Annotated in this window: 58 protein-coding genes, 1 pseudogene, 1 riboswitch and 1 other annotated feature (2 of these 61 cut by a window edge); of the genes and pseudogenes, 29 read left to right on the top strand and 30 right to left on the bottom strand. The window is 47.5% G+C overall.

The features are described 5' to 3' along the window. Nucleotides 1-889, top strand: the 3' portion of a protein-coding gene (gene trhO / locus AC0VYQ_RS14565) for an oxygen-dependent tRNA uridine(34) hydroxylase TrhO (RefSeq protein ID WP_475403878.1). The gene continues 29 nt to the left of window position 1, outside the view; the window shows 889 of its 918 coding nt (coding positions 30-918); its start codon lies beyond the left edge, outside the window; its stop codon occupies nt 887-889. Between the two features lie 109 nt (nt 890-998). On the opposite strand, the gene AC0VYQ_RS14560 is transcribed toward trhO, so the two are convergent. Together AC0VYQ_RS14560 and AC0VYQ_RS14555 are read right to left on the bottom strand one after the other, a co-directional pair. Next, nucleotides 999-1,775: an alpha/beta hydrolase gene (locus AC0VYQ_RS14560; protein ID WP_475403877.1), complete on the bottom strand. Its 777-nt coding sequence runs from the start codon at nt 1,773-1,775 to the stop codon at nt 999-1,001. Nucleotides 1,776-1,790: 15 nt separating this feature from the next. Then, nucleotides 1,791-3,467 carry a GGDEF domain-containing protein gene (locus AC0VYQ_RS14555; RefSeq protein ID WP_475403876.1) on the bottom strand — a complete coding sequence of 559 codons (1,677 nt, stop codon included), beginning with the start codon at nt 3,465-3,467 and terminating at the stop codon, nt 1,791-1,793. A 129-nt stretch (nt 3,468-3,596) separates the two neighbouring features. Next, nucleotides 3,597-3,817 (top strand) — a binding site (T-box leader). A 56-nt stretch (nt 3,818-3,873) separates the two neighbouring features. On the opposite strand from AC0VYQ_RS14555, the gene argS reads away from it, so the two are divergent. Both argS and AC0VYQ_RS14545 read left to right on the top strand, forming a co-directional pair. Continuing rightward, nucleotides 3,874-5,556 carry an arginine--tRNA ligase gene (argS, locus tag AC0VYQ_RS14550; protein ID WP_475403875.1) on the top strand — a complete coding sequence of 561 codons (1,683 nt, stop codon included), beginning with the start codon at nt 3,874-3,876 and terminating at the stop codon, nt 5,554-5,556. Nucleotides 5,557-5,585: 29 nt separating this feature from the next. Further along, nucleotides 5,586-6,191 carry a hypothetical protein gene (locus tag AC0VYQ_RS14545; RefSeq protein ID WP_475403874.1) on the top strand — a complete coding sequence of 202 codons (606 nt, stop codon included), beginning with the start codon at nt 5,586-5,588 and terminating at the stop codon, nt 6,189-6,191. A gap of 64 nt (nt 6,192-6,255) precedes the next feature. On the opposite strand, the gene AC0VYQ_RS14540 is transcribed toward AC0VYQ_RS14545, so the two are convergent. The 3 genes from AC0VYQ_RS14540 to AC0VYQ_RS14530 form a co-directional block, all read right to left on the bottom strand. Further along, nucleotides 6,256-6,849, bottom strand: a complete 594-nt coding sequence (locus AC0VYQ_RS14540) for a metallophosphoesterase family protein (protein WP_475403873.1) — start codon at nt 6,847-6,849, stop codon at nt 6,256-6,258. Between the two features lie 63 nt (nt 6,850-6,912). Then, the gene (locus tag AC0VYQ_RS14535) at nt 6,913-7,323 is read right to left on the bottom strand and encodes a carboxymuconolactone decarboxylase family protein (protein ID WP_088838130.1); all 411 of its coding nucleotides are present in this window, start codon (nt 7,321-7,323) and stop codon (nt 6,913-6,915) included. A gap of 86 nt (nt 7,324-7,409) precedes the next feature. Then, entirely contained in the window at nt 7,410-8,294 is an 885-nt protein-coding gene (locus AC0VYQ_RS14530) for a LysR family transcriptional regulator (protein WP_475403872.1), read from the bottom strand. Nucleotides 8,295-8,409: 115 nt separating this feature from the next. Between AC0VYQ_RS14530 and AC0VYQ_RS14525 the strand changes: the two genes are divergently transcribed. Further along, nucleotides 8,410-9,192, top strand: a complete 783-nt coding sequence (locus AC0VYQ_RS14525) for a 3-hydroxybutyrate dehydrogenase (protein ID WP_475403871.1) — start codon at nt 8,410-8,412, stop codon at nt 9,190-9,192. Nucleotides 9,193-9,240: 48 nt separating this feature from the next. Here the strand turns inward: AC0VYQ_RS14525 and AC0VYQ_RS14520 are convergent, their stop codons facing one another. Continuing rightward, nucleotides 9,241-9,735 carry a YajQ family cyclic di-GMP-binding protein gene (locus tag AC0VYQ_RS14520; RefSeq protein ID WP_029331969.1) on the bottom strand — a complete coding sequence of 165 codons (495 nt, stop codon included), beginning with the start codon at nt 9,733-9,735 and terminating at the stop codon, nt 9,241-9,243. Nucleotides 9,736-9,841: 106 nt separating this feature from the next. On the opposite strand from AC0VYQ_RS14520, the gene pulA reads away from it, so the two are divergent. Further along, entirely contained in the window at nt 9,842-11,851 is a 2,010-nt protein-coding gene (gene pulA / locus AC0VYQ_RS14515; protein WP_475403870.1) for a type I pullulanase, read from the top strand. Between the two features lie 137 nt (nt 11,852-11,988). Then, nucleotides 11,989-12,471 (top strand): hypothetical protein, encoded by a 483-nt coding sequence (locus tag AC0VYQ_RS14510; protein ID WP_029331967.1) that lies wholly within the window; start codon nt 11,989-11,991, stop codon nt 12,469-12,471. A 62-nt stretch (nt 12,472-12,533) separates the two neighbouring features. Here AC0VYQ_RS14510 and AC0VYQ_RS14505 read toward each other — a convergent pair whose 3' ends face one another. Then, a complete protein-coding gene (locus AC0VYQ_RS14505; RefSeq protein WP_088838124.1) occupies nt 12,534-12,707 on the bottom strand; it encodes a YycC family protein in 174 nt (57 codons plus the stop codon). Between the two features lie 108 nt (nt 12,708-12,815). Between AC0VYQ_RS14505 and AC0VYQ_RS14500 the strand changes: the two genes are divergently transcribed. The 3 genes from AC0VYQ_RS14500 to AC0VYQ_RS14490 all read left to right on the top strand — a co-directional run bounded on the left by AC0VYQ_RS14500 (nt 12,816) and on the right by AC0VYQ_RS14490 (nt 17,010). Further along, on the top strand, nt 12,816-13,616 hold the full coding sequence (locus AC0VYQ_RS14500; protein WP_475403869.1) for a hypothetical protein: 801 nt from the start codon (nt 12,816-12,818) through the stop codon (nt 13,614-13,616). Between the two features lie 68 nt (nt 13,617-13,684). After that, entirely contained in the window at nt 13,685-15,793 is a 2,109-nt protein-coding gene (locus AC0VYQ_RS14495; RefSeq protein WP_475403868.1) for an MMPL family transporter, read from the top strand. Between the two features lie 101 nt (nt 15,794-15,894). Continuing rightward, nucleotides 15,895-17,010, top strand: a complete 1,116-nt coding sequence (locus AC0VYQ_RS14490; RefSeq protein WP_475403867.1) for an NADH-dependent flavin oxidoreductase — start codon at nt 15,895-15,897, stop codon at nt 17,008-17,010. Between the two features lie 159 nt (nt 17,011-17,169). On the opposite strand, the gene AC0VYQ_RS14485 is transcribed toward AC0VYQ_RS14490, so the two are convergent. The 6 genes from AC0VYQ_RS14485 to AC0VYQ_RS14460 all read right to left on the bottom strand — a co-directional run bounded on the left by AC0VYQ_RS14485 (nt 17,170) and on the right by AC0VYQ_RS14460 (nt 23,767). Beyond that, complete coding sequence (locus tag AC0VYQ_RS14485; protein ID WP_214766410.1) at nt 17,170-17,745, bottom strand: 3'-5' exonuclease; 576 nt, start codon at nt 17,743-17,745, stop codon at nt 17,170-17,172. A 128-nt stretch (nt 17,746-17,873) separates the two neighbouring features. Next, a complete protein-coding gene (locus AC0VYQ_RS14480; protein ID WP_214771692.1) occupies nt 17,874-19,262 on the bottom strand; it encodes an MATE family efflux transporter in 1,389 nt (462 codons plus the stop codon). Nucleotides 19,263-19,442: 180 nt separating this feature from the next. Further along, entirely contained in the window at nt 19,443-20,528 is a 1,086-nt protein-coding gene (locus tag AC0VYQ_RS14475; protein WP_475403866.1) for a site-2 protease family protein, read from the bottom strand. Nucleotides 20,529-20,627: 99 nt separating this feature from the next. Continuing rightward, entirely contained in the window at nt 20,628-21,179 is a 552-nt protein-coding gene (locus AC0VYQ_RS14470) for a maltose acetyltransferase domain-containing protein (protein WP_088838113.1), read from the bottom strand. 123 nt (nt 21,180-21,302) lie between these two features. Then, nucleotides 21,303-22,187: an SDR family oxidoreductase gene (locus AC0VYQ_RS14465; RefSeq protein ID WP_214893368.1), complete on the bottom strand. Its 885-nt coding sequence runs from the start codon at nt 22,185-22,187 to the stop codon at nt 21,303-21,305. A gap of 227 nt (nt 22,188-22,414) precedes the next feature. Next, on the bottom strand, nt 22,415-23,767 hold the full coding sequence (locus AC0VYQ_RS14460) for an FAD-dependent oxidoreductase (protein ID WP_214766414.1): 1,353 nt from the start codon (nt 23,765-23,767) through the stop codon (nt 22,415-22,417). Nucleotides 23,768-24,188: 421 nt separating this feature from the next. Between AC0VYQ_RS14460 and AC0VYQ_RS14455 the strand changes: the two genes are divergently transcribed. Both AC0VYQ_RS14455 and AC0VYQ_RS14450 read left to right on the top strand, forming a co-directional pair. Next, complete coding sequence (locus tag AC0VYQ_RS14455) at nt 24,189-24,806, top strand: YitT family protein (protein ID WP_088838108.1); 618 nt, start codon at nt 24,189-24,191, stop codon at nt 24,804-24,806. Between the two features lie 72 nt (nt 24,807-24,878). After that, nucleotides 24,879-25,445 carry an N-acetyltransferase family protein gene (locus AC0VYQ_RS14450; protein WP_475403865.1) on the top strand — a complete coding sequence of 189 codons (567 nt, stop codon included), beginning with the start codon at nt 24,879-24,881 and terminating at the stop codon, nt 25,443-25,445. Here the strand turns inward: AC0VYQ_RS14450 and AC0VYQ_RS14445 are convergent. The 10 genes and pseudogenes from AC0VYQ_RS14445 to AC0VYQ_RS14400 all read right to left on the bottom strand — a co-directional run bounded on the left by AC0VYQ_RS14445 (nt 25,393) and on the right by AC0VYQ_RS14400 (nt 34,736). Further along, a pseudogene (locus tag AC0VYQ_RS14445) lies at nt 25,393-25,585 on the bottom strand (hypothetical protein). The gene AC0VYQ_RS14450 and the pseudogene AC0VYQ_RS14445 overlap by 53 nt on opposite strands. Before the next feature lie 276 nt (nt 25,586-25,861). Beyond that, the gene (locus tag AC0VYQ_RS14440; RefSeq protein ID WP_475403864.1) at nt 25,862-27,253 is read right to left on the bottom strand and encodes a hypothetical protein; all 1,392 of its coding nucleotides are present in this window, start codon (nt 27,251-27,253) and stop codon (nt 25,862-25,864) included. After that, nucleotides 27,250-28,167: an FTR1 family iron permease gene (locus AC0VYQ_RS14435; protein ID WP_088838100.1), complete on the bottom strand. Its 918-nt coding sequence runs from the start codon at nt 28,165-28,167 to the stop codon at nt 27,250-27,252. Before AC0VYQ_RS14435 ends, AC0VYQ_RS14440 begins: the two co-directional genes overlap by 4 nt. 16 nt (nt 28,168-28,183) lie before the next feature. Next, the gene (locus AC0VYQ_RS14430; protein WP_475403863.1) at nt 28,184-28,924 is read right to left on the bottom strand and encodes a hypothetical protein; all 741 of its coding nucleotides are present in this window, start codon (nt 28,922-28,924) and stop codon (nt 28,184-28,186) included. Beyond that, the gene (locus tag AC0VYQ_RS14425) at nt 28,921-29,652 is read right to left on the bottom strand and encodes a glycosyltransferase family 2 protein (protein ID WP_475403862.1); all 732 of its coding nucleotides are present in this window, start codon (nt 29,650-29,652) and stop codon (nt 28,921-28,923) included. Before AC0VYQ_RS14425 ends, AC0VYQ_RS14430 begins: the two co-directional genes overlap by 4 nt. Continuing rightward, entirely contained in the window at nt 29,649-31,082 is a 1,434-nt protein-coding gene (locus AC0VYQ_RS14420) for an alkaline phosphatase family protein (protein ID WP_475403861.1), read from the bottom strand. Before AC0VYQ_RS14420 ends, AC0VYQ_RS14425 begins: the two co-directional genes overlap by 4 nt. Then, the gene (locus AC0VYQ_RS14415) at nt 31,079-31,942 is read right to left on the bottom strand and encodes a lysylphosphatidylglycerol synthase domain-containing protein (protein ID WP_475403860.1); all 864 of its coding nucleotides are present in this window, start codon (nt 31,940-31,942) and stop codon (nt 31,079-31,081) included. The genes AC0VYQ_RS14420 and AC0VYQ_RS14415 overlap by 4 nt, the downstream gene beginning before the upstream one ends. Then, nucleotides 31,921-32,841 carry an NAD-dependent epimerase/dehydratase family protein gene (locus AC0VYQ_RS14410; protein ID WP_088838092.1) on the bottom strand — a complete coding sequence of 307 codons (921 nt, stop codon included), beginning with the start codon at nt 32,839-32,841 and terminating at the stop codon, nt 31,921-31,923. Before AC0VYQ_RS14410 ends, AC0VYQ_RS14415 begins: the two co-directional genes overlap by 22 nt. A gap of 24 nt (nt 32,842-32,865) precedes the next feature. Continuing rightward, complete coding sequence (locus AC0VYQ_RS14405; protein WP_475403859.1) at nt 32,866-34,050, bottom strand: hypothetical protein; 1,185 nt, start codon at nt 34,048-34,050, stop codon at nt 32,866-32,868. A 152-nt stretch (nt 34,051-34,202) separates the two neighbouring features. Continuing rightward, nucleotides 34,203-34,736, bottom strand: coding sequence for a type III secretion system chaperone family protein (locus tag AC0VYQ_RS14400; RefSeq protein WP_029331941.1), 534 nt, complete (start codon nt 34,734-34,736; stop codon nt 34,203-34,205). Nucleotides 34,737-34,941: 205 nt separating this feature from the next. Between AC0VYQ_RS14400 and AC0VYQ_RS14395 the strand changes: the two genes are divergently transcribed. From AC0VYQ_RS14395 to AC0VYQ_RS14385, 3 genes are all read left to right on the top strand, one after another. Further along, nucleotides 34,942-37,398, top strand: a complete 2,457-nt coding sequence (locus tag AC0VYQ_RS14395; RefSeq protein ID WP_214893384.1) for a CoA-disulfide reductase — start codon at nt 34,942-34,944, stop codon at nt 37,396-37,398. A 479-nt stretch (nt 37,399-37,877) separates the two neighbouring features. Beyond that, nucleotides 37,878-39,323: an alanine/glycine:cation symporter family protein gene (locus tag AC0VYQ_RS14390; RefSeq protein WP_214808349.1), complete on the top strand. Its 1,446-nt coding sequence runs from the start codon at nt 37,878-37,880 to the stop codon at nt 39,321-39,323. 167 nt (nt 39,324-39,490) lie between these two features. After that, nucleotides 39,491-39,952: a hypothetical protein gene (locus AC0VYQ_RS14385; protein ID WP_088838083.1), complete on the top strand. Its 462-nt coding sequence runs from the start codon at nt 39,491-39,493 to the stop codon at nt 39,950-39,952. Nucleotides 39,953-40,008: 56 nt separating this feature from the next. Here the strand turns inward: AC0VYQ_RS14385 and AC0VYQ_RS14380 are convergent, their stop codons facing one another. Next, nucleotides 40,009-40,821: an aldo/keto reductase gene (locus AC0VYQ_RS14380; protein ID WP_088838082.1), complete on the bottom strand. Its 813-nt coding sequence runs from the start codon at nt 40,819-40,821 to the stop codon at nt 40,009-40,011. Between the two features lie 158 nt (nt 40,822-40,979). Here AC0VYQ_RS14380 and AC0VYQ_RS14375 point away from each other — a divergent pair, with 158 nt between their 5' ends. Continuing rightward, the gene (locus AC0VYQ_RS14375; protein ID WP_088838080.1) at nt 40,980-41,180 is read left to right on the top strand and encodes a hypothetical protein; all 201 of its coding nucleotides are present in this window, start codon (nt 40,980-40,982) and stop codon (nt 41,178-41,180) included. A gap of 42 nt (nt 41,181-41,222) precedes the next feature. Here AC0VYQ_RS14375 and AC0VYQ_RS14370 read toward each other — a convergent pair whose 3' ends face one another. Together AC0VYQ_RS14370 and AC0VYQ_RS14365 are read right to left on the bottom strand one after the other, a co-directional pair. After that, nucleotides 41,223-42,530 carry a Na+/H+ antiporter NhaC family protein gene (locus AC0VYQ_RS14370; protein ID WP_475403858.1) on the bottom strand — a complete coding sequence of 436 codons (1,308 nt, stop codon included), beginning with the start codon at nt 42,528-42,530 and terminating at the stop codon, nt 41,223-41,225. A gap of 80 nt (nt 42,531-42,610) precedes the next feature. Beyond that, nucleotides 42,611-42,714: riboswitch (SAM riboswitch) on the bottom strand. 79 nt (nt 42,715-42,793) lie between these two features. Beyond that, complete coding sequence (locus tag AC0VYQ_RS14365) at nt 42,794-43,762, bottom strand: metal ABC transporter solute-binding protein, Zn/Mn family (protein WP_214802195.1); 969 nt, start codon at nt 43,760-43,762, stop codon at nt 42,794-42,796. 169 nt (nt 43,763-43,931) lie between these two features. Here AC0VYQ_RS14365 and AC0VYQ_RS14360 point away from each other — a divergent pair, with 169 nt between their 5' ends. After that, nucleotides 43,932-44,891: an alpha/beta hydrolase fold domain-containing protein gene (locus tag AC0VYQ_RS14360; RefSeq protein ID WP_475403857.1), complete on the top strand. Its 960-nt coding sequence runs from the start codon at nt 43,932-43,934 to the stop codon at nt 44,889-44,891. Between the two features lie 46 nt (nt 44,892-44,937). Next, nucleotides 44,938-45,513, top strand: a complete 576-nt coding sequence (locus AC0VYQ_RS14355; protein WP_214805260.1) for a histidine phosphatase family protein — start codon at nt 44,938-44,940, stop codon at nt 45,511-45,513. 3 nt (nt 45,514-45,516) lie between these two features. On the opposite strand, the gene AC0VYQ_RS14350 is transcribed toward AC0VYQ_RS14355, so the two are convergent. Continuing rightward, nucleotides 45,517-46,008, bottom strand: a complete 492-nt coding sequence (locus AC0VYQ_RS14350; RefSeq protein WP_475403856.1) for a YwpF family protein — start codon at nt 46,006-46,008, stop codon at nt 45,517-45,519. 143 nt (nt 46,009-46,151) lie between these two features. On the opposite strand from AC0VYQ_RS14350, the gene AC0VYQ_RS14345 reads away from it, so the two are divergent. Further along, nucleotides 46,152-46,481 (top strand): hypothetical protein, encoded by a 330-nt coding sequence (locus tag AC0VYQ_RS14345; RefSeq protein WP_088838070.1) that lies wholly within the window; start codon nt 46,152-46,154, stop codon nt 46,479-46,481. Between the two features lie 100 nt (nt 46,482-46,581). Here AC0VYQ_RS14345 and AC0VYQ_RS14340 read toward each other — a convergent pair whose 3' ends face one another. Together AC0VYQ_RS14340 and AC0VYQ_RS14335 are read right to left on the bottom strand one after the other, a co-directional pair. Next, on the bottom strand, nt 46,582-48,033 hold the full coding sequence (locus AC0VYQ_RS14340; RefSeq protein ID WP_088838068.1) for a nicotinate phosphoribosyltransferase: 1,452 nt from the start codon (nt 48,031-48,033) through the stop codon (nt 46,582-46,584). Between the two features lie 16 nt (nt 48,034-48,049). After that, nucleotides 48,050-48,583: a cysteine hydrolase family protein gene (locus tag AC0VYQ_RS14335; RefSeq protein WP_029331926.1), complete on the bottom strand. Its 534-nt coding sequence runs from the start codon at nt 48,581-48,583 to the stop codon at nt 48,050-48,052. Nucleotides 48,584-48,747: 164 nt separating this feature from the next. On the opposite strand from AC0VYQ_RS14335, the gene AC0VYQ_RS14330 reads away from it, so the two are divergent. Genes AC0VYQ_RS14330 through AC0VYQ_RS14320 form a run of 3 tightly spaced genes read left to right on the top strand, consistent with a single transcriptional unit; the run spans nt 48,748 to nt 49,797 of the window. After that, nucleotides 48,748-49,023: a 4a-hydroxytetrahydrobiopterin dehydratase gene (locus tag AC0VYQ_RS14330; protein WP_029331924.1), complete on the top strand. Its 276-nt coding sequence runs from the start codon at nt 48,748-48,750 to the stop codon at nt 49,021-49,023. Continuing rightward, complete coding sequence (locus tag AC0VYQ_RS14325; protein WP_214766433.1) at nt 49,013-49,510, top strand: hypothetical protein; 498 nt, start codon at nt 49,013-49,015, stop codon at nt 49,508-49,510. Before AC0VYQ_RS14330 ends, AC0VYQ_RS14325 begins: the two co-directional genes overlap by 11 nt. 23 nt (nt 49,511-49,533) lie before the next feature. Then, entirely contained in the window at nt 49,534-49,797 is a 264-nt protein-coding gene (locus tag AC0VYQ_RS14320) for a hypothetical protein (RefSeq protein ID WP_029331920.1), read from the top strand. A 68-nt stretch (nt 49,798-49,865) separates the two neighbouring features. Here AC0VYQ_RS14320 and AC0VYQ_RS14315 read toward each other — a convergent pair whose 3' ends face one another. Next, the gene (locus AC0VYQ_RS14315) at nt 49,866-50,612 is read right to left on the bottom strand and encodes a rhomboid family intramembrane serine protease (RefSeq protein ID WP_159172340.1); all 747 of its coding nucleotides are present in this window, start codon (nt 50,610-50,612) and stop codon (nt 49,866-49,868) included. A gap of 68 nt (nt 50,613-50,680) precedes the next feature. Between AC0VYQ_RS14315 and acpS the strand changes: the two genes are divergently transcribed. From acpS to AC0VYQ_RS14275, 8 genes are all read left to right on the top strand, one after another. Beyond that, nucleotides 50,681-51,061, top strand: coding sequence for a holo-ACP synthase (gene acpS, locus AC0VYQ_RS14310; RefSeq protein WP_029331917.1), 381 nt, complete (start codon nt 50,681-50,683; stop codon nt 51,059-51,061). After that, a complete protein-coding gene (gene alr / locus AC0VYQ_RS14305; RefSeq protein WP_029331915.1) occupies nt 51,039-52,115 on the top strand; it encodes an alanine racemase in 1,077 nt (358 codons plus the stop codon). Before acpS ends, alr begins: the two co-directional genes overlap by 23 nt. Before the next feature lie 139 nt (nt 52,116-52,254). Then, complete coding sequence (locus AC0VYQ_RS14300; protein WP_012371670.1) at nt 52,255-52,479, top strand: hypothetical protein; 225 nt, start codon at nt 52,255-52,257, stop codon at nt 52,477-52,479. 3 nt (nt 52,480-52,482) lie between these two features. Next, a complete protein-coding gene (locus AC0VYQ_RS14295) occupies nt 52,483-52,833 on the top strand; it encodes a type II toxin-antitoxin system PemK/MazF family toxin (protein ID WP_029331914.1) in 351 nt (116 codons plus the stop codon). A 199-nt stretch (nt 52,834-53,032) separates the two neighbouring features. Further along, on the top strand, nt 53,033-53,359 hold the full coding sequence (locus AC0VYQ_RS14290) for an STAS domain-containing protein (RefSeq protein WP_088838058.1): 327 nt from the start codon (nt 53,033-53,035) through the stop codon (nt 53,357-53,359). Continuing rightward, nucleotides 53,356-53,838, top strand: a complete 483-nt coding sequence (gene rsbW / locus AC0VYQ_RS14285) for an anti-sigma B factor RsbW (protein ID WP_029331912.1) — start codon at nt 53,356-53,358, stop codon at nt 53,836-53,838. Before AC0VYQ_RS14290 ends, rsbW begins: the two co-directional genes overlap by 4 nt. Next, nucleotides 53,804-54,601 (top strand): RNA polymerase sigma factor SigB, encoded by a 798-nt coding sequence (sigB, locus tag AC0VYQ_RS14280; RefSeq protein ID WP_012371666.1) that lies wholly within the window; start codon nt 53,804-53,806, stop codon nt 54,599-54,601. Before rsbW ends, sigB begins: the two co-directional genes overlap by 35 nt. Nucleotides 54,602-54,664: 63 nt before the next feature. Next, a protein-coding gene (locus AC0VYQ_RS14275; protein WP_214893394.1) for a Tex family protein crosses the window boundary here: on the top strand, nt 54,665-56,739 show its 5' portion. Its footprint extends 46 nt past the window's final position; only the first 2,075 of its 2,121 coding nucleotides appear in the window; its start codon is at nt 54,665-54,667; its stop codon lies off the right edge, out of view.

Genomic DNA, 56,739 nt, shown 5'->3' with positions numbered 1-56,739 from the left:
TAAGTATGTTCCGATTGAAAATGCGGAACAGGTAACAAAAGAGCACCTTGCCTACTGTAAGGAACTCGGAATCAAAGGAAGAATCTTGATTGCACCAGAAGGCATCAACGGAACACTTTCTGGAACGATCGAACAAACAGAACAGTATATGCAAGATTTATTAGCGGATCCGCGCTTTAGCGACATCGAATTTAAAATCGATGAAGTCGAAGAGCATACATTCAAAAAAATCTTCGTCCGTTACAAGAAAGAGCTCGTCACATGGCGTTTTGAAGATGAGTTTAATGTCCCGAAAGAAAATGCAGCCTACCTTGAGCCTGCTGAGTGGAAAGAGATGATGCAAAATGAAGACGTCGTCATCTTAGACGTCCGAAACAACTACGAATACGATCTCGGTCATTTCAAGAATGCCGTCAAGGTCGACGTTGCGGCGTCACGTGAATTTCCACAGTGGCTCGATGAAAATGAGCATTTGTTCGAAGGGAAAAAAGTCTTGACGTATTGTACGGGTGGCGTACGTTGTGAGAAGTTCACGGCTTATTTCCGTAAACGTCAAAACAGCGACGACATCTTCCATCTGAAAGGTGGCGTCGTCATGTACGGAAAAGATGAAGTCACGCGTGGAGAAGACTGGGAAGGGGAGCTGTACGTGTTCGATGAACGCGTTCAAGTACCTGTCAATGAAGTCAATCCGACTGTCGTATCCGAGTGTTACTACTGTGGTAAGGCAGAAACACGTTATGTTAATTGTGCGAACCCGGAATGTAATCGTCAGCATTTCTGCTGTGAAGAATGTGAACCAAAAGTGATGCGTTCATGTTCCGACGAATGCCGGGAACACCCGCGGAATCGTTATGAAAAAGAACTGACTGAAGAGCTCGTGAAATAAGATGAAAAAGGATGATGTGTGCTCGTTAGAGCGTACATCATCCTTTTTAGGTTGTACCACTGAAAAAGACGTGTCACGCAGATGATTCAAATGCGTTAACACTTAATTCTTATGAAAAGAGAAATCGGAGCACGTCCGGCATACGTTTCGCCCATGCTGTCTCATGGTGAATACCGTCTTCGATGACGCTGTATTGCATCTGCTCGACTTTTTGACGTACTGCCGCCGAGATGACATCATTCGTGTGCAAATAATCTTCTTCCGTCATCGGACCGCTGACTTCTTTTGTCCCGATATCCATGTAGCAACGGTGCGCGTCAGACAGTGGGAGACTTCGCTCGATGAACTCAAGTAAAGAAGAGAAGTTCGCCCATCCGGCTGTCGATAAGGCGGCGGCACGCGTGATCACTTCCGGATAAGCAAATAGGCCATATAAGGAAATCACGCCGCCCATCGAGCTGCCAATCATCGTTGTATCAGTCGGAATCGTCGCATAGTGCGAATCGATGTACGGTTTCAAGTCATAGATAATCCATTCCATATAAGCTTTCCCGTTTCCGCCGATCGTCGTCCGGTGTGACGGATATGCGGTTCGCATCAATAACGCGTCATCCGTCCAAGGCGCATATTCATCGTACCGGTCCATCGGGTCATCCGGGCTATCGATGGCGACGATCATTGCCTGTAGACCGACTTCGTGGAGGGCGAGATGAACATCCCACCCTTTACCGAAGGAAGCACTCGCACCACTGAAGACATTTTGTCCGTCATGCATATAGATGACGGGTAATGCAACATCCGTCGCGACCTCAGGGGGACGATAAATCCGTAATGTCCGCCGTTGTTGACTCATCGGAAGCGATAACTCGATTTCAGTAATAGACACGTTAAACACAACCTTTCAAAGATTAGCGTAGTGGGCTGTACAATTTCGACCATTGTGTTTTCCGCCGACATACAGTGCGTGATCTGCCTGACGTAATGATTCTTCAAATGTGCGTTGGTAAGGATGTTCTACTGTATCGACGCCAAGACTGACGGTAATAGAGAGATGGTGATCGTCGACAATGAAGGGGCGATCGAGAACGGCGTGACGAATTTCTTCAGCAATGGAGATTGCTTGGTCTTGTAAGCAATCCGCAATCAAAACAACGAATTCCTCCCCCCCATAACGTGCCGCGAAGACGGGATCGTTTCGGTGGATGACGTATTTAATCCGTCTTCCGAGCTCACGTAAGACGAGATCCCCGACTTTATGTCCGTACGTATCATTGACGTATTTAAAGTGGTCGATATCAAACAGGATGATCGACAGCGGAAAGTGTTCGGAAGCAAACTGGCGTGCCCCCTCTTCATAAAAAGCACGACTGTTCGGGAGATCGGTCAAGGCATCCGTCCGGCTTTCGGCATACAATTGAAAGTTTTCTTGGGAACGCTCGAGTACGCGGCAAAATGTTCGAAGCAGGCGAGAAATTTCATCCGCTTTTGCTTCATCATAAGCATCAGCTATTTGATGAAATAAAACGATTGAGACATCGACTTCTCCACTTGTGATGGAAGGAATCGCGAGCATCGAATGCCGATCGACGGGAAGCGAGAGTTGGACATCATTTCCCCAGTCGAACCGAAGGCCATAGAGAATCGGAGTCCGCAGATCATTCGCCGATAGCGTATGAAATAAAGGTAAGACATCAACTGTCTTTTTTGTCCGAATGTCATAGATGATTTGTTTTCGTTGCTGCTGAATAGAAAGCCAGCCGTCGGAGAAATCAATCAGATGAGGTAAATCAATCAGTAAGGATTCAATCGCTTCCCGTTCAAAGCGTGAAACGAGCAACCGTTCCTTCGCATCGTCGAACCGTTTAGCGTTGTGTGTAGCTTGTAAGGATGCGCCACGCTGTTGTAGGAGTTGCTTGAATAAGAATAAAATTAAAGTCGAGACAGTCGCAGCAACTAACGGGTTTTCATCATAAAACCAAATCCCGAGAAGCGCGCTTAAAATACTGATTCCGTAAACGAGTGTCTGAAGTCGGATGAGGCGGGTCCAGTCATACCTTAAGTTTAAGAAACGATTGACGAATCGGCATTGAAGATAGGAAATAAGAAAGACACCCACCAGATAACCGACAAACGGGATAAGTGATTCGGTATAAGTAAAGCCCGGGCCGGTCGGACCTCCAAGTAGCAAGTAAGCGGAGGCGGGAACTGAGATATAGACGATGTCGAATAAGACGTTGACGGGGTACAGGTAGATGAATCGTTTTATACGAATTTCTTTTTTATGCGAAAATAATTGGAAAATCAGGACACCGAGTTGACTCAAAATGACGGCAATCAATAAACCGTAATTAAGAAAAATGAATAAAATAATACCTTCTTGAAATGTATAATAAATCCCACCACGGCGGATGTTATCGAATTGGAAGAGGAGGACTAAAATGAGAAGATAACTTGCATTTCCAAGCGATATCGCTGGGTTCATATGGACGGGAAAGGCAAGCGATGCAAGAAACAGCAAAACAACAATAAGTGCTAAAGTGATCCAGCTCATACGTGCTACTTTTCGATAGTAAACCATAGCGGAATAGACCCCTCTCTGTGGCGATCCTTCTGTATCTATACCCGATTTGTGGAAATTATGATAAGTGATTTACAAAAAAATAAGGTTGAGAGAAATCGAGTCATTGCGTATAATGTGAAAGATATCAAATCGTCGATGACGAAGAAAGTAACGGTTTTATCTTGTCAGCCAGCGAATCAGGAAACGGTGGAAGCCTGAATGGACAAAGAAATCGTGAAACGCACTTCAGAGACGCTATCCGAATCGTAACGATCAGGCGTAGCCGGGGGAACCCCGTTATCCCCAATTAAGGTGGGTGTCGAAAACGACACCAAGAAGAGTGGTACCGCGGTCATTCCGTCTCTTTGCGAGTTGCGCAAAGGGCGTTTTTTATTGGAAAAAATAAACTGTTGGAGGTAATACAATGAGCTACAAACAACAATATGCTGAAGTTTTACAAGGAGTCATCGGAGACGCATTGACACTTGAACAAATTGAGCAACTGATTGAACAACCGAAACATGAAGACCACGGAGATCTCGCATTCCCTTGCTTCTTGTTGGCGAAAGCATTCCGCAAAGCACCCAACATGATTGCAGTAGATGTCGCTGAAAAAATCGATAATCCACTCTTTGCGAACGTTCAACCAGTCGGACCATACGTCAACGTCTTCTTGAACCGTGAGGTCGTCTCACAAGAAATCGTCAATCGTGTCTTAAACGAAAAAGCGGACTACGGATCAAGTGAGTCGAATGGGAAGACGATTGTCACCGACTTCTCTTCACCAAACATCGCAAAACCGTTCTCGATGGGACATTTGCGTTCGACGGTCATCGGAAATGCGTTGAACCAAATTTCACGTAAAAAAGGATATGACGTCGTTGGGATCAACCACTTAGGTGATTGGGGCACGCAGTTTGGTAAATTGATGGTGGCTTACAACATGTGGGGTAAAGAAGAAGATGTCCGGGCTGAGCCAATCAAAGAACTATTGAAACTCTATGTCCGGTTCCATGAAGAAGCAGAAAGTAAGCCGGAACTTGAAGATGAAGGTCGGGCCTGGTTCAAAAAACTCGAGCAAGGTGACGAACAGGCAACCGTTCTTTGGAAATGGTTCCGTGAAGTCTCACTCGTCGAATTCAGCCGTGTTTATGACATGCTTGGTGTAAAGTTCGACAGCCTGAACGGAGAAGCCTTCTATAATGACAAAATGCAGCATGTCATTGACTTATTAGAAGAAAAAGAACTGCTCGTCGAGTCTGAAGGCGCGATGGTCGTTGATCTTGAAGCAGAAGGTATGCCACCCGCGCTGATCAAGAAAAAAGATGGCGCGACGCTTTACGCGACACGCGACTTGGCAGCGGCTGTCTATCGCCTCGAAACGTATCGTTTCGAACAAGCATTTTATGTCGTCGGCGGAGAACAAGCGCTCCATTTCAAACAGTTGTTTGCAGTTTTGAAAAAGCTTGGTTTTGATAATGTTGACGGCATGCACCATGTACCATTCGGGCTTATCATGAAAGATGGCAAAAAGATGTCGACGCGTAAAGGGCGGATCGTCTTGCTTGAGGAAGTCCTTCAAGATGCAATCAACGTCGCAAAACAAAATATCGCCGAGAAAAATCCGAACCTTGCGAATGCCGACCAAACAGCACAACAAGTCGGCGTCGGCGCAGTCATCTTCCATGACCTTAAAAATGAACGCATGAACAATATCGAGTTCGATCTCGAGCAGATGTTGAAATTCGAAGGGGAGACGGGTCCATACGTTCAGTACACAAATGCCCGTGCCAACTCGTTACTCCGTAAAGGCGGCTACGATGGTGCAGCCTTCGACGGAAGTGCTGACGATTATGCCTGGGGGGTCGTCTCGATGCTTAACCAATTCTCGGCAGTCATTGACCGGGCGTTCGTGCGTCGTGAACCATCAATCATCAGCCGTTATGTCCTCGATCTCGCGCAAAGCTTTAATAAATATTATGGTCAAGTACGTGTCCTTGAAGAGGATGCGGCAAAACAATCTCGCCTTGCACTCGTGAAATCGGTTACGATTGTATTGACGGAAGGTCTACGCCTCCTCGGTGTCGGCGCTCCAGAAGAAATGTAATAAAATCAAATTAAAGATGGGGTTAGCATATGAATAAAGAAACAAACGAACGGTTGCAGCAGGCAGCAGAACGAATCAAGAACGAAGACATGAAAGAAGCGATTGCGTTCATCGCTGATTTTCACGGGAGAGTGGCAACGTGGTTGCCTGGAGAGTCTGTCGACTTCATCTTTGATGTCGTGACAGCACCAGGTGCCGATTTAATCGCACCTGTTAGTGGAGATGCACTCGAAACGAAAGTGAACTTCGAATTTTTCATGGGTAAAAAACAAACGCGTAAAAAATTAGGTGAACTTTTAGCGCTTTGGAAAGCACCACGTTCGAAGGAAACACTCAGTGAAATCGATGCGATTGGTCTTAAAAAATGGTTGGCCCGGAATGAATTCCGGTCGGAAGACAAGCCATGGGACTATCTCAACCGTCTCCACGTCTTATTGTTCCTCGATTCGATGACAACCGTCATCGATGATCATCAATTGACGACGTTATACGAACAACTTGTCGGCAAAACACCGGTTCCGACAAGCTTCGTCCGTCGTCAAGGAGAAGTACGTCGTGTCGTCGAGAAATTCGTCGAGAAACATGAATTAACGCAGGTCGATTTAGTGAAAGCTTCACTCGTCCGTTACCTGTAATCAGAAAAGACCCTCGGATGAAAGCATGGAGATGACTCCAGCTTTTAACCCGAGGGTCTTTTTATCATGCTTGGCGGTAGACGATGGATTCTTCCTGTGTGTCGTAGAGCAACCATTCTCGCTCGACGAGAACAGGACCGACATTGACAGCATACCGCTCTTTTTTGATGGAAATCGGAACGTCCAGTTGCGTCGACAACCGGCGTCCGTCGCGAAACAAACCACGTTGATGACTATGACCGAAAAACAATAGTCGTTGTTCGAATTGGGAGGTGTTCGGTACTAACGTATAACTCCACTCGAACTGATCACCGTGTAAAAACAGGACATCGTCACCCACTTGCTTTGTCCGGGGAACCGACCGGAGTCGATCAAGCAGTCCGGACACGCCGGTTGGGACGATTGAGAAAATCCGTTCTTCTTGGTTCCCGAGTAATGTTTCGAAATCAAGTAGCGCAACATAGTCGAAATCAAGCGTCACGACATCAGAGATGGACTCAAAAGTGTGACGGCGTGCTCTCTTTTTGCCGATATGGCACTCATGGACGTCGCCGAGCGAAAAAATCGTCGCTTGTGGAGCACGTTTACGGATATCCTGTAGCACGGCGCGCGTATCTGAAAATGAACTATGCAAATCGGCAATCAGTGCATATTGCATCTAGCATCTCTCCCTTGTAATAGGATTATACCCTGCCAGATGCATTGTCCATCCTCCGTTCGCTTAGTCCGTTTCGACAGTGATACCACGTTCTGCGAAAACAGTTTTTGCGACTTCAAGGGCATTTAAGACACGCGGGAAACCTGTATAGGGAACGAGGTGCATGATGGCTTCGACGATTTCATTTCCTGAGAGACCGGCTGTTAACCCCGTGTTGATGTGTAAGGCAAGTTGCGGTTCTGTTCCTTGTGTGACGAGCGTCGAGATTGTGACGAGTGCACGGTCACGGTTCCCGAGTCCAGTGCGACTATACACTTCACCGTAAGCAAAATCTGTAATCCATTCGCCGACGGCAGGTGCGATGTCTTTTAATGACTCTGAGATTTTATCATGTGTGGATTGAGCTGAATTCGCATCTGTGAACTCACTTAATTTTTTGAGACCGACTTCGTGACGTGTTTCATGCGTTGACATAGTAAATAACTTCCTTTCTGAAGTAACGATACATCCCATCATAACGAAAGAAAAACCATGCTACAAATACATGGTTTTTATACATATCATTCTTTTTGTGAATAAGAATCTTGGACGAAACGAATCCACTCCCGTGTGACATACGACTGATAACGTCCGGTCGGGACAGCGACACCTAATTGCCAGGGTACCCGAGTTTCTAACGGAACTGTTTTGACCCCGTTGACTTGAATCCGCTGCGCAAGCGAGCGGGGAAGGAGTGTGACTGCATTTTCTTCTGCGACGAGCAAACAAAGAAAGTCCCACTGAGAGCTGACATGTGTGACAGTCGGTTCAAAACCAGCTGTTCGGCAGGCGTTTAAAACGACGTTATGGAGAGAGAAGGTTTCATTAAACAAAACGAACGGCATCTGTGAAACTTCTTCTAACGCGATCGAAGCGCGTGAAGCGAGCGGATGCTGTTCCGGTAAAAACAGGTGCAGCTCTTCTTCCATAAAGGGGTAAACCGTCAAGTTTTCATCTGCAGGAAAGACGGTCGCAATTAAATCGACCTCACCCGCGACGATGGCTTTCTCTAAGGCGTGACCGCCGGCCTCGACGATATCGATTGTCACCATCGGATACTGTTCTGAAAATTTATGCAGCAGACGGGGGAAAAAGAGTGAACCGATTAACGGAGGAAGTCCGATTCGAATGGTTCCTTTCGTTAAGTGCATTACGTCATAGAGATGAGAGGGGAGATCAGAAAGTTGATGTAAGATTTTTTCACCTTCAAGAAGGAGTGTTTCACCAGCGTCTGTCAAAACGATTTGCCGTTTACTGCGATCAAATAGTGCAATATCGAGTTCTTCTTCAAGGCTGCGGACCATCTTACTTAAAGTCGGTTGCGTGACATGAAGATAATCGGCAGCACGCGTGAAACTTTTAAACCGGGCGACTTCAGTAAAATATTCGAGTTGTCGAAAATCCATCGTATTTCCTCCTATTCCTAATGGTTATACATAGCATAATAAGGATTCATTTTTATTATTGTTTTTGCAAGCGTACAGTAAAAGAAGTGAAACCGTAAAGAAGGAGTAGATAACAATGAAACAACTTGAAGGAAAAGTAGCGTTAATTACTGGAGCAGCAAGTGGAATCGGTCTTGAAATTGCTGAAGAATTTGCGGCGGAAGGTGCCAAAGTCGTCATCGTCGACTTGCAGGAGCAGGCAGCAAAAAGTGCAGCAGAAGCACTGACGAATAAAGGTTTTGACGCTTTTGCGGTCGCGGGTGACGTAACGAGTGAAGCGGCGATTAAATCGAGTATCGAACAGACGATGGCGCATTACGGAAAAATTGATATCGTCATCAATAACGCCGGCATGCAACACGTCTCACCAATCGAAGACTTCTCGACAGAGACGTTTGATTTGATGCAGAGCATCATGTTACGAGCACCATTCCTCTATACGAAATACGTGTTCCCGATTATGAAAAAACAAGGATTCGGACGGATTCTTAACATGTCATCCATTAATGGTTTGATTGGCTTCGCCGGGAAAGCTGCATACAACAGTGCGAAACATGGCGTGATTGGCTTAACGAAAGTAGCAGCACTTGAAGGTGCGACATCCGGTATTACGGTCAATGCGATTTGCCCGGGTTACGTCGATACACCACTCGTCCAAAAACAATTGTCTTCACTCGCTGAAACGCGGAACGTACCACTTGAGTCTGTCTTAGAAGAAGTCATCTACCCGCTCGTTCCACAACAGCGTTTGTTGCAAGTGAAAGAAATCGCAGATTATGCAATTTTCTTATCAAGTGATAAAGCAGCTGGCGTGACAGGTCAAGCCGTCGTCCTTGATGGTGGATATACAGCGCAATGAGCATAAACAAATCCCTTCCTCCGACTTGGAGAAAGGGATTTTTGCTGCTTAACGGAAATTGATGAACTGGACGTCGACAGATAATGGTAACTCACGGACGATCTGCATGACTTGTTGCAAGTCATCACGCGATTTAGCCGTGACACGGATTTGGTCATCTTGAATTTGCGTTTTGACTTTTAATTTGGATTCTTTGACGGCATTATTGATTTTTTTCGCATCATCACGGTCGATTCCGCTTTTTAGGATGACGCGTTGACGCACCGTATTCCCGGCTGCCTGTTCGACTTTTTCATACTGTAAGTTCTTTGTCGGGACTTCGCGTTTAATCAACTTCGTCGTCAAGACGTCTTTGACTTGATCGAGTTTAAAGTCGTCATCCGAGATGAGGATTAAATCCTCTTTCTCAAGTTTCATGTCACTCTTCGAACCTTTAAAATCAAAGCGGTTCGTAATTTCCTTCAGTGCGACTTGCATCGCGTTTTTGACTTCCTCGATGTTGATTTGTGACACGATATCAAATGAATTATCTTTTGCTGCCATATGGCATCTCCCCTTTCGTTCTATTCTCTATTTTAGAGAGGAACAGCGGAAGCGTCCACCACTTTGAAATTTTGTTATAATGAATACCATGAAATGAAAGGGGTGCATGGCTTTGAAACAAACAGCAGATATGTTGACGCTCACGCCAAAGGAGATGGATGAGCGTTATGCCTATAGAGGAATGGACTTGGGTGCGACTTTTGAAGAGACGACGATTCGTGTTCGATTGTGGGCACCGACGGCGGAACGTGTGGTCATCCGTCTGTACCGGACGCTGCGTGCAAGAAAAGTAGAGGAAGTCGAACTGTCAGCCGCTGAACGGGGGACATTCGTCGCAGAACTCGATCGTGCTGTGTATGAAGGTTATTTTTATACATTTCAAGCCATCGTCGACGGTCAGAAAGTCGAAGCGGTCGACCCTTATGCAAAAGCAGTCGGAACGAACGGAAAGCGTGGTGCATTAATCGATCCGTCCAGCGTACAACCGGACCGTTGGATTGAGGAGCGACCGATGTTCCATTCGTCACAAGATGCTGTCATTTATGAGTTGCACGTTCGCGACGCGACAAGTCATCCGGCGAGTGGTGTGGTCGAACGAGGTACGTTCCGCGGATTGACGGAAGCAGGTACGCGGACGAAAAATGGTGGATTGACGGGACTCGACTACTTAGCTGATTTAGGTGTGACGCACGTCCAATTACTTCCTATCTATGATTTCGGTTCGGTCAACGAAGCAGCACCAAACGATCCGGATAATTACAATTGGGGATACGATCCGGTCAATTTCTTTGCACCGGAAGGTTCCTATTCATCAAACGCAGATGATCCGAAAGCACGCATCCGTGAGCTCAAAGAATTGGTCCAGGCACTGCATGACCGTGGAATCCGAGTCATCATGGATGTCGTCTTCAACCATACCTATGAAGCAGAAAAGGTTCCGCTTGGTCAGTTCGTTCCGGGTTATTTTTACCGTCAAGCGGCAGACGGAACGCTTTCGAATGGTAGTTTCTGTGGCAATGACACAGCTTCTGAGCGTTTCATGATGCGGAAATTCATCATCGATTGCGTGACGTACTGGGCAAAAGAGTATCATCTCGACGGATTCCGGTTCGACTTGATGGGACTCCACGATATCGAAACGATGAACCAAGTTCGTCATGCACTCGATCGAATCGACCCGTCGATTTTAATCATCGGTGAAGGCTGGGATCTTGATACACCGTTACCGCTCGACCAAAAAGCGAACTATTTCAATGCCCCGCAGATGCCGGGGATTGCACACTTCAATAACGGCTTACGTGACGGGTTAAAAGGTGATGTCCAAACACCAGAGAACCGCGGCTTTATCAGTGGGTCGTTCGATCGGACGAATGAAGTCAAGCGCGGGATTGCTGGGAATGTGTCGTCGCAAGGCTTTGCGGATGAGCCGAACCAAGTCGTCTCCTATGTCGAAGCACATGACGACTTAACAGTTTGGGACAAGCTCTCTGTCTCACGCCCGGAGGATACGGACGAAGTACGACGCAAACGTCAAATGCTTGCCAATGCAATCATTTTGACGGGTCAAGGGATTCCCTTCCTCCACGCGGGTCAAGAGTTCTTCCGGACGAAGGATGGGATTCGTGATAGCTTCAATGCGGGAGAAGTCGTGAATCGACTCGATTATGAACGGGCAGAGACATTCAGTTCTTCCGTTGAATATGTCAAAGGGTTGATTGCGATGCGCCGTCAATATCCGATGTTCCGTCTTGAAAATACAGCGATGATTCGCAAACATCTCCGCTTCCTAGAAGAAGGAGAAGGCATCATTGCATATGAGCTGAAGCGGACATATGAAGGTTACGTCGAGCGTCAACGTGTCTATCATAATGCGACAGATGAAGACGTAACGATTGAATTGCCAAGTGGTGAGTTCGAAGTGCTTGTCGAAAACGGGGCAGTCAAAATCCATGCGCCTCGTCTGCACGAGGAACGAGAATTATTGATTCCGGCACTGACGACGACCGTAGTGGCCGAGCGAAAAGCAGACTATAAAAAGTATGCGGTCGCGGGTGGCGCGGCATTGACGATCATCGGTCTCTTATATGCAGCAAACAAACGTCGAAAAAAAGAGTAACCTAGTATGGCAGTCGCGTTGCGGCTGTCATCTTTTCGTATTAATTCTTTTTAGATAATCCAGTTTTAATTCATCTGATGCGGGAAAATAGATTAAGTAGTATTTAGAGGATTAGTTTTCTGAAAGGGAGCGTCAGCATGTTTGGATTTGATGATATCTGGAAATTTTTCTTATCGTTTTTTCTGTTATTACCGATTGTGACATTAATTCATGAAATGGGGCATTATTTCTTCGCACGATTGTTCGGAGGAAATATGGAAATCAATATTGGGTCAGGCAAGTCCTTGGTACGTGTCGGACCGATTCGTTTGAATCGAATTTACTTTTGGGATGGCTGGTGCCAGTATGAGGCACTCCGGCATGAAAATAAATTTACGAACATCATGGTGTACTTGGGTGGTTCGTTAGCGAACGTTGCAGGTATTTTAATCGTCAACGGATTGATTTATGCCGGAGTGTTCGAAGCATCGATCTTTACGTATCAGTTCGCTTATTTCTCCTTCTACTTTGTTTTCTTTTCACTCTTTCCGATTGATCATCCGAATGGATATCCGAGTGATGGGAAAGCAATCGTCAATGTCTTTCGGTACGGCAAGTCGGAGTATAATCCGCAAGCGTAAAAAAAGAGGCCTAGTGCCTCTTTTTTCGTAGGGATTGGAGTGCTGCTTGTCAGAAGTGGAGCTTAGTTTGTCTCCTCATCACTTGATTCAGTTGCAGCATCCGCTTGTTCGCTCTCGAGTTCGACTAACTTTTGGATTAAGATGTGACGCGGCATATGCATCAATTGTTCGAGTGGTACATTCAGACGCTTCGCGAGCTCGACTGCCGTGTCAGCAGAAAGTTGTAATGGTTTCATGAAAGATCCTCCTTTTGATGATTGGTTCTAGTATACAAGACATACAACGCGAGCGCATCGACAGTAGCTAGAAATCAATAAGGTTGATACCGTAGGAGGTAGGAAGTGATGTATATGTATAAACCAGCGGCTGAGCTGTTGCTCCATGAATCGGTATCGTTATTTGAACGAGTAGGAGAGGAATTCGTCTTGTTTCGAGAGCAAGGAGGATTTACGAAATGCGATGCAGATTTAAAAATAGTTTGGGAAACAGCCTGTGCTTATGTTCCATTCACGTGGTACCTCGAACCGAATGGAAGTCGTGCGTTCATCGTCTTCGAAGAAACGATTGTCTTCGGATTACTTGATTTAAAGAATGGTCAGATAACATATATGAATCGCCCGGATATCTGGGCGGATGCTTGGTTTAGTAACCTGTATGAGTGGAGTGGCAATCAACTGTTCTTATACGCAGCGGAAACGGATATCGTCCGCTTTGATTTGATAACGGAAGCAGGAACTTTTTCAGACTATGACGAAGCCCCTTTATTAGGGCGCATCGTCGAGCGTGGATACAATGAACAGTTGACGTTCGAACGATTTATTGCGCCGGCGACGATCATCTCATACGATCCCGATCAGACGCGATACGTCATTTGGGATGCGGTCAAGCAAGAAGAACAAGTCATCCCGTTCTCGGACTATGAAGAATATTCACTCGTCGATAGTCAGAAACAATTGTTTTCTGTCACGGATGCGACACGATTTTACCTCTATGAGGACAAACAATTAAAGTTTAAATTTGAAGGGTGTCAGTCGTCCGTATTGTTAAAAAGTCTGTTGCTTGACGAACAGGCAAGACGACTAGCAATCGTTTCGACGTCACCGAATTTCGGAAACACGTGGGTTCAAATTTTTCACAAGACGTAAACACATCCTTTGTCGATCGTACGAAGGATGTTTTTGCTGTCTAAGTAGAAAAAAGGAGGAGTCGACAGATGGAACGTCTTGGTCAGAAGATTGTTCGTTTTCGAAAAAGCATCAGTCTCGTCTGGTTGATTGCACTGATTGTCCTTGGGTATTTCGCCCTTCAGTTACCCGATCAATTGAAAGGGAACGGCTTCACCCGTGACGGGGAATTTCAACAAGTGGAGCAGGTGTTAGAACAAGAATTTAAGCAAGACCCCCATCAAATCATCGTCTTGTTTGAAGGGGATGAACAAACGATTCGCAAAGAAATGACGCGGCATGTCACGTTGTTTCGTGACATCAAAGGAGTCGGACAGGTCGTTGGACCAACCGAAAATCCACAAGCGATTCGGGACGGCAAAGGATATCTTACGGTCGGGACACCGGACATCGAACGGACATGGGCAAAAGCCATCGAAAACAAGCTGGATGTTCCGAATGATGTAACTGTCCGTCTAACTGGAGAACCACTGATCGTCGACGACTTGAATACGGCCTCGAAAAACGACTTGGTTCGTGCTGAATTGATTGGTGTTCCAGCGGCTTTACTTGTCTTACTTATCGTCTTCGGGACGCCCTTGGCAGCTGTCTTACCGCTCATCATGGGACTCGTCACCTTCATCTTCGGTGCCGGGATTCTCTATTTTGTCGCGGGACAACAAGAGTTATCCATTTTCGTTCTAAACGCCGTCGCGATGATCTCACTCGCGCTCGGAATCGATTTTTCACTGCTTTACGTCAATCGTTTTCGAGAGGAACAGGGCAAAGGGTATTCGATTGCGCGGGCAGCAGAAGTCTCTGTCGCGACAGCCGGTCGTTCGATTTTATTTTCTGGAATTTGCGTCTTTGTCGGGCTCGCTGGTCTGTTAGTCATCGATGTCGATGTCTTTCAAGCGGTCGCAATCGGGACGCTCGTCTCGGTACTGGGTGCGGTCATTAGTGCCATCACGTTACTCCCTGCTTTACTCGCACTGTTCGGTGCAGGATTAGAAAAAGGACGGATCTTTAAGTCCGGCTCGGATCGTGGTGAGCAACGCTGGCGAAATCTGGCGCGCTTCGTCATGAAGCGTCCTGTTGCGATTACGGTATTTTCATTGATATTACTCGTCCCGTGCTTGATTCCGTTACGTGACTTGGAGTTGAACATTCCGCAAGCGAGTGCCCTGCCGGAAGATTATGCATCAAGGCTTGCTTTTGAGTCATGGGAAGAGACATTTGGGGATGACGGGACCGACGCAGTCGTGTTAGTCGAGGGGGACTTTTCGTCTGAAGCAGGACTCAGTCGTCTCGAGGACGCGACACGACAGTTTCAAGCAGATAGCGGTGTGAAAGAAGTAATTTCCGGCGCGACCTTAGCCGAGCAGAACGGACTCGATTTGCAGCAAGCCGTTCAAATCGAGCAGGCGAAACAACAGTTGACCCCTTGGATTGCGTTTGACGCGGACGTCGCCCGGGTGAACGTCAATTTAGCCGGTGACCCCGGTGATCAAGCCTCGCAGGACTGGGTCAGGAAAGTCCGGGAAATGGGCTTTACGATTGGTGGTCCTGCCGCATTCAATCAAGAAATCTACGATGAGATTTATGACAAGATGCCGCTTGCGCTCAGTGTCGTGTTACTCGCGACGTTCTTGATTTTATTGATTGCGTTTCGCTCGATCTTAATTCCGATTAAAGCGATTTTGATGAACTTACTCAGTCTCGGTGCGACATTCGGATTGCTCGTCATTTTATTTGAATCAGGACTCGTTTTTCCGGCAGAAACGATTGGCATTTTGACGCCGGTCTTTATCTTCTCGCTCGTATTCGGTCTATCGATGGACTATGAAGTATTCTTAGTTTCACGGATGGAAGAATATTATGACGAGACGGGTGACAATGACGTCGCGACGGAAATGGGGCTTGCGAAGACAAGTAAAATCATCACATCGGCTGCCTTGATCATGATCGTCGTCACGGGAGCGTTTGCCTTCACGGGTGTCAGCCCGATTAAGCAACTCGGTGTCGGGATTGCGCTCGCGATCTTCATCGATGCGACGATTGTTCGGATGCTGTTAGTTCCAGCCTTGATGAAGTTATTCGGACACTGGAACTGGTGGTGGCCGGGCGGTCGACGGAAACGTCAAACGAAGTTCCACTAAACAAGCGAGCAGATTGGCTAGGCACATCATTAGGCATTTTGAAAAGTCCGAGCGTATACTGACGATATTCAAGTTAAGATTTCAGAGGAGGATATGTTTCAATGGCTAATGAAAAGATGTTTGATACGTTTACACTTCCAAACGGAGTGACACTGAAAAACCGTGTCATGATGGCGCCGATGACAAACTATGCGGCAGAAGAGAATGGTGAAGTTTCGGAAGCGGAACTCGCTTATTATGCAGCACGTTCAGGTGGCGTCGGTGCAGTCATCACAGCTTGTGCCAACGTCACAGCGGATGGACAAGGTTTCCCGAATGAATTCGGCGCAGAGCGTGATGAACTGATTCCAAGCTTAAAACGTCTTGCAACAACGATCCAAGACAAAGGCGCAAAAGCCATTCTTCAAATTTTCCACGCAGGCCGGATGGCACCACCAGAACTCGTCGGCGGACAGACAGTCAGCGCGAGTGCTGTAGCGCCAGAACGTGAAGGCGCCATGACACCACGTGCGCTCGAAGCAGAAGAAGTCGAAGCTATCATCGAAGCATTCGGTCAAGCGACACGTCGCGCGATGGAAGCTGGATTTGATGGTGTTGAAATTCATGGTGCAAATACGTACCTGATTCAACAATTCGTCTCACCACACTCAAACCGTCGTGATGACAAATGGGGGGGCAACCTCGAAAAACGTTTGGCATTCCCACTTGCTGTCGTCGATGCAGTCGAAGCGGTCGCAAAACAAGACCCATCGTTCATCGTCGGATATCGCTTCTCACCAGAAGAAATCGAAAACCCGGGGATTACACTAGAAGACACAATGCAGCTCGTTGATGTACTCGCTAAAAAAGACTTAGACTACCTGCACGTCTCCGTCATGGACTTCTTTGCTGGTTCGATTCGTGATGAAAACGAAACACGTTCACCAATCACACTCGTTCAAGAGCGTGTGGGACAACAAGTTCCAGTCATCGGTGTCGGATCACTCCACACACCAGAAGAAGTCGAACGTGCCTTAACAGAAGTGCCACTCGTCGCACTCGGTCGTGAATTAATCATGGAACCGAACTGGGTCGAAAAAGTCGAAGCAGGAGACGTCGCGTCGATTCGGACAGAACTTGATCCAACAACACAAGCAGAACTCGTGATGCCAGATGCACTGTGGCAAGGAATTATTAGCCGTCCAGGCTGGTTCCCGATTAAACAAACAACAAACTAAACAACGGACTTAAAAAAGGAGGATTCGACGATGTAGTCGAGTCCTCCTTTTAGCATGCAGACGTTTTAAAGCGCGTTCCGTCGTGGATCGCTTCCAAAGCGAAAAGCAACCATGAGCGTCATCTTATTTTATCCGAACAAATCGCCTATGAAATAAGAATTAATAAGCGACTTGTCCCATTCGTACACCACAAAATTCGTGGAGGGTGACGGGATGGTCAAGATTTGTCCGGTCGAGCATATCGTTTAGCAACAATGCGCAAATGTAGGCATCTTCCTTTGCATCGTGGTGTTTAAACGATACACCTAAAAACTCGGCCATCGTGTTCAATTTATGATTCGGCAGCCACGGATAAAGTTTACGGGATAGCTTGACGGTGCAGCCATATCGAAATGCGGGGATTTGATACAAGTCATACTTTTGAATTGCTTTTTGCAGAGCACCCATGTCAAATGCTGCATTGTGTGCAACAATCAGTTCGGCACCGGCAATCAAATCATATAAGCCGTGTTGTTCCATCGCTTCCGGTAAAGCAGGTTCGTTCCAAACGTCACTCGGACGGATGCCATGGACCCGAATATTTCCGGCATCGAATTCTTCTTCTGGATTGATCAAGACTTGATTACTCGTAACGACCTGACCGTTCGCGAGGACAGACCAACCGAATGCACAAATACTGCGACTGTTTCGATTCGCTGTTTCAAAGTCGATGGCTAATGTATAGGGTTGTACCATAATCATCACTCCTTTTCTTAGAGCATACCGTATTCAGACTTAGAATGCATGTTCGTATTTCGGCCCAAGCATCTTTTTTTCCTCAAGAAACCCGCCCACATGACATGTGAACGGGACGGCGATGATAATTATTTAGCTTGAACGGCTTCAGGTGCTGGGTCTGTATATTCTTGGGGCTTAAAGAGCATGACCCGGTCGCGATAAGCAAAGACACTCGCAGTCAGGACTGCCATCAAGTCAGCAATCGGAAAGGCGAACCAGACACCGCTGACGCCGAAGAACATCGGTAAAATCAACACGAGTGGAATCGTGTAAAGTGTTTGACGTGATAAAGAAAGGAAAAGCGCGACACGGGCTTTCGCGAGTGATTGATACATGCCGTTAATGATCATCTGAATCCCATAGACAAACGAGACGGCGAAAAGAATCCGCATCGCGGTCGAACCATCATCGAGCAGTGCGGTATCATTCGTGAACATTCCGACCCAGAACCGTGGGAAGAGTTGAATCAATAACCAAAGTGTAATCGATAATGACAGACCGTACCGCATCGCAAGTTTGATGGCGAGCGACATGCGGTCGAATTGTTTCGAACCAAAGTTGTAGCCGACGATCGGCTGCATCCCTTGGACGATTCCCATGATCGGCATCCCGACGAGCGCCATGAACTTGTTGATGACGGCGAAGGTCGCAAGTTCCGTCGTCCCCCCGTATCGGACGAGCATATGGTTGACGGTGATGAACAAAACGGATTGGGAGACTTGCATGATGAAGGACGACGAACCGATTTGCGACATCCGGACAACGAGCTTTGGTTCAAAACGGAAGGCTTCACGGTCTAATAGGAGACTTGTCTTTTTCTGTTTCGTAAAGAAGAATCGGAAAATCAAGATGGAACCGACGATTTGAGCGACGACGGTCCCGAGTGCCGCCCCTTTAATGCCCCAATCGAATCCGAAGATGAATAAAGGAGTCAAAATCGTATTGATGGCGACAGTTGTCAACATGACACGCATTTGGTAGTTCGCGCGTCCTTCCGCCCGTAACATCGCACTTGATGCCATCGTCAACATGAAGAATGGGGAACCGAACAGCAAAACACGCAAGAAATCGATGCTGTACGGCATGATTTCATCGGTTGCTCCAAAGACACGCAACAATGGCTCGACGAAGATGAAGGCGGAGACGATGGCGAGCATACTGACGACGAACACGACCATCAAAACATTTGCATATGCGCGACTGGCTCCGATTAAATTTTTTTGACCGAGTCGTTGGGAGGCAATCGCGGCGCCGCCGATTCCAAGTGAATTAGCAATCGCCATCAAAACGAGTTGGACGGGAAACGCGATTCCGACGGCAGCGACAGCAATCGTCCCAATTCCTTGGGCGACAAAAATCGTATCGACGATGTTATAGAGCGCAGTGACGAGCATACCAATCATCGCCGGGAGCGATAATCCAATCAATAATTTATTGATGGGTGCATCTCCCAGTTGGGCAGTATTCTTATTCATCGGTAGGAGAGCCTCCTTTAAGGTAAGTACGTTGGCTTTTACTCAGACTAGTCGCTTGGGTCGGCAGATGCAAGAAATCACTCCAGGCAATGTGCAAAGAGGAACTGTTCTATCCTTGTGACGAATCGGTATGAAAACAAAAACACTCCGACAACAGTACAGTGACGGAGTGTTTGCGCGTTAAGAGGGTAACGGTAAATAGCCTTTTGAGTATTCGAAAGCGAGGAAGAGAATCGCTCCGAGTGCCAAATAGGCAACTAACGTAATCGCTTGTTGTTTTTTCGGCATCTGGTGGTACTCAACCGATTTTTCCGCTTCAAGCAACGGTTCGATGCGTTGGTCGAGTCGACGCAGCAAGGCATCGTAATCATTCGCCGAATCATATTGATAGCGTAAGAGTTCGTCAGCAGCTGGTTTTGCTTCTTCCGGACTTGCACTCCGCAGACTTTGCAAGTCATGGCGCAAAGTCCATGCAATCGGATCATAGCTCGATGTAGCGGAGACTGTAGTCTCACCTGAGTCGAGTTGATCGCTCTCAGCCGGTTCAGCGATTGGATGTTGTTCCTGTTCCGCTTTTGCTTGTAAAACACGGTTGCGGGCTGCCCGGTACAACATCAGGACGGATTGATTGTCTTCGTATTGTTTCGCAAAACGGTACCGTTTCCAGACGGCACTGCCGCCGAGGAAAGCGATCAACAATAAGATGATGCTGAAATGGGTGAGACCGTAGGCGATCAGGGCAGCGAGTCCTGCAATCCAGACGACGATCGGCAGACCAGCTAAAATCCGTCCGCCATCGAGCGGACTGACCGGGAGTAAATTGAATAGATTGAGCAGGGCACCTAAGTGGAAGATAACGAGCCAAAAATCATTTCCTGTCACGGCATATCCAATCAAAAGCGGGATAAGGGAGAGCAGTCCGGCGAGCGGACCCCCGTAGGCTAAGATTGCTTCTTGTTTCGGCGTTCGGAATGTATCTTTGATCCCGATGACGGCCCCCATGAACGGAACGAAAATCGCTGGTCCCGTCTTAAAACCCAGGCGTTTTGCAGCAGCTAAATGTCCCATTTCATGAATGAACAATAGGTAAAGCAAACCAACACCAAACCAAACACCAAAAATTTGGGCATAAAAGAGAAGCGAAATACCGAACGAAATCAGCGTTCCTCCGAACTTCGAAAATTTTAAGAGTGCAAGGACGACCTTTCCTTTCGAGAGCAAAAATGCTCCGGCGACGGCAAGGCCTCCCCAACGTTTTTTATCCATCATGAATTCCTTCTTCCATAAATATGACGTTCTGTCTCTAGTGTACGCCAAATTAAGAAAAAAAGTTTCATTTGCCGCCGGTTCAGTCTGTTTCCCACATCAAATCGTTTTGAGGATTTTAGCAGGATTTCCACCCACGACCGTATTCGCAGGGACATCTTTAACGACGACGCTCCCGGAAGCGATGACCGCATTATCGCCAATCGTCACACCGGGATTAATGACAGCTCGTCCGCCGATCCAGACGTTATCCCCGATGACGACGGGTTTGCCGAATTCATACCCACTATTTCGTTCGACAGGATCTAGCGGATGCGTCGCTGTATAAATGTGGACGCCCGGAGCAAGCATACAGTTGTCACCGATCGTAATCGGGCAAATGTCGAGCAGCACACAATCGTAATTAGCATAAAACCGGGCACCAAGCGTGATGTTGTAGCCATAATCACATTTAAAAGACGGTTCGATGTAAAAATCCGTTTGTTCCGTCCGGAAAAGTTGTTGCAGGAGAGATTTTCGGTCGGGCAGCTCTTCGATGCTCAGTTGGTTGAATTGATGACAAAGCATCTGCGCCCGTTTCCGGTCCGCCACGAGCTCCGCATCCCCGGCTAAGTACAACTGACCTTGAATCATCTTTTCTTTTTCTGTCACATGAATCATCTCCTAACGGTATGTATATCTTCATTAGACTAAATCGGACTGGGAGAAGCAACTGATACCAAAAAAAGCGGTTTTGATGTCGCCATCAAAACCGCTTTTTACTCTGGCATTCAATTAAGCAAGTTCAATTCCGCCTGTCACACCATAAATTTGTGCCGTGACATAACTGGCATCGTCAGACGCGAGGAAGACATAGACGCTCGAAAGTTCGACCGGTTGACCACTTCGTTTGAGTGGTGTTTCTTGTCCGAATTCCGGAATGTTTTCGCTCGGTTGACCACCTGAGATTTGAAGTGGTGTCCAAATTGGACCCGGTGCGACCGAATTAACGCGGATGCCTTTTGGCGCAATTTGTTTCGCGAGGCCGCGTGTGAATCCATTGATGGCAAATTTCGTTGAGGCGTAATCAAGTAAGTTCTCACTCGGATTGTATCCTTGAACAGAAGTTGTCGTGATGATTGAAGCGCCTTCTTTTAGAAGTGGGAGAGCGGCTTTAACGACCCAAAACAGCGAGAAGACATTAATTTCATATGTTTTCCGCAGTTGTTCTGTTGACAGATCCATGATGTCCTCGACAGCTTGTTGTTTTCCGGCGACGAGTGCAAGGATGTCGAGTCCGCCAAGTGAATCATGTGCCTCTTTGACAAGTTGCTGACAGAACGATTCGTCACTTAAATCACCTGCGAGTAAGTACGCTTTTTGACCAGCTGCTTCGACAAGTGCTTTTACTTCTTCTGCATCTTGTTGTTCTTCCGGGAGATAGTTCAGGAAGACATCTGCTCCTTCACGGGCATAAGCAATCGCAGCAGCACGTCCGATTCCTGAATCACCGCCTGTAATCAACGCTTTCTTACCTTTTAGTTTACCTGAACCTTTGTAGCTTTCTTCTCCACAATCCGGAACGGGTTCCATTTTTGCCTGGACAGCCGGTGGCTCCTGATACTGTTTTGGGAAATCATCGTTGAAGTGTTGTGTAAGTGGATTTTTAGACTGTGACATGAACTGATTCCTCCTAGGTAGTGGTTTGATTTGCATAAGAAGTATGTTCCCTGTCATTTCACGTTTAAACGTCAACTTATTAACCAAGTGAAGTTTTTATTAGAGCGAAAAGGCTACTCGATAAGGCTATAGCAACAAATAACTGAATGCGAACGAAGGGCGAATAAAAAAATCGGAGTCCACAGGTGTGAACTCCGATTTTTACTAAAGATAAGGTGGATGAGCGATCAGACGCGTTCTGCTGTCAGCTCTTTCATCCCTTGTAGAGCTGCTTGATTCAGTAAGTTCCACGGTTTGTTGTAGTGCGGTTGGAAGAAGAAGTCCACGAAGGCCAGTTCTTCAAGCGTCATTTCATTTTGAATCGCGACCGATAACGTATTCATCGCTTGCGTCAAATCGACCTTCGAAATAATTTGGGCACCGACGACGCGATGAGAGTTTTGTTCAAAAACAAGTTTGAGTTGGACGTCTTCTGCAGTCGGCATAAATTCAGGTCGATACGCATCTGTGACGGTCGTACTCATGACTTCTAGTCCAAAGAATGGAGCAGCATCTTCCGTGACGCCGGTCGACGCGATATTTAAGTCATATAACCGGAGACCGGACGTCCCTTGCGTCCCTTGGTAACGAATCGTCGGGGCAAGTAAGTTTTTCCCGACGAGCGTTCCCATACGGACGGCATTCGTCGCGAGTGGAATATAGGCATGTGTCCGGGCCGGATTGTAGTAGACGGCACAGCTGTCACCGGCAGCAAAGATATTCGGATTACTCGTCCGCATATAGTCGTCGACGATGATGGCACCGTTCGGTAACATATCGATTTGTCCTTTTAAAAGCTCCGTACTCGGACGGAAACCGACACAAAGAATGACGAGATCCGTTTCGAACGTTCCTTTGTCCGTGACAACTTGTGTGACGTTGCCGTCTACGCCGGTAAAGCTTTGAACAGTCTGGTTCAACTCGAGCTGAATGCCGCGATCTGTCAATTCACTTTCAATGATATCCGTGAATGAACGATCCAAGTATTTATTTAAAATCCGGTCGGCACTGTCGATGAACGTCACTTCTTTTCCGTATGCTTCAAACGCTTCAACGAGTTCAGCACCGATGTAGCCGGCACCGACAACTGTAATCCGCTCGGCATCCGTTGCTTTTTTGATGATGGTTTGAGCATGGTGGTAGTTTTTACAAAGTTCGATTTGATTCAGTTCAATGCCCGGTAACATCGGAATGATTGGCCATGAACCTGTTGTCATGATTAATTTGTCGTACGTATCGTGAACGGTTTCACCCGTCAGAAGATTTTTCGCAAGAATCGTTTGGTTCGTACTATCGATTTCAAGGACATCATGTTTCAAGCGCATCGTTGCTCCGAGGTCAGCCAGCTCGTCAGGTGAAGAGTAGAAGAGTGACTCGGCATGCTCAACGACACCACCGACGTGAAGGGCAATCCCGCAAGAGAGAAATGAGACGTTATCGTTTCGTTCATAGACTGTGATTTCAAGGTTTTCGTTCGTTGCCGTAAGCTCTTTGACTGCTGCTGTTCCTGCATGTGTACAACCGATGACTGCTACTTTCATGAGTGAAGTCCCCTTTTTGTTTGATTGTGATATTAATCACATTCGATTTGATAACCTTAGTGTAATACTTCACAATATCGGTTTCAAGTAGTTTGTTCATGATTGAGCATAGTTTTGTCTGGATTGTGAATTTGTGAACAAAGAGGTAATGACTTATAACGTTTTTGTTAAAAGTCCGTAAAAATGTTTTAGTTTCTGAAGTTCGGGTTATAATAAGATGGAGAACTAAATGAAAGGGTGGAAACCGATGGATACCGAGAGGACCGATCATCTATTTAGCTTACCTGATTTTTAGCATCGCTGGTCTTACGTAAACAAGACAGTAATGGTTAAAAAAATCAGGGAGAGCGAAAATAGATGAATACCCAAACGGCAACAATAAAACCTCTCCCATGGAAGATACGGGAGAGGACAATAAAACATGAAACGAATCGCAACCATCTTAGCAGGAACGTTACTTATGGCGTTCGGCTACTATACTTTGAATGAACAGTTTGGATTAGCAGAAGGCGGATTTATCGGGTTATCTTTATTAGGACGGTATTTCTTTGATATCAATCCATCGATTTCGATGATCGTGCTCGACATTCCATTCTTTATTGGAGCACTTTATTTTAAAGGAAAACGCTTTGTCAGTGAGGCACTTGTCTCAGCAGGTGCACTATCGCTCTTTTATGAGATGTGGCATCAGCTCGATTTGTTCCATTTCCCGGAACAGGCCTGGCCGGCAACGTTAATCGCCGCCATTGCGAGTGGGATCATCACGGGATACGGACTTGGTCTTGTGTTGAAGAGTGGTGCTGCGACCGGCGGTGACGACCTTTTATCAATGGGCCTTAGCAAAGTGACAGGTTTATCGATCGGGACGATTTTATTTAGTCTCGATGCAATTGTTCTTGTCATTTCACTCGTCTACTTGCCAGTCAGTTTGACGCTTTATACGTTACTTGCAGTTGCCATCGCGGGACGCGTCGTCTCAGTCATGACACGCGAACCGGTTACTGTACCAGTAGTTAGACCAGCGCCACAACTGAAATAAATAAAATCCTTCCTGACATCAGGAGGGATTTTGTTTTAGGATAAAAAGAGATAACGAGAAGGGGGCTACCCAATGATTAGACAAGCGACTGCGGAAGACGCCGATCAAATCGCACCATTGATTGAACAGGCGATTCATGAAATTGCCGAGACACTGACCGGAACGCAGGAGAAGGAATTGATTTTGGAACGGCTTGCGCTGTTTGTGACGCAAACGGGAAACCGGTTAAGTCACGAGAACATTCTCGTCAAGGAGCTCGATGGGCGCGTCGTCGGCATCGTCATCGCATATGCGGGAGTGGATGCAGCGCAGTTGGATGAACCGATTAAACGTCAGCTCCTCGCGTGGACAGGTCAAGAGATACAAATTGATCAAGAGACGGAAGGAAACGTCTTTTATCTCGATACATTGTCGGTCGATCCGGCATACGGCGGAAGAGGAATCGGGTCTGAGCTGTTGCAGGCAGCAGCGGACGAAGGAGAGAAGCGTGGATTACGCGCGTTTGCGTTAAATGCCGATCAGACGAATGCTGGGGCGCAACGTCTCTATCGACGTCTTGGATTCGTCCCGGTCAAGACGATTGAAATCAGTGGCGGACAATTTGATTACATGGAACGACCGTATGCGAATAGAAAATGAAGTCCTGAATGACTGTTGAGAAGCAGACAAGACTTCGCTTTCCGCGGGCGAAACGTGAGCCTCCGCGTCGCCTGCGCGACTTACGGGGTCTCACCTGTTCCGCTTTTCCCGCAGGAGTCTTCGTCTTGTCTGCTTCTCAACGACGTTTTGTTAAGCTGTTAAAATCCATCCATCAGGAATCTGAAATCAAAAAATCACTCGCTTCACGCGACTCCTACAGGAAAAAGCGCAAGACGACTTGCGCTGTCAGAGACAAACAAGACCCGATTTTCTGCCTCATGGAGGCAGGAAAACTGGCTTGTGTCTCGCCTGAGGAAAGCGCGTGGAAAAGAGTGATTTTTTACGTTTACTTCAACTAATAGGTTAAGAAGCAATCATTTTCTAATCATCTGAAAAAAATAGTGAAAAAAGTATCTTTATCTCGGAGCTTCTTCATTCAAGTTTAACCGGTACAACCGCGCCTCCGCATCCTCCGGTTCAAACCGGGGGTCACTCGTAAAGCGGAAAACCTCTGTCACTTCAATCGATACATCTGCCACCCGCAACTGTTTGAGTAATCGTCCGGTCAGGTAAACTTCCGCTGATTTAGGCTCCGCCCGCCATTTGCTGACAGATCCAATCGGAACGATCGTAGCGTCAGGACGTGCCATCAAAAACTGGCGGTCTTCTTCATCCGTAAAGATGGTCGCTGACGCCGGTAAACCGGTAATGGCATCCGCCAACTGGATAGTTGCCGGTTCAATTGTCGCTTGGCGGTACAAGGCGATACTTCCCATCACCAATTGAATACATAAAAATGGGACGAGCCAACGCACTGACAGATGGCGAACAAGCAGGAAGACGAGCAGTAAGACGAGAGGTAAAACATGGCGTGGTTTATCAATGTTTTGGGCCAACCAGACCCAAAGGAAATAACCAGTACCGGTGACGCTCCACCAAAGAGGAAGCGGACGGATTCGTTGGCAGAACAAGAATAGCCCTGAAGCAAGACCGAGCCAACTTGTAAATCCTAAACCATGCCAAACGATTTGTTTGAGTGTCAATCCAAGTCGTTCAATCAACGAGGCTTCGTCCGTTTGTGCCGTACCGCCCCAGTCCGAAAAGTGACCCGTCACGAAACTGAGTGACAATTGAGCGAAGGACGCGGGTCCCCCGACCGAGAAGGCGACCGGTAACAGCCAGGCAAGTTGTGCCAGGAGTAACGTCGCCAGTTCGGACAGGAGTTGCCAGTATTCTTTTCGGGTTTGCCAAAGTAAAAAGAGTAACACGATTCCGAACGGCGCATAGGATAATCGTGTTGCCATCAACAGTCCGAATAAGAGGTACGGCAAAAGACGGAAATGACCGTGCCGAGCACGTTCGACACTCCACATGAACCAACAGAGGACACCAAGTGCAAGACCATCCGACATCCCGGTCGCAGAGATGACGACGAGTGAAGCAACCGAGATGACAGTGAAAGCAGCTAGTAAACGTGCCGTATCAAACGACTGACGTTTTAACAGCAAATATAACGGAATCAGTCCGCTCGTGAAGCCAAGCGTCGAGACGATGCCAAGCGCACGGACGGGTTCAAGCCCGAGTCGTGTGAGACCTGTCGCGAGTAAGATGAAAAACGGGTACCCCGGAAAATGTGGCTGCAAATTCGCCAAATCATACTGTCCAACCGCTAACGTAAAGTTGGCGATGTCGTAGCTTGCGACAAACGGGATGACCAGATAAAGATGAACACCCAGCAATAGTGAGATGGCAAAACAGAGCGTGAAAAAAAGCGATCGTCCAAGTAGACGATCGCTCCGAACGGTCAAGAAACCTCCTGAAGTTTTTTGGCTGCTTTTGGTGTTCGATTTTGACGCATCAGCATGAAACCGGCAAACGCGAAGTAGCCCCACCAGGCGATCACTTGCTCAAGTGATGGATTATGGCTGTAGCCGAACATCGCACCCATAAACGTACCGATTTGTCCGCTGATTAATGTCGGATTGCCTGTATCGCGCAAATATTGGATTTGGTCGATGTAGTGTTCCGGCATAAACCCGACGATGTTATACAAGGCTGCCGGTGTTCCATCGGCATTCGTCAACAGGCTTCCGAGCAGTCCAAGGTCTTGGAAACGTCCAATCGTTTGGACGAGCATGCCGGCAGCAATAAACAGAATCAAGATGCCGGTCACTTGGAAGAAACGTTTGACTGGAATCTTCATCGTGCCGGAAACGAACAGGTAACCGAAGATTAAGGCGAGCAAGAGACCAGACACGGCACCATAACTCGTCAAGACTTTCTCGATTTCACCGCCGGAAATGGCAGCGAAGAAGAAAACCGTCTCGATGCCTTCTCGGACGATGACGAGGAACGAATGGATGATCATCGTGATGGCACTGCCTGTCGAGACCGCCGCCGCGACTTTTGCCTGCGAGGCCTGTTGGTTTTCTTTCGCCTCTTTCCCCATCCAGAGCACCATGTGTGTCAGTAAGATGACGGAGATCATCATGATACCAAGACGCAAGTACGTGTCGCTACCGAAGCTTGCGAAACTCGTAAAGACGACTTGGAATAAAAAGGCGACACCGAGGCTCGCGAGCAGCGCAAGTCCGACTCCGGCATAGACCCATTTTTTATATTGCGGTGCGTTGAGTCGATCGAGATAGCCGAGAATCAAACCGACGATCAAGACAGCTTCGAGACATTCACGAAGCGTAATTAAAAACGCTTGAAAATCCATCGTCCTTCCTCCCTAATCAGTGATTTTGACGTTTCTTTTTTCGTTGACCGATGATGACGATGACGATTAAAACGATGACAAGACCAATCGCAATCGTTTTCCAAATCTCATCTGTTCCGAAGGATTGTCCGAAAATCGAATCCTCTTCTTCAAATAAACCGGTTTTTTCTTCTCCGGGTAAAACGAATAGTGGTGTAATTGTATCTTCGATTAATGCAATGTTTTGATCAAATGTTTCTTTATCACTCGCTTTTTTCCCGACTCCGAACAGTCCGGGGTTCCCGAGCGCAGTAAGTGCATCGTCAAACGCAGTATACAATGCATCGGACGTTTTTGCATCTGTGCTTTCTTTGACATAAGGAGCAAGTACATCATATGTGCCGCGTGCTTTCGCAAGTAACAGCTTCGCCTGTCCGAAGTCTTCGAACTGCTCATCCGCAAAATGAAGACGACGTTCGATGTTTTGACGTAAGGCAACGCGATACGCCTGTTTGGCATTCTCTGCGTCTTCTTCCGCTAACGCAGCATCAATTTTCTCCTTCGCTTCAGGGAAGTAAAGTTTAAATTCTTTATCATACGCGTCAATCGTTTCCTTCGCAAGTACATAATCTTTTTGATCAAGCTGTTCCTCAAATTGTTTATAAGCTTCCGCAAAAGCTTCTTTGCCCGGGTCACCATAGCTGTAAGCAAACGCCGATAAAGGAGTCGCGAGGAGACAGAAGAAAACAACGACCGGAAGGACTAAACGTTTTATCATCCGAGATGCTCCTTTCGTTCAAAACGTTCTTCAATCGGTAGTGCAACGATTGGTCGACGCCACTCTTTGTAAATGGCAGGGACCACACGTTGAATATAGTTCAAGCGGATAAAAGATTTTCCTGATTCACGTACCCGGTAACGAATCGATACTTCTTTCAGACGGAATCCTTTACGGACGAGATTCAACGTCAAGACTTGCGCGTAGTTGTAATCGTGGATGATTTCCGCGTGTTTACAAGCAGCGCGTGAGAAAGCACGCATCCCGCTTTGTCCGTCATGAATTTTTCGTTTCAGTAAAACACATTGAAGCCACGTAAAGACGTGATTCCCAATATAGCGATAGAGGCGCATTCCGTCAATCGTCCCGAGGAATCGTGATCCGAAGACATAATCCGCATCGTTCGCTAAGATCGGTCGAACGACGTCCGGAATTTGATCGGCCGGGTACTCGTTGTCCGCATCAATCATCACGGCGACGGTCGCACCATGGTCATAAGCGCGATACAATCCTTCGCGGACCGCAGCGCCAAGACCACGATTTTGTTCGAACCGGTAGACTTGAGCACCGTTCAGGGTTGCGACGGTCGATGTAGCATCGGTCGATCCATCATCGATGACAATCGTTTCGACGGGGATTCCGTCAATCTCATCCGGGATTCGTTTTAAGACGAGCGGGAGAGAGGTTTCTTCATTGTGAGCCGGAAGGAAGACGACGATTTTCTTCATGAGCGTTCCTCCTTAAAAGCTTCCGTCAACAATACGCCACGACTGTCGTGCGGGATATCGGCACCAAGCAACTTCGTAATCGTTGGTCCAAGCGACAGGATATGCCGGTGTGTATCGACCTTGCGACCAGCATGAATGTGTTTGCCATACATCCAAAATGGGACGAAACGTTCTCCTTCGTCGAGGTGACCATGCCCGCCGATCCCGTCGGCTTGACCATGATCGGCCATGACGATCAGTGTCGCATCGTCTAACTTACCGAGACGATCGAGTTCTTCACAAAACTCTGCGAGTAGCGCATCGGCTTCCTCGATTTTTTGAATATATTCCGAGTAGAGCGTCCCGCGACTATGACCGGTTTGATCCGTTCCGATTAATTGAATTGCAAGCAAATCCGGATCTTCTTCGTGAACGATTTGCTTGGCCCGTTCGATGATGTTGCGGTCGGCGACATCATTATGCATGACGGCTGTCACGGTACTGACGTCGGTCGAACCGAACGCATCGACGAGGTGGGCAATCCCGAGAATCTTGCCGGATTTATTGACGGCACGCAACCGGTCGAAGACGGTATCCGTTTTGACACCGGTCGTATTCCAAACCATGTTGGAATGAATTCCGTGATCTTCCGGACGTGCTCCCGTGAACATCGAGCTGAAGCAGACGACTGTCCGGGCCGGGTAGACGGTCTCCATATTCGTATATTCCGTTCCTTCTTGACGCAATCGCTCGAGAAACGGAGTGTTCGCAGCCATGTATCGGTCTTTTCGCATCCCGTCGACAATCAAGACGTAGACTTTGTCTGAAGTCGGCAAGCTGACGTCTTTTGTCGGCTCAGTCGGAAGTTTCGGTTTCCAGTCGAAGAGATAATGGTGGAGAATCCAAGCAAATAGTAACAATCCGGCAGGGAACAAGACGTACGACCAGTCAAAGGTCGGATTGATTGACGCTGTTTGCCAGTAGGCAAGTAAGAGTGCGACTTTCGGTAGTTGTTCTTGCGCGTTACCACTCGTCGAGTCACTGTTCTTGAGGACGAGTTTCCAAAAACGTGTGAAGTTGAGCCAGTCCGTTCCAATCCGTAAATGGTAATAAATCGTTCCCCAGAAGAAAATCGTGAAGAAGAAATAAAGACCTGCGCCGTAAGCGAATAGGGGCAAGAGCCGTGAATCCGTTCCTTCGAGGAACAACCAGACGATGACGGGCATCCATAAATAATTACGAAGGAACAGCGGGAAATCAAATTTCCAGTACAGTACGAATAAAGGCAACGTCACTAAAAATCCGAAGCCGGCACCGCTCAGTGTCTGTTGAAACAAAAGGCAGTAGCTGAGGAAGACACCGACTGTAAAAATCGGGGTGAATGGTTTTCCTTCATTCAATAGATTCCACATACGGGCTGCGACTTTTTCAAAACGTGAAGCACTTTTCATGAAGATCCTCCTTTCTGTTGATTCTTGAATTGGCGAAACAGTAATGTGACACTACGGTGATGTCTGACCAAAAAATACAAAGGTGCGATGAAGGCGAACGCATATTTGAACGTGTGCGTCATCAAGGCAAGTTCATAAGGATGGTCGACGCCTGCCGTCTGTAGAACCGTTCCCATCGCGAGCTCATACGTCCCGAGACCACCGGGGGTGAATTGAGCAATTCCGGACAAGACACCGGCACTCATCGCGATTAAGACGAGGGGGAAGGGAAGGACAGCGTTCACGCCTAAGAATAAGCAGTAAACGGCGCCCGCTTCCAAACACCAAGCGAGTGTGCCATACCCGATTAATGCGTACATCGTCCGTAAAAAAGGGCGGACGACGACTAAGGCGAGTACACCGAGCACAATCGCGATACCTGCAGGAAGAGCTGTTTTCGTCGCGAGCAAGCCGAGCGAGACGAAGAGTCCGAGGACGACCAAATCAATGCCGCGCTGTGCGACAAGGATTGCCGTTGTCCGTTTTAAGGGACTAGCGATGGCACGTGCCGTCAGCAGGCGAATACCTTCGCCGAGTTTGACGGGTGACAAGTGATTGACGGCAAGGCCGAGGTAGAGGCTCGTCAAATAGATTGGCAAGGGTGCCTGCCGCTGATCAGCCACGCGCCAGGCGACAGCGCGGACATAAAAAGCACCTGCATACAACAAGCTTGCGAGTAGCGTCCAGTAAGAGCGTGAAAGGGTGCGCAAGTAATCATAGAGGACAGGTAACTCGAGCACGAACCGAATTAATAAAAAAACAACCGCGAGCGTCAAGAGGACGCTTGCGGTTGTACGGATTACATGCGCCCGAGATGCCATGTAATCATCCGCTCGAGTCCTTCATTCAAGGTAACGGAGGGCGTGTAGTCGAATGCTTGTCGTGCAGCTTCCGTATTACTCCATGTCATCGAGACATCTCCTTCTCTTTGCTCGGTGAACGTTACCGGAACACCGTATCGCTCACTGAGGGACCTGGCAATCGTTCGGACCGACTCCGGTCGATTCGCCCCTAAATTATAAGTCCCGATTGCGCGCGCTTGAAGTGCTTGTTCCATCCCGCGTGTAATGTCATCGATGTACGTGAAGTCGCGTACCGGGTCACCGAACACGACAAGTTCTTGACCACGAAGCGCTTGTTCGATGAAGCGGTAAAGCGCCATATCCGGGCGTCCGGATGGTCCGTAGACCGTAAAGAAGCGGAAGATCGTAACCTGTAATCCATACAGGTTTTGATAGGCATTACAGAACGTCTCGGCACTATACTTCGCCGCGGCGTATGGACTGACGACTTGACCGGTTGCCTGCTGTTCGCTCAACGCACCTGTCTGCTCCCCGTAAACCGAAGAAGAAGAGGCAAACAAGACTTGCTGAATCTGATGTTGTTTTGCCGCTTCGAGGACGGTCACCGTCATATCGATATCTTCTTTGATGTAGCGATGCGGCTCACGTAAAGATCCGGGAACGCCAGGTAAAGCAGCAAGATGGAACAAGGCATCGAATTGACCGGATGAACACCAGGCATCGAGTCCGACGTGGACATCTGCTTCACAGATGTTTACGCCGAGTCGTGTCAGCTCCGCTGCCCGTTCGCGTTTCAAGTCGCTTGCATAATAATCGGTGAAGGCATCGATGATCGATACGGTATGACCACTAGTACGCAAACGAGTTGCAAGTGCAGCACCGATGAAGCCAGCGCCACCCGTAATTCCGATGTTCAAAGGAAGTTCCTCCAATCGTCTTGCTTAGTTGAACGTATCGAGCGCATCGACGATTTTTTTGCTCACCGTTTCCGCTTCTGCGTCATTTTTTTCGATGAGATCGTACCATGTGTTAGCGTCAGCAAGAACAGCGTCTGCCTCTTCTTTACCGAGACGATTTTCGAGGGTCGGCTTCATCGCGATGACGAACATGTTCGCTTCCATCGCTTCGACACGTGCTGTATCGACATCTTTCGCTTCGAGTGCTTCCATTGCTTCTTCATGATAACCGACGACTTTCTTCGTCAATGCTTTGGCGAAGAGTCCTTCGATCTCTTCATAAGAGACGTCTGCTGGTTTTGTTTTTGAGAAGTCGTATTGTTCTTTTAGTTTTGCGACGGCGGCTTCATCGCCACCGGCAAGTGATTCCTCGATTGCGAGTAAGAATCCGTAGCCTTCTGCTTGTTCCATTTGTAACTCTTTTTCGTCGGCACCGGATTTAGCGCCATCCTCGATTTTTTGTGCATAACCGAGTGCTGCGAGATAGAATGAACGGTAAATCGACTTATCCGTCAACTGTTTTGCGACTTTAAAGTCAGCGACGTTTTCAGCCGAGATGGCGTCTTCTTGTGCTGCGAGACCGGACGTGATCGCTTGTGCGATGGCTTCTTCGTTTTTGAAGTCATAACTCGCATCGCGCTTTTCGGCTGTCGGGATGAAGACAGTTTCCGCCATGTTTTTGATATTTCCTAACGTCGCCATGGCGTCATCCGTTTTTCCGGCCACGACTGCTTCTTCTGCTGTTGCTTGCATTGATTTTTGGAGTTTATAGAAGTAAGACTGAAGTCCTTTATCGACAAGCTGACGGGCAATGTTCTCATCCAAATCCTTTGATTCGACGCCTGCGAGGGCAGAAGTGACGACTTGTTCGATTTCAGGAGCGGCAGTTGCAACGCCACCTTTTAACTTCGATTCATAACTCGTCTGGACCATCTTCCAGTCGATGGCTTGTCCTTCTTTTGCCTTATCAAGTTCTGTCTTGATCGAGCTGAAGATTGTCAATTCATCCGTTAATGTCGTTGCGGCGATTCCGGCATTCGTATTTTTATCAGACGTTTGCTCCGTTTTGTCTTCTTTTGGAGCTGTCGTTGTTTCTTTTTCATCCGTTCCGCAAGCTGCGAGTAATCCGGCTACCATAAAGAGTGACGCTACTTTAAATCGTTTTTTCATCTGTCTCATTCCCCCAGGAAAAATAAAATTATCTACAAAATGATGTCGTTTTCACAATTCTCACTATAACGAGAATAATTCTCATTGTCAATTGAACTTAAAACAAAAAATGGCTCCAGAGAAATCTCCGGAGCCATTTTTTTAAATATAAATTATTGAATTTGGTCATACAATTTCGTTAAATACGCGTACACTTCGTCAGAAGCTTGGAACATCATGACCGAGTGGCCGAAGATGGCAGCCGGGTTGAAGCCGTGATCTAAGTCGATTGTTGAAGCAATCGTTACGTCGCGATCGCTATCGAGGACGACGCGGAAGTACTTGAACTCTTGGTTGAAGTCATTGATTGCGTTTAAGATAGGAAGATCTTCGACACCGTCTGGAACGTGCGTAACGGTACGAGCGAATAACTCAACGTCCGTCGTCGTTTTACTGAAGACGATCATCATCATCGGCTCAGCGCCAGCTGGTGTTTTTTCTTGTGTCATAAAGAAGACGTGTGTTTCATTTTCACGTGCTTCCATTGGAATGCCTTTTTCGACTAAGAACGCTTGGAATGCTTCCAAGTGTTGTTGTTGAACTTCCGTTACCCCGTTTTCGTTTGTTTCTTCTTGATTACGTTCTGGGTGAAGCGGTGTGACCTTGTTGTCCTCATTCGTTTCGTTCGAGTTACGGTCCTGGTCCATTTTAAATCCCCCTTATAGATACTGTAATCTCAGTTTCAAGCATTTTAAGAGGAATTGCAACTAATGTCCGTTATCATTTAAAGAAGAAACAGTTTGAAAATAAGACAAGTATGTGAAATGTAGAGCAAACTACTTGAAACCACATACCTTAATGGGTATATTGTAAAGCATAGAGAGTACGATTCGATTTAGGAGGAAAACAGACATGAAAACAATCATTGTTGGTGGAGTAGCAGGTGGAGCGACCGCTGCAGCACGATTACGCCGGTTGGATGAAACGGCGGAAATCATTTTGTTAGAACGTGGAAAAGAGATTTCGTTCGCGAACTGTGGATTACCGTACTATATCGGGGATGTCATCAAAGACCGGAACAAGCTACTCGTCCAAACACCTGAGGGGATGCATGCCCGGTTTAACTTGGATGTTCGGAATCTGTCGGAAGCGATTCAAATCAATCGTGAACAAAAAACGGTCACAATCCGTAAAGTCGATACAGGTGAAGAATATGAGGAGTCATATGACAACTTAATTCTTTCACCAGGAGCAAAACCAATGCGTCCATCAATTCCTGGTATCGAAGAAGCGACGAACATCTTTACGTTACGTAACATTCCGGATACGGACCGGATGCGTCAATATGTCGATGAGAACCGTCCCGCACGTGCCGTCGTCATCGGTGGCGGGTTCATTGGACTCGAAATGGCAGAAAACTTGGTCGAACGCGGTGCGAAGGTGACATTGGTTGAAATGATGGATCAAGTCATGGCACCGGTCGATCCGGAAATGGCAGCCATCGTTCATGAACATTTACGTGCAAAAGGGGTCGAGTTGATTTTATCGGATGGTGTCGCCCGCTTTGAAGAGGCAGGGAAACGTGTTGTCTTGGCAAGCGGCAAGACGATCGAAACGGAAATGAACATCCTGTCGATTGGTGTCATGCCGGAAAGTAACCTTGCGGCGGAAGCAAAACTTGAGTTGGGAATCAAGAATACAATCAAAGTCGATGACACGTTACGGACATCTGATCCATCGATCTTTGCGATTGGTGACGCCATCGAAGTGAAAGATTACGTGACAGGAGAGGCGATGCACGTTCCACTCGCGTGGCCGGCGAATCGTCAAGGGCGTCTCGTTGCAGACATCATCGCCGGACGCGACGTCAAGTATACAGGTGCGCTCGGTACAGCCGTCGCAAAAGTATTCGATATGACGGTCGCTTCGACCGGAAATAACGAAAAACGGTTGAAACAGTCTGGTCGCCGCTATGAAGCGGTCCATCTCCATCCGGGTTCGCACGCCGGTTATTATCCGGGTGCCAGTCCAATCTCAATGAAGCTCTTGTTTGATCCGATTGACGGAACGATTTACGGCGCGCAAGCGATTGGGATGACGGGTGTCGAAAAACGGATTGATGTCTTAGCGACGGCAATCAAAGGTGGATTAACGGTCCTCGACTTGCCAGATCTTGAATTATCATACGCACCACCGTATAGCTCGGCGAAAGATCCCGTTAACATGGCAGGATACATCGCTTCGAACATCGTGTTAGGGGACAGCGAAAACGTCCATTGGCATGAAATTGATCAAATCGTCGCAGCCGGCGGATTGTTACTCGATGTCCGTGAACCGTCTGAAAATGAACTCGGTTCGATTCCGGGCTCGGTCAATATCTCATTACCGACGCTTCGCACGTCACTCGACGAGCTACCGAAGGATCAGCCGATCTACGTGACATGCCAAGTCGGATTACGGGGATATGTCGCGAGTCAGCTCCTCAAACAAAACGGCTTTGAGGTGAAGAATTTGAGCGGCGGATATAAAACATGGGCGACGGTCAATCGCGATCAAGAAGCGCGAAACCAAGCACGGGAGGAAACAGCAGTGACGACAATTAAAAGTGAGCCGAAACAAGCCGTGAAAGCAGAGCAAATCACGCTGCTCGATACATGTGGATTACAGTGTCCGGGACCAATCGTTGAATTAAAAACAAAGATTGATCAACTGCAGGACGGAGACCAAGTCTTCATTAAAGCATCGGATCCTGGTTTCTTACCGGACGTCCAGGCATGGGCAACAAAGCTCGGACATACCGTCCATACGGCAGAAATGAATCAGGGAATTGTCGAAGTTTTACTTGAAAAAGGGCAAGGACAAACGGAGCAACACGTGACATCGGCACCTGTCGCAAAAGCAGATGACGCGACGATGGTCGTCTTCAGTGGAGACCTTGATAAAGCACTTGCTTCATTCGTCATCGCACAAGGTGCACAAGCGATGGGCAAACAAGTCACGATGTTCTTCACGTTCTGGGGACTGAATGTCATTCGTAAGCCGGATGCACCAGCCGTCGACAAAGCACCGATGGAACGCATGATGGGGATGATGATGCCGAAACATGCCGGTGATCTTCCATTATCCAACATGAACATGGCAGGCGCCGGTCAAAAAATGATGAAAAAAGTCATGAAGGACAAACAAGTCGATGCGCTAGAGACGATGATGGCAAAAGCGCAAGCAGCAGGCGTCCGGATGATTGCGTGTACGATGTCGATGGACATCATGGGGATTAAAAAAGAAGAATTGTTAGATGATATCGATTATGGTGGGGTCGCAAGTTATCTTGGTGCGACAGACGATGCCAACTTAAATCTATTCATCTAAAGAATCGAAAAGAGCCCTTCCACGAAAAGTGGAGGGGCTCTAAGTGTTTGTCTAAAGATGGAGGGGGTGACTAATTCAGATGAACATCCATCCTTGTGACGGACGTTTCCTTGTCCCATAGGAGTTGAGGATGGACGTTTCCGTCCTCCGTTAATCGAAATGGCCGATGATTCTACTTCCACGGAATCATCGGCCATTTCGATGTAAATGCTTCTTTTTCACGATGGCTTAGTGTGTATTTGGGACACGCATGAAAAAGTCCTGATTCCGTTTAATTGGTAGCCGTCCCTCCTTTTGAGTGAGGCCGTTCTTTTTTTGTTCGTAAACGAAAAACCTTACATCTAATGTGAGGAAATGGATAGAAATGCCTCGTAATCAGAAATTGACTGATACAACTGTATTTGATTTTTCAAAAAAACTTTCGTATTATAGAACACATGTGAAGAAATGTTACATAAGAGAGAAGTGGGGGAGCCTGTATGGAGAAACAACTGATGGATATCGTAACGAATATTAGTGATGTATTATGGTCGAGCGTCCTGATCATCTTACTTGTTGGCTTAGGCATTTATTTTACGATTCGCATGGGATTCGTCCAATTCCGGATGTTACCTGAAATGTTACGGTTACTGTTCCAGGGAACAGATAAAGGAAAGGATGGCGTCTCACCATTCCAAGCGTTCGCGATCAGTACGGCGGCACGTGTCGGGACCGGGAACATTGCCGGTGTTGCGACAGCCATCGCACTAGGTGGACCCGGTGCCGTCTTTTGGATGTGGCTGATTGCCTTGATCGGTTCAGCGTCAGCATTCGTCGAAAGTACACTTGCTCAAATTTATAAAGTCCGTGATGAGAAGGCATGGCGTGGGGGCCCTGCCTACTACATGGAAAAGGCGCTTGGTCAACGGTGGCTCGGAATCGTCTTCAGTATCTTGATTACAATCTCGTTCGGGTTTGTCTTTAACTCGGTTCAATCGAATACGATTTCATTGTCACTTCAAAGTCAGTATGGCATCGATAAGATGTGGATCACGATTGCACTCGTTTTATTAACATCACTCGTGATTTTCGGTGGAGTGCGCAGTATTGCGACGGTCTCTGCATTCCTTGTTCCGATCATGGCGGGCGGATACATTTTAATCGCCCTCTTCATTATGATTACGAATCTTGAATTGTTGCCGAACGTCTTCGGCTTGATTTTCCAAGAGGGACTTTTAGAGTTCAAGACGCTTGCTGGCGGAGCAATTGGTGCTGCAGTTCTTAACGGAATTCGTCGTGGTCTGTTCTCGAATGAAGCCGGTATGGGTTCTGCTCCGAATGCTGCTGCGACGGCTGAAGTGTCACACCCCGTCAAGCAAGGTTTGATTCAATCATTCGGTGTATTTGTTGATACGTTACTCATTTGTTCGTCAACAGCGATGATCATCCTCGTCAGTGATGTCGCGACGAAAGACGCGAACGGAAAAGCAGTTGCCGGGATCGAACTCGCGCAAAATGCACTCTCGACTCAGGTCGGAGTGTTTGCGACGACGTTCATGGCACTTGCGATCTTCTTGTTCGCATTTAGTTCAATCATCGGAAACTATTATTACGGTGAATCGAACATCAGCTTCATTAATGACAATAAAACACTGATGATGGCTTACCGTGTCATCGTACTCGGGATGATTGTCTTCGGTTCAGTCGTACAGACGGCAGGTCTTGTCTGGGCGCTTGCTGATATTTTCATGGGCTTGATGGCAGTCGTCAACTTGTATGCGATTTTCCGCTTATCTAAAATCGCGAAACTCGCACTTGATGATTACCTCGAACAACGAAAAGCCGGAAAAGATCCGCGCTTTTATGCGAATTCGATTCCGAACTTACCAGGTAAAGAATCTCTTGAGGCTTGGGAAACGGACGAATCAAAAGAAAAAGCGATTTAATCAAAAAGAACCGGCATTTTGCTGGTTCTTTTTGCATGTAGACAACGTGCTATCAGAAGGTGAGAGCGTTTTTTTCGTTGCTTTTTAGTACGCAGATTCTAAAAAAATTACTAAAGCATCGAAAAAATGGGAATAGCTATTAAAGAAACGAAGAGAGGAGAGGGAGGATGGAAAACGTACATTACGTTCGTGTCGCGGATGCCGTTTGGGATTCGTTTGGTGACGACCCGCATATCATCATGGACTGGATTCTTTTTATCCATGAGACGCAGCCGGATTATGAACAGCTATTTGCTCTGGAAGACACGGCAGCCCTCTATCACTTGATGAATCAAATCGATATCTATATCGATCAAGAGACCCATTACAACTTAGGTCGAGCGATTGTCGGTGAAGAGTTGATTGTCAACGAAACACAAGCAGCAATTGTCGGGATTCTCCCTCTTCCGTTAATCATCATCTCAGCAGAAGTCATGCGAAATTTTGATCGTCGGTCACTAGAGACGATTTATGATGAAGCGGGGCAACATGGAGAATTCGACGACGTGTGGGAACAGTTTGCTGATTTACGCGCATACTTCAGCAAGGCTGAAACGACAGAAGAGACGATTCTTATTTATTACGCTTAAAAAAGACTGCTACGGGATAGGTCCCGTCAGCAGTCTTTCGTGTATCGGTCAGTGGATTAAAAGTCAATTTCGTCAGGGTCCGGTCCGAGGCGGACTTCTGTCGCGAGACGATCGATTTGTTCGAGGTCGTCTGCATCGAGTTGGAAATCAAACACATCGAAGTTTTCAGCAATCCGTTCTGGTGTGACTGATTTCGGAAGCGCAACGATTCCGTTATCGAGGTGCCAACGTAGAACGACTTGTGATGGGCTCTTACCATGTTTTTCAGCAATCTCTTTGAAATCATTGATTTCAAGGAACTTACCTTGCATGAGTGGGCTCCATGCTTCGACTTGAATGCTGTGATCCTGCAAGTATTCATGCAATTCATGCTGTGGAAGTTGTGGGTGAAGCTCGACTTGGTTAATCATCGGCGTCATGAGTCCTTCTTCAGCAAGCGTATCGAGATGATGTTCTTTGAAGTTCGAAACACCAATTGCTTTAATTTTACCCGCTTCGTACAGCTCGACCATGGCTTTCCATGCTTCGACATAACCTTCAACCGGCCAGTGAATGAGATAAAGATCGAGATAATCGGTTTCTAGTCGCTCAAGTGACTCAGCGAAAGCCTCTTTCGTCCGTCCGGCACGAATGTCATCGTTCCAAACTTTAGACGTCAAGAAGAGTTCTTCACGTTTCACGCCGCTTTCTTTGATTCCTTTTGCGACACCACGTTCGTTTTTGTAGACGGCAGCCGTATCGATATGACGGTAACCGACGCGAAGTGCTTCTGCGACGGCAGCCGGTGCTTCCGTCTCTTCATCGACTTGCCAGACACCGAACCCGATCTGTGGAATCGTGATACCATTTGAAAGTTTTGCGTATTGCATGTATATACTCCTCCTTCAATGAAACTAGAATATGGATTTGCCTGTTCAGTTTAGCATGAACTTAGCGGAACATCTGTTTTGATGCTCATAAGCAGGGAATATAGAATGGGAAAGAGAAGAAAGTCTACTGATGCATAAACGAAGAGAGGTGTAATATCATGGTGAAATCGATTAAAAAAGTACCAAAAGGAGTCTGGACAAGCATCGCAGCACTATTAGGTGCTCAAGCCACGTTCCTCTTCCTTGGTGCCCGCAAGACAGGACGCAATCCGTGGGTATGGGGTGGAGCAGGACTCGTTCAATTTCCGCTTCCGGCGATTGCCTATTTCATTTTGAATCGTCAAGAAAAACAGAAATAAAGTGAACCCCCGTCGCAGACGAAGCGACGGGGGTTGTTTGTTTTACGACATGTTGTTTTTTTGTGCGGCATCGCTCTTCCGGCGTGGGAAGCCGAAGAAGATTGCCAGTGATCCACAAACGAACAGTAAAAATGGATAGAACAAATAAGGAATCAGTTCGGGTGACGCCGTTTTCGTCAATTCAGCGGCAATCAAAAGTTGCGCTCCGTACGGGATGATTCCTTGAACACCACAGGAAAAGAGGTCGAGGATACTGGCTGACTTCTTCCGGTCGATGTCATACGTATCCGCGATTTCAGCAGCGAGCGGACCGGCGACAAGAATCGAAATCGTATTATTTGCTGTTGCGAGATTCGTTGCACTGACGAGGGCAGCCATACTGAACTCAGCTCCCCGGCGTTTCGAAATCTTTCGTGTCAGCGTTTCTTTGAGATAAGCAATTCCACCGTTATAGGTGATCAGGCTGACGAGTCCACCCATCAGCAACGTCAAGATTGAGATTTCTGCCATCCCCATCAATCCGTCAGACATCGCGAGGACAAACCCACTTACTCCGAAACTACCGTCGATCATTCCGATGATGCCTGTCAATAACGTCCCGCCGAGTAAGACGAGAATGACGTTGACACCAAAGAGGGCGAGCACGATGACGGAAAGATACGGAATCAGCTTATAAAATTCAAATGCTTTCGCTTCGACGATATCTCCGGAACCTGACACGAAAGCGAGTAAGATGACAGTGATGACGGCAGCAGGCAAGACGATTAAAAAGTTCGTTCTGAATTTATCACGCATGTTCGTTTTTTGTGTCCGGACAGCGGCGATTGTCGTATCTGAGATAAACGATAAGTTATCACCGAACATTGCTCCACCGACGACGGCAGCAGCGGCGAGTGCGACATTGACGCCCGTCGCGTCATGAATCCCGAGTGCGATCGGTGCAAGGGCAGCGATTGTGCCGGTCGAAGTTCCCATCGCCATCGAGATGAAAGCGGCAATGATGAACAATCCACTCATTAAAAGAGACTGGGGTAGGAAACTGAGTGCAGCGTTGACGGTCGCATCAATGGCTCCGATTGCATTCGCTGTTCCAGAAAATGTGCCAGCGAGTAAAAAGATGAAGACCATGATCATGATGTCCGGATTTCCGGCACCGCGGGCAATCCGCTCGACGGTCTGGTTGATGTCTCCCTTAGATGTCGCAGCAGCAAAAATCAAGGCGATTAAAGCTGCAATCAAGATGGGGAATTTGTAAAAGTCGTTATAGAAGATTCCTGCACCGATGAATAATACAAGAAAAACGAACAAGGGCAACAACGCCCATTTGTTCGGCGTAATCGTTTCGTTCATGTGAATCACTCCATTTCTTCAGCATACAAAAAAAGACCCCTTCGCAAGAAAGAAGGAGGTCTTTACTGAAAAAGACGCTCTTCTTATCTCTCAAGCCATAGCTTGCTGGATTTGGCACAGTACGAATCAATCGTCCGCTGCCGAAACATCATTGGGCCAGTCCCTCCGTTTCTCGCGATAAAAAGAAGTCATTTAGTTGTTTAGTCGTTGTTTAAAACACGTTTATTACCCTAACGTATCTTTTAATGCTTGTCAACTGTACCTTACTGCAGTGCTTGTTTGAGCGTCGTCACATTTTCGTTCATCAAATCAAAGTACGATTGATCTTGTTGATCTTTTGCGACGGACTCGAGGTTATGAATCGTAATCGATTCGGCACCGATTTCTTTTTGGATGACACGGGCGACCTTTGGCGACACCGTCTCTTCGAAGGCGATATAGTTTAAGTCATGCATCTCTGCTTCCTTGACGATGGCAGCCAGCTGTTTTTGGGACGGTTCGTCAGACGGTGAAATACCGGCAATCGGCAGTTGCGTGAAACCGTAACGTTCCGCCAAGTACCCGTATGCGGCATGCGTGACGAGAAGCTCCTTTTTCGAACCGGAGTCAACAGCTTTTTGTAAATTTTGGTCGAGTTCATCTGCTTGTTTGTTAAAGAGTGCGAGGTTTTTATCAAACGTTTCCTTCCGGTCAGGTGCTTCCTTTGCTAACGCGGTCGTAATCGAGTCAGCCATTTTCTTGGCGTTGTTCGGGTCGAGCCAAACATGCGGATCGTATTGTCCATGATCGTGCGACTCTTCTTCAGCCTCGTGATCATCATGGTCATCGTGTGCGTCTTCTTCGTGCGTATGAAGCGAAGCGGAAGCCTCGAGTAAGTCGATATTTTTGCTTGTCTCGACAAAACGAATGGAATTACCGGCTAAACTTTCCTTAATCTTTTCAGAGTACGGCTCAAGGGTTGTGCCGGTAAGTAAAAATAGATCGCCTTTCGCAATCGTCGTCAGTTGCTTCGGAGTCGGCTCATACGAATGCGGGTCGGCGCCAGGGGGAACGATTAATTCGACCTGGACGTCTGTGCCGCCGATTTCTTTTGCAATTGCTGCAGTCGCGAATGTCGACGTATAAATTTGCAATTTACCGTCTTCGTCTGAATTTGAAGGCGATGAGCCGCATGCGGCGAGCAGACTGGCAGTTACTGTCGCGATGGTTAACGCTGGAATGATTTTTTTCATATGTGAACCCTCCAAGATAATTAAAACGTAATTGTTCCGATTTGGACTTTCTAACTATATCCGACGGAAATTAAAGCGTCAAGTCGGAATGTTGTGAAGTTCTAGTTCAAAATAAATCGGGTAAGAGAAGAGTAGAAGTGAAATCGGAATGAGCCTTGGAGGTGATGAGGTGAAACGTGAAACAGCATGGTTGATGGGTGGCGCCGCTATTTTGACGACGGCTGCTGCTGGTGCGAGTATTTGGAATAATTATGGAGCCTTACTCAGATGGACGGAGCCGGTCTTGCCGCTTACCAAAAAGCAATTAGCACCACGAAATCTTTTGTACAAGACGGTCAATCAGCAGGATTTGACGTTAGATATTTATTATCCGCCGGGAGAAGGGCCGTTTCCGGTCGCGATTTATGCTCATGGCGGCGCATTCGTTCGTGGAAACCGTGATGATGTGTTTAGTTTTGCTCCAATCATCGACCGGTTTTTAGAACTCGGGATTGCCGTTTGCAGCATCGACTATCGTTTGTTTGAGGATGGCAGCTACTTTCCGGACAACCTGGAAGATGTTCGAGATGCCTTATGTTTTTTAAATCAACAAGCGGATGAATTACGCATCGCGCGCGGTCGCATGCTTTTATGGGGTGATTCAGCAGGTGGAGCCCTAATGTTGACGACGGCGCTTGCTCCGACTGAATTTATCGGCGAACAGGCGGAGGCGCATCTTCCTTTAATCAGTGGAGTCATCGCCTTGTATCCGCCGACGAATTTTCTGTTATTTAAATTCATTCAAACCTGGATTGCCCATATCAAGTTTTATGGGGGTGGACGTGAAGAATGGCGACAGTTGATGATGCGTGTCTCCCCGGCGACACATTTAAGTTCCGACTCGCCGCCGATCATGTTGCTGCACGGAAAAAAGGATCCGATTGTCCCGTTTGCTCAAGCACTCCACTTTGTTGAGAAGGGGGCGGATGTCGGGGCGGATGTTCGATTATTCTCTTTCCCGAATGGTACACATTCGCTGGCGAGCTTTGCCCAAACTGAAAATCCACTCAAAATTGAACGTTTGCTCGAACGAATCGAAGCCTTCAGTTGTCAAGTGCTTGTCTTACCGAAGCGAGAGGCGCTTCATTAGGAAACATGATACAATCAGTCATATTTCTTTAGAAGGAGACTGCAATATGACGGAAATTTGTTTAGTACGACACGGTCAAACGGACTGGAACTTAAACGAGCGGATTCAAGGACGTGAAGATATACCGCTTAACGAGACCGGTAGAAAACAGGCGGCTCTCAGTGCTGCCTACCTGGCAGAAGAACAGTGGGACGTCTTGATTTCAAGTCCGCTATCGCGAGCTGTCGAAACTGCTGAAATCATTGGTCGATCGATTGGTTTAAGCTTGACGGAAACGGATGAACGGCTTGTCGAGCGCGAATTTGGAACGGCTTCCGGTGAACCGGTCGCCGGAATTTACGAAGCAGTGCAGGCAAATGATGCAGAGCGCGTCCCGGGGCTTGAAACGGAAGCGGAAATTCAACAGCGTGTCTTCAGTGCGGTTGAAGAACTGACAGAAAAATATCGAGGAAAACGCCTCTTAGTCGTCTGCCATTCGCATACGATTAAAGCGGCACTCTCCTCGATTGATGAGACATTCAGTTACCGGACGCCGTTAAAAAATGCATGTGCGAATTACATTCGTTTTTCCGACCGTTATGAGATTGAACGGATTAATGTAGCGGACCATATCACAATTTGAACATCAATCTTCGACGGTTGCCGGATGTTCTTGTAAGTACCGTTTAAACGTTTCTTTCGCGATGCTCGTGATATGAGCACCACGTTTAGAGCGTCGGTCTTTATATTCTTGAATCAGCTCTTCGCCAGTAAAGTTGTCTTCGACGACTTCACGCAAAATCGATTCGGATAAATCATTTTTCATCATGACCATCTTACCGGTAAAGAGGTAAGAGACGCCTTCGCTCAATTGCGTACTTTCATAAGGGGTGACAATCATGGCGGCGGGGTCATTGTCCGGCCGTGAAATCGTGATTTCAATCAAAGCGCGCAGCTTTTTCTCGAACAGTTCTTTCAAAATCGGTTGATCGGTGTCGGTGACGACGATTTCAGCGACCCACTGGGCGGTTTGGTCGGTACTCACCGTCAGCCCATCTTTAATCTGAACGGGGATTGTCGTATCTCGCCCTGATTCATCCATGAGAATACGTAATGTACACAATTTAAAGGTTTTCAAAAAGAACTCCTCCTTTTGTTGTTCGTACGTGATTTTCTTCAGTATAACGTGAGTCTGTCGCCTGCGCGAAACTTTTCGTAACGTCTTCGAGTCGAACTATGTTTAAATGGAACTAGAAATCAGAAACAGGAGGACCGTTTATTATGCCGCAAGCACTTATAGGAATATTAGGGATCGTGGGGATTATCTTACTTGCCCATCACATCATCATGTATTGGCATGCTGAGCCAAAAGATCGCCCGACGCTTGCGTACCGCATAGCGCTCCTGATCGCCTGTTTGCTTCTTATCAGTGGAAGTGATCATTTAATTAGTATCTTTTACGCCGATTCTCTTGCTGAGTTCGGTCAACGGATTACCTATATCGTCTTCATCGGAGGTGCGCTTGGTTTTGCGTGGTACTTTCGTCAACAAATGGAACAAGCGACAGCCAAAATGACTGCTCACCCAAACGAAACAGCCCACTTCAGTTGAAGGGGCTGTTTTTAGCGTATAGAAAAATGAGAGGGAGATGAAAAGGTAGCCTTTCAAGACGTCCGTCAAGAAGCTTGATTCTTGAGGCTGCTTGATTTTATTATTTTACACCACTTGCGAGGCGTGTTTTCCGAATCATGTCGAGTTTCAGTTTCCAGAGACGGTCGCTGAACGTGACGGCATAGATTTCAGGTAGACGTAGACGTTTGTACTCTTCCCACAGGCGTCCGATTTGCTGTTCGTGGAACTGACGACTTTCTTCAATCGTCGGAACGGTATACACGAGTTCACCGTCCTTAAAGATCGGTGCAAGTAACCGTTCAACCTTAAAGTTTTCAATCCGGTTCCGGAACGACGGGTCACGGACGTCAATCAAATCAACGAAGTCGAGTTGACTCGGATCTTCATCGAGTAACGTGATGTAGTCGCCTTTGAACTTGTTCGTTTCCGGGTCGACGATGCGGTACGCCTCCTTGATATGCGGTGTCGTCGTCTTCGCTTTTGAAGACGAAACTTTGATGACGGGTGCAAGTTCGCCGTCAATTTCGCGGGCGACGAGTTTATAGACCATGCCGAGCGCCGGTTGTTCGTACGCCGTGATGCCGCGTGTTCCGACGAGGAAGGTGTTTGCCTGTGCCCCTTGGATGCGAAGGTCTTGAATGACATATTCGTCTAAATCACCAGACAGGACAATTTCGACGTCGAGTAAGCCGGCTTCATCAAGCATCTTCCGGGCGCGTTTTGATAGGTAGGATAAGTCGCCGGAATCGATTCGAATCCCGCGTAACTTATGTCCGTCTGCTGCGAGTTCTTTTGCGACCGTGATCGCATTCGGGAGTCCGCTTTTAAGCGTATCGTACGTATCGACGAGCAGCGTCGCCTGATCCGGATAATGCGATGCGAACGTCCGGAAAGCCGTCAACTCATCATCATGGAACTGGATATCTGCATGCTCCATCGTTCCACCGCATGGGATACCAAAGTCGCGGCCGGCCGACGCGAGACTTGTCACGTCGAACCCGGCTAAATAAGAGGCACGTGTTCCGAAGTAAGCAGCATCGATTCCTTGGGCGCGGCGTGAACCGGCTTCGAGGAATTTTGCGCCTGGTGCCGACTGCCGGATGCGCGCATATTTCGTCGCGATCAACGATTCGTGATTGGCGATGTTCAAGATGGCCGTTTGCAGTAACTTCGCCTCAAAAATCCGTGCTTCGATCCGGACTAATGGTTCGTTCGGGAAGACGATTTCGCCTTCTTTGACACTCGAGAGGGAGCCATTGAATTTAAAGTTACGTAACTCATCCTTGAATTCATCCGGGAACCCAATCATCGTTTGAAGATACGTAATGTCTTCTTCTGTGAAGTGGAGTGTCTGGATATATTCGATGATATTTTCAAGACCGGCGAAGACGACATAACCACCTTCGAATGGATTGCTGCGGTAATAGACGTCAAAAACAGCACGTTCATTATGGCGCCCTTCCTTCCAGTAGATATACATCCATCTCGGAAGATAGAGGTCAGTATGAAGTGCAAGATTACGTTGTAACATGAAGACAGATCCCTTCTTATTCGCCGACGACTTCTGCGCCGATCGATTGTTTAAAGTGTGTGAGTGCCCAGTCGTGGCCGGCCGCATTGAAGCTGGCGACGGCGTCAGCATGGACGACGATTTTATAGCCGAGATTGTACGCGTCGACAGCGGTGTGCAAGATGCAGATGTCTGTACAAACGCCGACGAGGTGAACTTCTGTGATATGCCGTTCACGAAGACGTAAATCTAGGTCCGTCCCAGCAAAGGCGCTATAGCGCGTCTTGTCGATGACATGATCCGCAACACGTGCCATCTCTGCGACCTGTCCGAATAAGTCCCGTCCGTGTGTTCCCCGAATATTATGAGGCGGGAAGAGGACGGTTTCCGGATGGAATGTGTCGCCTTCTTCATGAAGGTCGTTTGCAATGACGACATAATCGTTCGTCGAAAATTCATCCATGAGCGATGCGATGCGTCCTTCGATGAGTTGACCCGGTTTACCGCAAGTCAGCTTACCTTCATCGGCGACGAAATCAAACGTATAATCAATAACGATAAGAGCGCGCATGAGCGATAGCCCCTTTCCTGAATGGGATATAGTGTTCTCTTTCACATTGTACTCTATCTCACTTCGAAGGCAAAAGGAAGAAATCGAACGAGTAGAGGTATAAGAAGTAAGGAAAGTAGGGTATAAGGTATAGGACGAAAACGATAGTAGAGGAGGAGAATGGAATGGAACGGTTGAATGAGTATGAGGTAGAAGAACGTTTAGAAGGTCTGAATGACTGGAGCGTCGTCGATGACGAAATCGTACGCATCTACACATTGGATTCTTTTCCGGCGGCACTTGATTTTGTTCAAGAGGTCGGTTCTTTAGCGGAACACTTGAATCATCACCCGCGGATCATGATTGATTATAAACAGGTGACGCTCGCCGTGACGACACATGATGCTGGCGGATTGACTGGGAAAGACTTCGAACTCGCGGAGGCCTGTGATGCCATCTAAACTATTCATTACATTCGGTAGCGGTAACTTTGTCGACCAAATTCGCTCGCGTGATGCTCAAATTCGGGCAGCGGGCGGAAGCGGAGAAGCATTACTCTGGATTGAAACGGACGGAAAGTCACCGTTTCAAAGCGGGAACAGCTATACACTCCTCGAAACGCGTGGTAATTTTGATGAGAAGGGGACGATTTTTTACTGGTCGATTCCGGCAGATCAAAATAGCGGCGATCTTTTCATCCATCAGGTCATGTCGGACCCGAAAGTACTCGGGGCAGAATATGGCAGTTTCCAAGCCTTACGGATTGCCCGGGTCGAGCGGGCGACGGATCTCGTGTTGTTGATTCAATTCAAGGACGAAGGAGATGCGTCACGTTACGCAAAATCAGTTGAACGCTTGACGGTTGATCAGTATGCTGAAGAGGCAGGGAAGTCGTTTGCGCCTTCTCCAATTATGAAACGTTATCAACTTGTACCACCATTACATTAAAATGACACAGGGGGAAGAACCAGATGAAAAAGAATTATTTTGTACTCGCAACAGTAGGTGGCGCACTAATCGGAGCAACACTCTCATTACTTCATAAAGATACACGCCACGCACAAATCGAAGCGACGAAGCGTGCGTTTGGCGGAGCCGGCACACAACTTTCGGCAGTCAAACAAGATCCGAAAGGACGTTTTGAAGAAATTCGTGCCCTCTACACAGATAATCAAGAAACCATCCATAATCTGATTGACGATGTGAAGGATCTTGCGGAATCTTTCCGGAAGTAAGAATAAGAAAAAAGCGCCGAGTCTGTTTTCCGTAGTACGGAATCAGACAAGGCGCTTTTTTTTGTAGATTAGATGAATCGCGCGAGTAGACCGAAAACGGCAAAGGCAACGATGACATAAAACACGATGCGCCCCGTTTGACCGGATCCTGTCGAGTGAACGACATGACCACCGAACGTCGCCCGTTGACCCGTATTAAACGGACGTGTGAACGGAACAGCGCTTTTTCCGAAGATGAATCCAGCCAGGAATCCGAGGAGGAAACCATACAAGTGACCGAAGACGGAAACGTTCGAGCCGATCAGTGTAAAGACGGCCGTGATGGCACTAAAGATGTAGACGAGTCGTGCATCTTCGACAGAAATGATCGTCCGACGAAAACGACCGAGATAAACGTAAAAGCCAAGCAAACCTAAGATGGCTCCAGATGCTCCCGCCTGTCCATAAAATAAGTTATCGCTCAACGTGACATACGTCAACACGTTAGCGAGCGTTCCGACAAGCAAGTAAAAGATGGCAAATTTCACATGCCCGATCATCCGCTCGAGCGCAGGAGCGAAAATAATCAACGCAAACGTATTAAAGGCAATGTGCCAAAAATCGTAGTGTAAAAATGTCGCCGTGACGACACGCCACCATTCGCCATTCGCGATGAATAAATTAATCGCTGAACCATAACTGAGTGGAGAGAAACCAAAGCCGAGTAACTGATTCAACTGCTCGATGACAAACAGAGCGACTTGGATTAAAATGAACAACGAAACGACCGGATAAGAACGTGTGAACGTTTGTAGATTTTCCGTTCGACTAAACATGACAACACCTCGCTTCACTTTCATTCTATATGAAGTGGACGAAGAATAGAACTGTGGAGGCGTAGGGAATGATTTATGGTATCGGTCTTGACTTGATTGAATTAGAACGCGTTCGTCTGACACTCGAACGTCAACCCCGGATGCTGACACGTATTTTGACGGATCGTGAACAAGCGCGGTATGAAACATTGGCGGACGGACGCCGACTTGAATATCTCGCAGGACGGTTCGCTGCAAAAGAAGCGTTTGTCAAAGCACTCGGCACGGGGATTGGGCGAGAAGTGTCTTGGCGCGATCTTGAAGTACTAAATGAAACATCAGGTCGCCCTATCATGACGGGGCCGTTTGACGGTATGATTCATGTATCGATTACGCATTCGGATCATTATGCGGCAGCACAAGTCTTATTAGAAAAGAGGGATGGCGATGTACCGACCGACGTGGATTGAAATTGATCGTGCTGCGATTGCACACAATGTACGTGAGATAAAGGCAAGAATCGGCGACCAATCGATGATGGCCGTCGTCAAAGCGGATGGCTACGGACACGGTGCGATCACTGTGGCAGAAATTGCATTGGAAAACGGGGCTGACTTACTTGCCGTCGCTCTTCTTGAAGAAGCAATCGAGCTGCGTGAAGCAGGTATCCAAGCACCGATTCTTATGCTCGAGACGTTATTGCCGGAGCATGTCTCCGTCGCTTCGAATTATGATGTGGCGGTTCCTGTGTTTTCAGCCGAGTGGTTACGGCAAGCAAAACAACATCTGACGGAAATCGATTCGCTTCGGATTCATATTAAGGTCGATAGTGGGATGGGACGGCTCGGTCTGCAAACGATGGAAGAACTGGATGAACTTTTAATGGAGCTCGATTCTGATTTGCTTGAGCTCGAAGGAATTTATACACATTTCGCGACAGCGGACGAACTGTCGAGCCGTCTGTTCGAACAGCAACGGACGACGTTTCTCGGCTTCGTCGAACGCGTACCGCACGTGCGATATATCCATGCTGCGAATTCTGCTGCTGCGATTCGACTCGCAGGTCAGGATGACCCGTTTAATATCGTCCGCATCGGGATTGCCCTTTACGGCGCGATGCCGTCTGACGAGATGATTCCATATTATGATTTCCTTCAGCCGGCATTTTCGTTGAAGAGTCAGCTGATGCAAGTCAAGTGCGTCGAACCCGGACAGACGATCAGTTATGGGGCGACGTACACGGCACCGACGGACGAATGGATCGGGACCGTCCCGATCGGCTACGCCGATGGGTGGTCGCGACGTTTTCAAGGGTACTCACTCATCGTAGATGGTCAACCGTGTGAAATCGTCGGTCGTGTCTGTATGGACCGGTTAATGATTCGTTTACCGCAGGAATACCCTGTCGGCACAGAAGTGACGTTAATTGGAACGGGCGCGCCGATTGATGAAGCAGCCCACTGGTTAGGGACGATTAACTATGAAGTCCTTTGTCAATTTTCAAAACGTGTGCCGCGAAAATAAATTTAAAAAACCATCAATATGATGGCAAAAAAATGTTATTTCTTTGAATTTTGATTGTATTTTCTGAATTCGACTGATATATTGAAGTAGAAAGTGAGTCGTTCGTTAAGGTTTCAGTGAATCTGGAGGTGCCATTATCTTGGTCCAACAACGGGAAAAGCAGTTTGTTGAGCGAAATGTAGCGAAGGAGACGATTGGGATGAAGTCGAACCATACGACCGAAGAACGCAAGCGTCAGCTACGTGAGGAATTGAAGCGTGGTTACGAAGAAATGGCAGCAATCAATTTATCAATCGTTGGTGAAATGTTCCAGATTGAAACGGAGGCGGAGTTCTCGCTCCTACGTCAAGTAAGCGGGGTGTAAGCTTTGATAGTCAAACGTGGCGACGTGTTTTATGCAAATTTGTCACCTGTGGTCGGATCGGAACAAGGAGGAGTACGTCCTGTCCTTGTCCTACAAAATGATATTGGTAACCGATTCAGCCCTACTGTTATCGTGGCTGCGATCACGGCACAGATCGACAAAGCCAAACTACCGACCCATGTGGAAGTATATCGAGAGCGACACGGATTAGAACGTGATTCGGTCATCCTACTTGAGCAGGTCCGTACGATCGATAAGCGCCGTCTGACGGATAAGGTGACACACCTGGATCCTGAGACGATGATGAAAGTGAATAGTGCCGTTGCAATCAGCTTAGGCTTGATTGATTTTTAGGCACCTACATAGAAGCACGAGAAGAGTCGATACATTTGTATGCGACTTTTTTTGACTAAATTTTTAAAAATAGGTTTAGAAGTGTTTTAATGCGGGAAATATACTTAAGTGACTTTTTTTAAGGAGCCACTTTATTTACAATCAACTGATGAAACAGAGAGAAATCATATAGCATATTTCCTTGAGGAGGAACTTGAAGATGGATTTAACAATTAGAACAGAGCAACTAGATGGTCAGACGCATCTCTATATCGTAGGAGAGATTGATACGTATACGGCACCAAAACTTCGTCAAGAACTCGTTCCCGCTGTAGAAGCAAATGATGTCGTCGTTCACTTGGATGAAATTCATTACATGGATTCGACAGGTCTCGGTGTATTCGTCGGAGCGCTTAAAGCATCGAAGAAAAACGGTACATCGTTTACGCTTGTTGGTGTTTCAGAACGTATTCGTCGTCTTTTTGAAATTACAGGTCTTTCAAGCATCATTACAATCGACAGTGGTGTACGAGGTGGTACGCAATGAAAAACGAACAACTTGAAATGACACTACCTGCAAAACCTGAATACGTGGCAATCGCGCGTTTGACGGTTTCAGGTGTCGCAAACCGCATGGGCTATACGTATGATGATATCGAAGACATCAAAATTGCTGTTTCTGAAGCATGTGCGAATGCTGTTCAACATGCTTATGAAGACCAGCAAGACGGATCAATGGGCTTAACATGTAACGTTTACCCGGACGATCGTCTTGAAATCATCGTCAAAGACAACGGTGTGACATTTGATAAAGATAGCGTCAAACGCCAAAGTGAACCAATTACGGATTCGCACGATCTAGACTCACTGCATGAGGGGGGACTAGGGATCTTGATGATTGAGGCATTGATGGATCAAGTCACGATCGAAAAAGCAAACGGCGTCACTGTCCATATGACAAAATATATGAATAGAGATGAGGTGGGTCAAAGTGCCAGCAAAGTCTCAACAACGCCATCACAGTGATGACGAAGTCCTTCGACTGATTGATCTGTATCAACAAGATGACCAAGATGAAGAAGTCCATGCCGCGCTACTCGCCCGTTACTCGGATCTCGTCGAGGCGCTCGCCCGTAAATTCTCACGTGGCCGTCCGATTCATGATGATCTCGTTCAAGTCGGGATGATTGGATTGCTTGCCGCGCTTCGTCGTTTCGATAAAGAGTTTGGGCGAAGTTTCGAATCGTTCGCTGTCCCGACAATCATCGGGGAAATCAAGCGATTCATTCGCGATAAAACATGGAGCGTCCATGTTCCGCGTCGAATTAAAGAGCTAGGTCCGAAGATTAAGAAGGCTGTCGAAGAATTGACGACTGAACTACAACGTTCACCGCGAATCGACGAAATCGCTGCGCGTCTTGAAGTGTCAGAGGAGGAAGTGCTCGAAACACTCGAAATGGGTAAAAGTTATCAAGCGTTATCCGTTGATAGCTCGATTGAAGCAGATCAAGAGGGCAGCACGGTCACTTTACTTGATTTAGTCGGTAACCAGGAAAATGGTTATGACTCGGTCGACCAAAAGCTGATTCTTGAAAAAGCGTTTGCTGTACTGACAGACCGTGAGCGTTCGATTCTTGAATGTGCGTATTACCGCAACATGAGCCAAAAAGAAACGGGAGAACTTCTAGGTATTTCGCAAATGCACGTTTCGCGTTTACAACGCCGGGCGTTGCAGAAATTACGAGAAGCGATCAAAGTAGAACCGAATGAAGTATTCTCGAAAGACTGATGCCGTGGCGTCAGTCTTTTTTTCTGTCGATTCTTCGGTATAATGAGGGGGAGGTGAGGAAAAATGGAGAAGAGAATCGCAACAGAATTGAATTTACGACCCCAGCAAGTGAAAGCCGTCTTACAGTTGACGGAAGATGGAGGAACAATTCCATTCATCGCACGTTATCGTAAAGAGCAAACTGGTGAGCTCGACGAAGTCGAAATCAAGGCGATCCTCGATCGACATAAAAGCATCACGCAACTCGAAACTAAACGTGACGATGTCCTTCGGAAAATCGAAGAGCAGGGTGTGATGACCGAGGCATTGAATCAAGCGTTGCGTGAAGCGACGACGTTACAACAGATTGAAGACCTATACTTACCGTTCCGTCCGAAACGACGGACGAAAGCGGAAATTGCACGAGAGGCAGGGCTCGCGCCACTCGCAGAGTGGCTCCGTTCGCCGAAACCCTATGAAGAAGCGGGCTTCAAAAAATTGTTCGCAGGGCTTGAAGAAGCAGAGGCAGTTGCTGGTGCAGAAGCAATCATCGCGGAAGAGTGGGGCGAACAAGCAACTGTTCGCGATTACATTCGTCAAGTGACACACCGTGCGGCAGAAATCGTGACGAAACAAAAAAAGGATGCCGTCGATGAGAAAAAGGTCTTTGCCCAGTACTATGAGTACAACGAGCGGGTCCGCCAAATCGTGCCGCACCGGATTTTAGCAATCAACCGAGCAGAAGCCTTGAAAATCGTGTCCGTGAAAGTCGTGTTAGACGAGCAGCAAGTATTGCCATACTTACTTCGTCCTTTTAATCGGTTGCCCGAACAAAAGCGCCAGCTTGTTGAAGAAGCAGTCAAAACAGGATATAAAAAATCTGTTTTCCCGGCAATTGAGCGTGAAATCCGAAATGAATTGACGGAGAAGGCGGAGAACCAAGCGATTGAAGTCTTTGGTAAAAACTTGCGCCAACTCTATATGCAACCACCGATGAAAGGGAAAGTCATGTTAGGACTCGACCCGGCTTACCGGACAGGGTGTAAGTGGGCAGTCATTGATCCGACGGGTGAATTAAAAGAAGTCGGCGTCATTTACGTCACGATGTCCGAACAAAAAGCGAAGGAAGCCCGTACTAAATTATCAGAACTGGTGAAGAAATATGGTGTCGAGCTGATAGCGATTGGCAACGGGACGGCATCCCGTGAAACCGAATCCTTTGTAGCGGACTGGATTAAAGGGCATACGGAAGTCGCTTTTACGATCGTCGACGAAGCGGGCGCAAGTATTTACTCGGCTTCAGAAATCGCGCGTACGGAGTTCCCGGACCTCCAAGTCGAGCAACGTTCAGCGATCTCGATTGCCCGTCGTCTTCAAGATCCGTTAGCTGAACTTGTTAAAGTCGATCCGCAATCAGTCGGGGTCGGTCAGTACCAGCATGACGTGACACAAGTGAAACTGAAGGAAACACTCGACTTTGTCGTTGAGACCGTCGTTAACCAAGTCGGTGTCGATGTGAATACGGCGTCTGAGTCCCTGCTCGGGTATGTAGCGGGAATCACGAAGGCGACAGCAAAGAAAATCGTCGAACGACGTTCTGAACTCGGGGCATTTGCTTCACGGAAAGAACTGTTAAAAGTGCCGCGTCTCGGAGCGAAAGCATACGAGCAGGCAGCCGGTTTCCTTCGTATTCCTGAAGGGACGCATCCGCTGGACCGGACACCGATTCACCCGGAACAGTATAAAACTGTCGAACAACTGTTTAAGCAGCTTCAGTTAGCGCTGACGACCGTCGGGACGGAAGAACTCCGTACGAAGTTAGCGGAACTTCCAGTGAAGGATACGGCAGAACAACTCGAGATTGGTGAACCGACGCTCCGAGATATCATTGAAGCCTTGCAGCGTCCGGAGCGTGATCCGCGGGAGGCACTGGATAAACCGATTTTACGACAAGATGTTTTATCGTTAGACATGATCCAGGTTGGGATGGAGTTCCAAGGGACCGTCCGGAACGTGCTCGACTTTGGAGCATTCGTCGACATCGGTGTAAAGGAAAGTGGACTCGTCCACATCTCGAAGTTAAGTAAACGACGCGTCAAACACCCGCTCGACGTAATCGCCGTCGGAGAAATCGTGACGGTCTGGGTGACGAGTGTCGA

Source organism: Exiguobacterium sp. QJM3NY_9 (assembly GCF_056173545.1).
Note: the sequence above shows the minus strand (reverse complement) of the source record. Positions and strands in the feature narration are given on the sequence as shown.

Excerpts from the sequence above, each read along its gene's own strand:
- AC0VYQ_RS14555 (WP_475403876.1), bottom strand. The coding sequence starts at position 3,467 with ATGGTTTACTATCGAAAAGTAGCACGTATGAGCTGGATCACTTTAGCA.
- argS (WP_475403875.1), top strand. The coding sequence starts at position 3,874 with ATGAGCTACAAACAACAATATGCTGAAGTTTTACAAGGAGTCATCGGA.
- AC0VYQ_RS14545 (WP_475403874.1), top strand. The coding sequence starts at position 5,586 with ATGAATAAAGAAACAAACGAACGGTTGCAGCAGGCAGCAGAACGAATC.
- AC0VYQ_RS14540 (WP_475403873.1), bottom strand. The coding sequence starts at position 6,849 with ATGCAATATGCACTGATTGCCGATTTGCATAGTTCATTTTCAGATACG.
- AC0VYQ_RS14535 (WP_088838130.1), bottom strand. The coding sequence starts at position 7,323 with ATGTCAACGCATGAAACACGTCACGAAGTCGGTCTCAAAAAATTAAGT.
- AC0VYQ_RS14530 (WP_475403872.1), bottom strand. The coding sequence starts at position 8,294 with ATGGATTTTCGACAACTCGAATATTTTACTGAAGTCGCCCGGTTTAAA.
- AC0VYQ_RS14525 (WP_475403871.1), top strand. The coding sequence starts at position 8,410 with ATGAAACAACTTGAAGGAAAAGTAGCGTTAATTACTGGAGCAGCAAGT.
- AC0VYQ_RS14520 (WP_029331969.1), bottom strand. The coding sequence starts at position 9,735 with ATGGCAGCAAAAGATAATTCATTTGATATCGTGTCACAAATCAACATC.
- pulA (WP_475403870.1), top strand. The coding sequence starts at position 9,842 with ATGGCTTTGAAACAAACAGCAGATATGTTGACGCTCACGCCAAAGGAG.
- AC0VYQ_RS14510 (WP_029331967.1), top strand. The coding sequence starts at position 11,989 with ATGTTTGGATTTGATGATATCTGGAAATTTTTCTTATCGTTTTTTCTG.
- AC0VYQ_RS14505 (WP_088838124.1), bottom strand. The coding sequence starts at position 12,707 with ATGAAACCATTACAACTTTCTGCTGACACGGCAGTCGAGCTCGCGAAG.
- AC0VYQ_RS14500 (WP_475403869.1), top strand. The coding sequence starts at position 12,816 with ATGTATATGTATAAACCAGCGGCTGAGCTGTTGCTCCATGAATCGGTA.
- AC0VYQ_RS14495 (WP_475403868.1), top strand. The coding sequence starts at position 13,685 with ATGGAACGTCTTGGTCAGAAGATTGTTCGTTTTCGAAAAAGCATCAGT.
- AC0VYQ_RS14490 (WP_475403867.1), top strand. The coding sequence starts at position 15,895 with ATGGCTAATGAAAAGATGTTTGATACGTTTACACTTCCAAACGGAGTG.
- AC0VYQ_RS14485 (WP_214766410.1), bottom strand. The coding sequence starts at position 17,745 with ATGGTACAACCCTATACATTAGCCATCGACTTTGAAACAGCGAATCGA.
- AC0VYQ_RS14480 (WP_214771692.1), bottom strand. The coding sequence starts at position 19,262 with ATGAATAAGAATACTGCCCAACTGGGAGATGCACCCATCAATAAATTA.
- AC0VYQ_RS14475 (WP_475403866.1), bottom strand. The coding sequence starts at position 20,528 with ATGGATAAAAAACGTTGGGGAGGCCTTGCCGTCGCCGGAGCATTTTTG.
- AC0VYQ_RS14465 (WP_214893368.1), bottom strand. The coding sequence starts at position 22,187 with ATGTCACAGTCTAAAAATCCACTTACACAACACTTCAACGATGATTTC.
- AC0VYQ_RS14460 (WP_214766414.1), bottom strand. The coding sequence starts at position 23,767 with ATGAAAGTAGCAGTCATCGGTTGTACACATGCAGGAACAGCAGCAGTC.
- AC0VYQ_RS14455 (WP_088838108.1), top strand. The coding sequence starts at position 24,189 with ATGAAACGAATCGCAACCATCTTAGCAGGAACGTTACTTATGGCGTTC.
- AC0VYQ_RS14450 (WP_475403865.1), top strand. The coding sequence starts at position 24,879 with ATGATTAGACAAGCGACTGCGGAAGACGCCGATCAAATCGCACCATTG.
- AC0VYQ_RS14435 (WP_088838100.1), bottom strand. The coding sequence starts at position 28,167 with ATGGATTTTCAAGCGTTTTTAATTACGCTTCGTGAATGTCTCGAAGCT.
- AC0VYQ_RS14430 (WP_475403863.1), bottom strand. The coding sequence starts at position 28,924 with ATGATAAAACGTTTAGTCCTTCCGGTCGTTGTTTTCTTCTGTCTCCTC.
- AC0VYQ_RS14425 (WP_475403862.1), bottom strand. The coding sequence starts at position 29,652 with ATGAAGAAAATCGTCGTCTTCCTTCCGGCTCACAATGAAGAAACCTCT.
- AC0VYQ_RS14420 (WP_475403861.1), bottom strand. The coding sequence starts at position 31,082 with ATGAAAAGTGCTTCACGTTTTGAAAAAGTCGCAGCCCGTATGTGGAAT.
- AC0VYQ_RS14415 (WP_475403860.1), bottom strand. The coding sequence starts at position 31,942 with ATGGCATCTCGGGCGCATGTAATCCGTACAACCGCAAGCGTCCTCTTG.
- AC0VYQ_RS14405 (WP_475403859.1), bottom strand. The coding sequence starts at position 34,050 with ATGAAAAAACGATTTAAAGTAGCGTCACTCTTTATGGTAGCCGGATTA.
- AC0VYQ_RS14400 (WP_029331941.1), bottom strand. The coding sequence starts at position 34,736 with ATGGACCAGGACCGTAACTCGAACGAAACGAATGAGGACAACAAGGTC.
- AC0VYQ_RS14395 (WP_214893384.1), top strand. The coding sequence starts at position 34,942 with ATGAAAACAATCATTGTTGGTGGAGTAGCAGGTGGAGCGACCGCTGCA.
- AC0VYQ_RS14390 (WP_214808349.1), top strand. The coding sequence starts at position 37,878 with ATGGAGAAACAACTGATGGATATCGTAACGAATATTAGTGATGTATTA.
- AC0VYQ_RS14385 (WP_088838083.1), top strand. The coding sequence starts at position 39,491 with ATGGAAAACGTACATTACGTTCGTGTCGCGGATGCCGTTTGGGATTCG.
- AC0VYQ_RS14380 (WP_088838082.1), bottom strand. The coding sequence starts at position 40,821 with ATGCAATACGCAAAACTTTCAAATGGTATCACGATTCCACAGATCGGG.
- AC0VYQ_RS14375 (WP_088838080.1), top strand. The coding sequence starts at position 40,980 with ATGGTGAAATCGATTAAAAAAGTACCAAAAGGAGTCTGGACAAGCATC.
- AC0VYQ_RS14370 (WP_475403858.1), bottom strand. The coding sequence starts at position 42,530 with ATGAACGAAACGATTACGCCGAACAAATGGGCGTTGTTGCCCTTGTTC.
- AC0VYQ_RS14365 (WP_214802195.1), bottom strand. The coding sequence starts at position 43,762 with ATGAAAAAAATCATTCCAGCGTTAACCATCGCGACAGTAACTGCCAGT.
- AC0VYQ_RS14355 (WP_214805260.1), top strand. The coding sequence starts at position 44,938 with ATGACGGAAATTTGTTTAGTACGACACGGTCAAACGGACTGGAACTTA.
- AC0VYQ_RS14345 (WP_088838070.1), top strand. The coding sequence starts at position 46,152 with ATGCCGCAAGCACTTATAGGAATATTAGGGATCGTGGGGATTATCTTA.
- AC0VYQ_RS14340 (WP_088838068.1), bottom strand. The coding sequence starts at position 48,033 with ATGTTACAACGTAATCTTGCACTTCATACTGACCTCTATCTTCCGAGA.
- AC0VYQ_RS14335 (WP_029331926.1), bottom strand. The coding sequence starts at position 48,583 with ATGCGCGCTCTTATCGTTATTGATTATACGTTTGATTTCGTCGCCGAT.
- AC0VYQ_RS14330 (WP_029331924.1), top strand. The coding sequence starts at position 48,748 with ATGGAACGGTTGAATGAGTATGAGGTAGAAGAACGTTTAGAAGGTCTG.
- AC0VYQ_RS14325 (WP_214766433.1), top strand. The coding sequence starts at position 49,013 with ATGCCATCTAAACTATTCATTACATTCGGTAGCGGTAACTTTGTCGAC.
- AC0VYQ_RS14320 (WP_029331920.1), top strand. The coding sequence starts at position 49,534 with ATGAAAAAGAATTATTTTGTACTCGCAACAGTAGGTGGCGCACTAATC.
- AC0VYQ_RS14315 (WP_159172340.1), bottom strand. The coding sequence starts at position 50,612 with ATGTTTAGTCGAACGGAAAATCTACAAACGTTCACACGTTCTTATCCG.
- acpS (WP_029331917.1), top strand. The coding sequence starts at position 50,681 with ATGATTTATGGTATCGGTCTTGACTTGATTGAATTAGAACGCGTTCGT.
- alr (WP_029331915.1), top strand. The coding sequence starts at position 51,039 with ATGTACCGACCGACGTGGATTGAAATTGATCGTGCTGCGATTGCACAC.
- AC0VYQ_RS14290 (WP_088838058.1), top strand. The coding sequence starts at position 53,033 with ATGGATTTAACAATTAGAACAGAGCAACTAGATGGTCAGACGCATCTC.
- rsbW (WP_029331912.1), top strand. The coding sequence starts at position 53,356 with ATGAAAAACGAACAACTTGAAATGACACTACCTGCAAAACCTGAATAC.